General features: G+C 39.7%; 38 protein-coding genes (2 of these 38 cut by a window edge). 11 read left to right on the top strand and 27 right to left on the bottom strand.

Translation table 11 applies throughout. The features are described from left to right. The 10 genes from AB1Z56_RS22570 to AB1Z56_RS22525 form a co-directional block, all read right to left on the bottom strand. Positions 1 to 1,145, bottom strand: the 5' portion of a protein-coding gene (locus tag AB1Z56_RS22570) for a RagB/SusD family nutrient uptake outer membrane protein (RefSeq protein WP_309359791.1). Its footprint begins 403 nt before the window's first position; 1,145 of the gene's 1,548 nt are visible here — the first part of the coding sequence; its start codon is at positions 1,143 to 1,145; the stop codon falls past the left edge of the window. A gap of 11 nt (positions 1,146 to 1,156) precedes the next feature. After that, positions 1,157 to 4,312, bottom strand: coding sequence for a SusC/RagA family TonB-linked outer membrane protein (locus AB1Z56_RS22565; protein WP_426790252.1), 3,156 nt, complete (start codon positions 4,310 to 4,312; stop codon positions 1,157 to 1,159). 11 nt (positions 4,313 to 4,323) lie between these two features. Further along, positions 4,324 to 5,436: a DUF5007 domain-containing protein gene (locus AB1Z56_RS22560; protein ID WP_309359787.1), complete on the bottom strand. Its 1,113-nt coding sequence runs from the start codon at positions 5,434 to 5,436 to the stop codon at positions 4,324 to 4,326. A gap of 22 nt (positions 5,437 to 5,458) precedes the next feature. Further along, positions 5,459 to 6,562, bottom strand: a complete 1,104-nt coding sequence (locus AB1Z56_RS22555) for a fasciclin domain-containing protein (RefSeq protein WP_309359785.1) — start codon at positions 6,560 to 6,562, stop codon at positions 5,459 to 5,461. Positions 6,563 to 6,573: 11 nt separating this feature from the next. Next, positions 6,574 to 8,088, bottom strand: a complete 1,515-nt coding sequence (locus AB1Z56_RS22550) for a RagB/SusD family nutrient uptake outer membrane protein (protein ID WP_309359783.1) — start codon at positions 8,086 to 8,088, stop codon at positions 6,574 to 6,576. 11 nt (positions 8,089 to 8,099) lie between these two features. Next, positions 8,100 to 11,039, bottom strand: a complete 2,940-nt coding sequence (locus AB1Z56_RS22545; RefSeq protein ID WP_426790251.1) for a SusC/RagA family TonB-linked outer membrane protein — start codon at positions 11,037 to 11,039, stop codon at positions 8,100 to 8,102. A gap of 688 nt (positions 11,040 to 11,727) precedes the next feature. Beyond that, positions 11,728 to 14,022, bottom strand: a complete 2,295-nt coding sequence (locus AB1Z56_RS22540; protein WP_426790250.1) for a GH92 family glycosyl hydrolase — start codon at positions 14,020 to 14,022, stop codon at positions 11,728 to 11,730. A 10-nt stretch (positions 14,023 to 14,032) separates the two neighbouring features. Continuing rightward, positions 14,033 to 14,755 (bottom strand): basic secretory protein-like protein, encoded by a 723-nt coding sequence (locus AB1Z56_RS22535; protein ID WP_426790249.1) that lies wholly within the window; start codon positions 14,753 to 14,755, stop codon positions 14,033 to 14,035. A 10-nt stretch (positions 14,756 to 14,765) separates the two neighbouring features. After that, positions 14,766 to 17,114, bottom strand: a complete 2,349-nt coding sequence (locus AB1Z56_RS22530) for a GH92 family glycosyl hydrolase (protein ID WP_426790248.1) — start codon at positions 17,112 to 17,114, stop codon at positions 14,766 to 14,768. Between the two features lie 145 nt (positions 17,115 to 17,259). After that, positions 17,260 to 18,246: a LacI family DNA-binding transcriptional regulator gene (locus tag AB1Z56_RS22525; protein WP_309359771.1), complete on the bottom strand. Its 987-nt coding sequence runs from the start codon at positions 18,244 to 18,246 to the stop codon at positions 17,260 to 17,262. Between the two features lie 402 nt (positions 18,247 to 18,648). Here AB1Z56_RS22525 and AB1Z56_RS22520 point away from each other — a divergent pair, with 402 nt between their 5' ends. Further along, the gene (locus tag AB1Z56_RS22520) at positions 18,649 to 20,082 is read left to right on the top strand and encodes an arylsulfatase (protein ID WP_426790247.1); all 1,434 of its coding nucleotides are present in this window, start codon (positions 18,649 to 18,651) and stop codon (positions 20,080 to 20,082) included. 156 nt (positions 20,083 to 20,238) lie between these two features. Here AB1Z56_RS22520 and AB1Z56_RS22515 read toward each other — a convergent pair whose 3' ends face one another. The 4 genes from AB1Z56_RS22515 to AB1Z56_RS22500 form a co-directional block, all read right to left on the bottom strand. Then, entirely contained in the window at positions 20,239 to 20,460 is a 222-nt protein-coding gene (locus AB1Z56_RS22515) for a hypothetical protein (protein ID WP_426790246.1), read from the bottom strand. 20 nt (positions 20,461 to 20,480) lie between these two features. Further along, entirely contained in the window at positions 20,481 to 20,906 is a 426-nt protein-coding gene (locus AB1Z56_RS22510; protein ID WP_426790245.1) for a hypothetical protein, read from the bottom strand. Positions 20,907 to 20,973: 67 nt separating this feature from the next. Beyond that, a complete protein-coding gene (locus AB1Z56_RS22505; RefSeq protein WP_309359763.1) occupies positions 20,974 to 21,648 on the bottom strand; it encodes a M60 family peptidase N-terminal accessory domain-containing protein in 675 nt (224 codons plus the stop codon). Between the two features lie 250 nt (positions 21,649 to 21,898). Then, positions 21,899 to 22,312, bottom strand: coding sequence for a cysteine peptidase family C39 domain-containing protein (locus tag AB1Z56_RS22500; protein WP_309359761.1), 414 nt, complete (start codon positions 22,310 to 22,312; stop codon positions 21,899 to 21,901). A 459-nt stretch (positions 22,313 to 22,771) separates the two neighbouring features. On the opposite strand from AB1Z56_RS22500, the gene AB1Z56_RS22495 reads away from it, so the two are divergent. Then, on the top strand, positions 22,772 to 23,689 hold the full coding sequence (locus AB1Z56_RS22495; protein ID WP_426790244.1) for a LacI family DNA-binding transcriptional regulator: 918 nt from the start codon (positions 22,772 to 22,774) through the stop codon (positions 23,687 to 23,689). 214 nt (positions 23,690 to 23,903) lie between these two features. Here AB1Z56_RS22495 and AB1Z56_RS22490 read toward each other — a convergent pair whose 3' ends face one another. The 13 genes from AB1Z56_RS22490 to AB1Z56_RS22430 form a co-directional block, all read right to left on the bottom strand. After that, the gene (locus tag AB1Z56_RS22490; protein ID WP_408733536.1) at positions 23,904 to 24,077 is read right to left on the bottom strand and encodes a PLDc N-terminal domain-containing protein; all 174 of its coding nucleotides are present in this window, start codon (positions 24,075 to 24,077) and stop codon (positions 23,904 to 23,906) included. 273 nt (positions 24,078 to 24,350) lie between these two features. Then, the gene (locus tag AB1Z56_RS22485; RefSeq protein ID WP_426790243.1) at positions 24,351 to 26,303 is read right to left on the bottom strand and encodes a hypothetical protein; all 1,953 of its coding nucleotides are present in this window, start codon (positions 26,301 to 26,303) and stop codon (positions 24,351 to 24,353) included. A gap of 16 nt (positions 26,304 to 26,319) precedes the next feature. Beyond that, a complete protein-coding gene (locus AB1Z56_RS22480; protein WP_309359755.1) occupies positions 26,320 to 28,062 on the bottom strand; it encodes a LamG-like jellyroll fold domain-containing protein in 1,743 nt (580 codons plus the stop codon). 15 nt (positions 28,063 to 28,077) lie between these two features. Beyond that, positions 28,078 to 30,078 carry a M60 family metallopeptidase gene (locus AB1Z56_RS22475; protein WP_426790242.1) on the bottom strand — a complete coding sequence of 667 codons (2,001 nt, stop codon included), beginning with the start codon at positions 30,076 to 30,078 and terminating at the stop codon, positions 28,078 to 28,080. 12 nt (positions 30,079 to 30,090) lie between these two features. Further along, entirely contained in the window at positions 30,091 to 31,863 is a 1,773-nt protein-coding gene (locus AB1Z56_RS22470; RefSeq protein WP_426790241.1) for a LamG-like jellyroll fold domain-containing protein, read from the bottom strand. Positions 31,864 to 31,890: 27 nt separating this feature from the next. Continuing rightward, the gene (locus tag AB1Z56_RS22465) at positions 31,891 to 33,492 is read right to left on the bottom strand and encodes a DUF5008 domain-containing protein (RefSeq protein WP_313266294.1); all 1,602 of its coding nucleotides are present in this window, start codon (positions 33,490 to 33,492) and stop codon (positions 31,891 to 31,893) included. Between the two features lie 11 nt (positions 33,493 to 33,503). After that, positions 33,504 to 34,244: a fasciclin domain-containing protein gene (locus AB1Z56_RS22460; RefSeq protein WP_313266295.1), complete on the bottom strand. Its 741-nt coding sequence runs from the start codon at positions 34,242 to 34,244 to the stop codon at positions 33,504 to 33,506. A gap of 16 nt (positions 34,245 to 34,260) precedes the next feature. Beyond that, positions 34,261 to 35,853, bottom strand: coding sequence for a RagB/SusD family nutrient uptake outer membrane protein (locus AB1Z56_RS22455; RefSeq protein WP_313266296.1), 1,593 nt, complete (start codon positions 35,851 to 35,853; stop codon positions 34,261 to 34,263). 12 nt (positions 35,854 to 35,865) lie between these two features. Then, positions 35,866 to 39,033 (bottom strand): SusC/RagA family TonB-linked outer membrane protein, encoded by a 3,168-nt coding sequence (locus tag AB1Z56_RS22450; RefSeq protein WP_426790240.1) that lies wholly within the window; start codon positions 39,031 to 39,033, stop codon positions 35,866 to 35,868. A gap of 14 nt (positions 39,034 to 39,047) precedes the next feature. After that, positions 39,048 to 40,031, bottom strand: a complete 984-nt coding sequence (locus tag AB1Z56_RS22445) for a DUF5007 domain-containing protein (RefSeq protein ID WP_313266298.1) — start codon at positions 40,029 to 40,031, stop codon at positions 39,048 to 39,050. Positions 40,032 to 40,033: 2 nt separating this feature from the next. Then, positions 40,034 to 40,702 carry a fasciclin domain-containing protein gene (locus tag AB1Z56_RS22440; RefSeq protein ID WP_309359739.1) on the bottom strand — a complete coding sequence of 223 codons (669 nt, stop codon included), beginning with the start codon at positions 40,700 to 40,702 and terminating at the stop codon, positions 40,034 to 40,036. A gap of 1 nt (position 40,703) precedes the next feature. Further along, entirely contained in the window at positions 40,704 to 42,254 is a 1,551-nt protein-coding gene (locus tag AB1Z56_RS22435) for a RagB/SusD family nutrient uptake outer membrane protein (protein WP_309359737.1), read from the bottom strand. Between the two features lie 9 nt (positions 42,255 to 42,263). Beyond that, positions 42,264 to 45,227, bottom strand: a complete 2,964-nt coding sequence (locus tag AB1Z56_RS22430) for a SusC/RagA family TonB-linked outer membrane protein (protein ID WP_426790239.1) — start codon at positions 45,225 to 45,227, stop codon at positions 42,264 to 42,266. A 651-nt stretch (positions 45,228 to 45,878) separates the two neighbouring features. Between AB1Z56_RS22430 and AB1Z56_RS22425 the strand changes: the two genes are divergently transcribed. The 9 genes from AB1Z56_RS22425 to AB1Z56_RS22385 all read left to right on the top strand — a co-directional run. Beyond that, positions 45,879 to 46,454 (top strand): RNA polymerase sigma factor, encoded by a 576-nt coding sequence (locus AB1Z56_RS22425; protein ID WP_426790238.1) that lies wholly within the window; start codon positions 45,879 to 45,881, stop codon positions 46,452 to 46,454. Between the two features lie 143 nt (positions 46,455 to 46,597). Then, positions 46,598 to 47,734, top strand: coding sequence for a FecR family protein (locus tag AB1Z56_RS22420; protein WP_426790237.1), 1,137 nt, complete (start codon positions 46,598 to 46,600; stop codon positions 47,732 to 47,734). Positions 47,735 to 48,036: 302 nt separating this feature from the next. After that, entirely contained in the window at positions 48,037 to 51,480 is a 3,444-nt protein-coding gene (locus AB1Z56_RS22415) for a SusC/RagA family TonB-linked outer membrane protein (RefSeq protein ID WP_313266302.1), read from the top strand. Between the two features lie 74 nt (positions 51,481 to 51,554). Further along, positions 51,555 to 53,474 (top strand): RagB/SusD family nutrient uptake outer membrane protein, encoded by a 1,920-nt coding sequence (locus AB1Z56_RS22410; protein WP_309359726.1) that lies wholly within the window; start codon positions 51,555 to 51,557, stop codon positions 53,472 to 53,474. Positions 53,475 to 53,494: 20 nt separating this feature from the next. Further along, entirely contained in the window at positions 53,495 to 54,787 is a 1,293-nt protein-coding gene (locus AB1Z56_RS22405) for a DUF5000 domain-containing lipoprotein (protein WP_313266303.1), read from the top strand. Between the two features lie 47 nt (positions 54,788 to 54,834). After that, entirely contained in the window at positions 54,835 to 55,515 is a 681-nt protein-coding gene (locus tag AB1Z56_RS22400; RefSeq protein WP_309359722.1) for a DUF4998 domain-containing protein, read from the top strand. 117 nt (positions 55,516 to 55,632) lie between these two features. Continuing rightward, positions 55,633 to 56,190 carry an RNA polymerase sigma factor gene (locus AB1Z56_RS22395; protein WP_309359720.1) on the top strand — a complete coding sequence of 186 codons (558 nt, stop codon included), beginning with the start codon at positions 55,633 to 55,635 and terminating at the stop codon, positions 56,188 to 56,190. Positions 56,191 to 56,400: 210 nt separating this feature from the next. Beyond that, a complete protein-coding gene (locus AB1Z56_RS22390; protein WP_426790236.1) occupies positions 56,401 to 57,522 on the top strand; it encodes a FecR family protein in 1,122 nt (373 codons plus the stop codon). A 34-nt stretch (positions 57,523 to 57,556) separates the two neighbouring features. Then, positions 57,557 to 57,671 carry the 5' portion of a SusC/RagA family TonB-linked outer membrane protein gene (locus AB1Z56_RS22385; RefSeq protein WP_426790235.1) on the top strand. It continues 3,344 nt past the right edge of the window, so the window shows 115 of its 3,459 coding nt (coding positions 1–115); its start codon is at positions 57,557 to 57,559; its stop codon lies beyond the right edge, outside the window.

Raw genomic sequence — 57,671 nt, 5'->3', positions numbered from 1 at the left:
CCGGACGCAAATACATTTGCTGCAAATTTTTTCAGTACAAATTGTCCATTATCAGCGTACATATCCTCATACCAAAGGTCTTTCCGCTTGTCCGCCGAACCATTTACTGGATAAATACGGGACATAAAAATGGATGAGTAATAGGCAATGCTATTTTGTTGATTGTACCGGGGAAACTTATAAGGCCATCGAAGAAAATGATCCCACAAAGGTGCATAGGCATTATTTTGATCTCCATAGTTGATGGTACGGTAAAATTCGAAAAGTGATTCTTCGGTACGTCCCTTGGAGACTTTAGCCCATTCCTCTGCCGTTAATTTGTACAGATGATGCACGCCGCTTGCACGCAGCTCCTTACCTAAGCTCGCAACACTTTCATAATACTTCGCTGAGTTGCCTGAATCAAAATTGGCATTCCACATTTTCATATGCATCAGCAAAGCAATTATACTCCCCCGACTGGCTCGGGCGCCCCGTTGAGATGCGTCACCAAAAGTCCAAGGCATAATATCCTTGACCGATTCCAAATCGGCAATACACTTGATGATAACAGACACCATATCTTCGCGGGGAAGTTGCTTTGCAAAATAAGCTTCTGTATAATACACAACATCACCATAAAGTCGGACCATCCAAAAATAGCTCAAGCAACGCATAAAAGTAGCTTCGGCCTTATAGCGATCCTTGTCTGCAGCAGATAGCCCTGGAATTCCTTCTTCCAGTTTGGCGATTAAAATATTACAGCTTTGAATGACCTTATAATAGGTGTCCCAAATAGAAACCTTATACATGGCATAGCCACTCGAACGCCCACCACCTAATGTATTCAGATAGACAGCATTCATATTGTTTGTCCCTAGGTCCCGAAGAATCATACGGTCGGTGCCCGATGTTGGCGAGGGAAAGATTTCTCCAGACCGCGCTTCTCCGATCGCACCTATTACCCAAGATTCATTCAATTTTTCAAAAAACTGGTTATAAATACGTGCTATATTGGCTTCTACATCCTCTTTAGATTGGTAGAAATTGTTTCCAGTAAGCCGATCAATTGGCTCTACAGTCAAAAACTTTTTGCAGCCTACCAAAAGCATTGCGCATATACCTAACACAAATACTATTCTTCCAAAATTTCGTTTAATTTTCATACGATCGCCTATTAGAAATCAACATTAACACCTATATTGTACTGCCGAGGTACAGGATACCCATTGGAAACATCCCGTCCCATACTACTCACATTTTCAGGATTTGGCCCGCTGTACTTTGAAAATGTTGCAATATTTTCAGCGGATACAAATACTCTGAGACGCTCTAAACCATATCGCGCCAAGGCACCCTTTGTAAACATATAGGACAAGCTGACACTGTTAATTTTAAAATACGATCCATCCTCTGCCCATAAATCTTGATCCATGCGAAATGGATTGATACTCGCGTATCTTCGATAATCATAGGCATACGGATACTGCGCAATATCTCCGGGCTGCTGCCACATATCGATATCGTTCAGCGGAACAACAACTTTGTTGCCATAGGGATCGCTCATTAGCTGTAGTCGCTTGGCCAAACCATTATTTAATATGGTACGTTTTGCTGTATATGAAGCCCATAGATTAAGACCAAATGTGCCCAATGTTTCATGCTTATAATTGAAATTCAATTGCAGACCACCTGTAATTAAAGGCTGCGAATTTCCTGTACGTGCATAGTCGTTTTCATCTAAAATATAGTTTCCATCCAAATCCGCGAAGATAGGATCTCCGGCCTGAAACTCTGTACCATTTGCCATTCGATAACGTCGACCCGTCACCGGATCTACCGGAACATCAGCATCTGTACTATAAACACCACGATTCAATAACATGTAATTAGACATAGAAGAGGTTCCCACTCTGAAAACAACATGTTGTTTATATTCATCATTATTCTCCCAACGTACAAATTGTCCCCCATAATGCTCCGGAAGTTTGAGCAGTACATCGCGATTATAGGCACCATTTGCACCAATCGACATTGTAAAACGCCCCTCCGTCCATGGTCTAAATAAAACAGCAAGTTCATGTCCATAATTCGCTATTGCAGCCGAATTACTATTGACTTTATCAAAGCCGAGCGAGGTTGACAATTTTTCCTCGAACAGCAAATTATCGACCTTTTTGTAATAGGTATCATAATTTAGTTCAAAGCGATTTTGAAAAAAAGCGAGATCCAAACCCACATTAAATTGACTTGTTGTTGTTGGCTTTAGATCGGGATTGGGAATTTGGTCATAGTTGATCCCTATACCAATCTTGTCGTTATACCCACCTGTGATATCATATTTTCCATAAACACGCTCTAACGTACTGTTAGGCATTACATTTACACCCCAACTTGAGCGAATAGACAGCAAATTGATCCACTCAACATCCTTTAAAAACTCCTCATGATAAGCATTCCACCGCAAACCCACGGCGGGATTTTTGGTATATAGGTTCCCAAAACCATTCTGGGACGATCCGTCCATGCGATACGACAGGTCAATCACATATTTCTTCATATAATCATAGGTTCCAGCAACAGCAAACGACACGCCTCTTTCTTTTCCAAAACCTCGACTCAACAAGCCCCCGCCTTTGGAGAAATATCCATCAAAACCAAGAGGGCCTTCAAATTGATCATTTGGCGTACGGGCTTGTAATGCCGCATTCGCTTGCTTTTCTAACGTACGGACTTCGTTAAATAGATTAAAAAATACCGTATGCTTTTCATTAAATGTATGACTATAGTTGATCGAATTTCGATTATACAAGGAGTTATACCGTCCGTAATAGGCATACACTTGAGCAAATTGTCCATTTGCTGCGGCTGGCGTAAACGTACTCTCGTTATCTGACGTTGACTCATAACTTATAGTCGTTGTTGCCCGCAAGCCAGGAATAAACTCATAAGATGCCTCTATGAAAGGTTTAATCGACTTTGACGAATTATCATTTTTTGTCTTTAAGGCGGAGTTATAGCCCGAAGATGCGAGATAAAAGGATGGCCCCGGTAACAAAGTAGAATATTCGCCATTTTTTGCCACACCAGATTGTAATATCCCAAGACCATTTCCCTTACTCTTCGAACCTAGTGATGCATTCAATTGAGCGATAAACTTAAATTTTTCAGTAGGGTAGTACTCAAACCGCATATTGGCCATGTAACGATCAAAACCTGTATTTTTGATAATTCCGTTTTCGTTATAATAATTTAAATTCGCTTTATAATTCAACTTCTGATTCCCACCATCAATCGCCACATTATGCGTCTGATTGTAAGTTGTTGTATAAAAAAGATCCTGCCAATTGGTTGAGTTATTATAATACGGATTTAGACTATCTGACAACATGGGCGTCTGTGAAATTCGATCGAGATCAAACTGAGATAATGCATTACTATAAATCTGTAACAATTTGAGCCGCCGTTCGAGATTTCCGCCAAGTGTTGCACGCAATTTGGGCGGTGTTTTCATGAAAAAATTGCCCGTATATCGGACGCGTGGCACTTCCGAATTCCCCCTTTTCGTATTAATAATAATCACCCCATAAGCCGCCAATGAACCGTACAAAGAAGTCGCCTGAGCATCTTTGAGAACCTCAATACTCTCAATATCTTCGGGGGGGATCAAAGATAATGGGCTAATACCTGGCCCCTGTTGGCTTAGACCGAGTTCATTTGCCCGATCGGCATCCATCGGAACGCCATCGATCACATATAAAGGTGATGTTGGCGTTAAAAAAGATTGATCACCGCTACCTGAAACACTAAGTGTCGAAAGTCCTCTGATCTGTGTTGACCCTCTGAATCCCGGAGCCCCCGTGTTGTTTTGGATATTTAAACCGGCAACTTTTCCTTGCAATAAGTTCTCCACATTAGCGGCAGGAATGTCTTGCAAATCCTTACCGCTGATCTTTGTAGAAGCCCCTGTCGTCGTTTCTCTTGGCCGATTAACATAGCCCCGTACAACGACTTCATCCATCTGGTTCTCCAATTCCTTCATACGAATATCGACATTACGGTCTGCACGCGCAGTAATTGTCACTCCGTCATAACCAATCAGTCTAAAAGTAACCGAAGTCCCCGTTGTAGTTGTCACACTAAAGATCCCTGATGAGTTTGTAGCTGTCACCTCCTTTCCGGATTTCCCGTAACGCACGGTAACACCGGCCAATGGCCGCCCCTTATTATCTGTTACTTTTCCCGACATAATGATAGCTTGTGCAAAAGCACCAACAGACAGCAGCATGCAGAGTACCAGAATACAACTATGATATACTATTTTTATTTGCATAATGTTCGCTATTATTCGTTCTCAAATCGTGGGTTCTCTCTTTGAAAATGGAAAACAATTTCCCAATCGCCCTTGGTGAAAATCCTAAAGTTCAAGCCAAAAGACGCTGTGATTAAACCGCCACCAAATCCTTTCCTGGAATAGGAAAAATCTAACTTTGCGCTGTTTCCATTCGTATACTTAGTTGGATAGCTCGTCAGTGGAATGGGATAAGCGACATCATACTGTACATAATCGGCGGTCTTTTTCATATTAAAACCATGAACGAGTTCATTCCACTTTGTTTCATTAAAATTTTCTGGGTTAATGGTCTTCCCATCCTTATCCAAGAAAACGAAACGTAGATTATTTCCATTCCCACCGGTAAAACGACGGATATATACAACCAGGTCTTTAAAATCATCATTTGTCCGTAATGGGAGATTAGAAGACTCACCATTGACATTGGCTATATAGGATGGCCAGATATAGCTTTTCTTATTCGGGTTTTTAGGGTCCTTCGGATCGGGCGCAATTTCACCATCATAAGGATTTCTGTCGGAATAGGGTTCATAATCCTGTACCCGCCATGGCAGTATCATAAAGTCCTTTACGATCGTACTTCCCCCGGAATTGGATATTTTAAGATCAAAATAACGTATATTTTGAACGAGATCAACACTATCCTTTGAACGCGGTTCTATCAATTCATTGGTAGAGGAGTTCCACAAAATAAAGGTGCCTGTTGAGTCAACCTCAAAAAGAGGACGATCCACTATCTTTCTCTTCGCTTCTATTTCTTCTAGGTTTTTCTCCGTGCCATCATAACGGGATATCCACTCATAGACTGGTTTTACCTGGAAAAGATCCGTATAAGGCCTCCCATCACCATAGCGGGGATTTACAATTTCAAAATGTAGCGGAGTTGTTGAATGATCTGTATTGACCGTCCCCATACGACTCGTTCGTCCCAAGACGGGGTAAAAAGATTTACCATCATAGGTCAAGTTGACACTCAAAAAGTCCTTTTCATCCGGCAGATTATAGATTTTCTTACATCCATTTAAACCCATACATAACAGAGCCAACAAACCAAGACGGTATGTCCCGCTATATATTGTTCTATAACTTCTAGAAATTTTCATATCCATAGATTCTTAAATAGGTTTATTGATTGCGGTTCATTGTCCAATCCGCCAACTGGAAATCGTTACCATTATACATACGCACAATATTCAAACGATAACCTTTGTAAGCTTTGGTGTTCGCAAAAAAGAATACACGCAACTGAAATCGTTCATCAAACTCTTCGCCTTGCTTAGAATCCAATAGAATCCAGTCCCCTTCCTCATTCAAGCCCTGCAAGGTCCAATCTGTCGGATCCCTATCCTGGAGATCATTCGCGGATCTAAGTGTATAACTATTGGCTACTACAGCATTAGGAAATTGCCATTCGAGGTAAAAACGACCCGGACTCGATAGAAAAAATTTGGTTTCAGGATTACCATCAAAGACATATTTAGCCGCTTCAACAGCATCGGGACCTCCAGAAGCCTCTTTTGACGTAAACCACTCCCCACCGATTGTCTTGAACAGATTTTCAGGTGGTGGGATATAAATAATCTGACTGACAAATTTGTTAAAACCAAACACATGATCTGGGTTTAATACATGAACAATAGCATTATCTGTCTGAATATTTAATGAGCTTGTCTCGGTCGTCACCCAATTACGATTGAAGACAGACCGCCTTGTATCGGACAAATCAACAATTGTAGGTCCTCCATTCAGGAAGCCCGATGAGGCCTGTTTGTTCAATCCAATGTGCATTGGGTAGCCATAACGAATACCCAATACATCTTTCCCATCCTGACTGGCAAGGGAATCACTTGCAACTCTTCCTTGAATAATATATTGGCACAACAGTGAATCCAATATTTCATATTTAACTGAATTCAGATACTGTGCAGGCTTATCCGAAACAGCTAATGTATTATTGAGATTTTGGATAGCTAATTGAAAATTGGAATTGGTCAGTGCAAAAAGTGTCACTGTACTATCTTCCAATTTCTTTTGCAAGCCAATTCGATCAATGACTTTAACTAGAGAGTCATATACACCGGGTTTACTTTTTAGATAGCTATACAGATTTCCTTTATAGATCGGTTCCTGAGATATGGGCGAATAATAGCCTTTATCCTTCGCACAAGCATACAGCAGGACTGTGATTGAGAGTACGTATACACCACGTATAAATAGATTATTTCTCATAATTAACTTCTTTACTTCCAATAAGCATTTTGTTCGATCAACTTATTCTGAGCGAGAATTTCTCGGGATATTGGCCAATAGATCCCATCATTAGCTATCAATTGTGCCAATTGGGGATTGTCATGTTTTATCTTTTCTCGGCGAATCATATCATACCAGCGATGCCCTTCGCCCATTAACTCTCTTTTTCGTTCCAAAAAAATAGCGTCCACCAAATCCCCATTAGCCGTTTCACTATAGACTTTCAGGCCTCGCCTTTCCCTAATTTCATTTAACAGTTCAATAGCAGTAGATTTTTCACCCAATACCGCTAAAGATTCTGCCCTTAATAGTGCGATGTCTTCTAGGCGTGTCAAAACGGTGGCACTGGTAAAAATTCGAAACGTGGGATCAGAAGAACCACCCATAATACACTTGATTTTGCTAAAAATTGGGTATTTCCCATTGAAATTCCGGAAATACACTTCTGTGGTTGGGGCTCCAAGTGTATCAATGCTAAACCGTTGGTCCTTCTTCTCGTTGAATGTTTTTAAAATCGTTTCTTTCGGCATATATATGTCGGGAACCGACTTATTGACAACAGGCGACGCTAGACTAAGCTCTTCAATATGACCTGTAAACGATGCCTCCACATGTGCCCATATGTACGGAAATGAAAACATTTGCTCTGATCTCTTCTCGAAAAAGAAACCATTACCATCCGTTAAAAAGGATGAGGATAAGTAATAAGATCCGCTCTTATTATAATTATCCATAACAAATTGCGAATAGGAAGCCGCATCAGCGTAATTGCCCTGCCAAGCCGCCAAATGTACGAGTATGGCATACGCAGAAAGTTTTCTGACCAAAGCTCCATTCCATCGTGAAGATGCCTCATTATAATAATTACCAATCTGTTGTTCGTCGCCTGTACTATAGGAATAGGGTAACAATTGGGCAGCATCATACATTTCTTTTTCGATCCATGCATAAAGCTTGAGCCTATCTTCTTTAGGCTTATTCTCAAAACTTCCATCATGAGAGTTTAGTATCAGGGGGACATCTCCCCAGATACGCACCATATTGAAATAAGCGTAAGCCCGTAGAAATCTTGCCTGTGCTACATCCACCACCAAATTATTCTCGGTGTAGCGCATGTCCTTTTCCCGCACCTCCGGTGCGCGCTCCATAAAAATATTGGCCGCATTAACTACGGCAAACCACCGTCTCCAATTCGATAGTGCATTCAACGATTCATAATTCGCTTTGAGGTCGTTCTTAATAATTGCTTTTAAATCCTGTCGATTAGGACTCTCAAAATCCCCCGATCGAACTTCTCCATACAGCCAATAAGCATTATTGTCGTCCAAAGCCGCTTTGGTTAAACCATAAATTCCCATCAAACCTGCACGCGTATCCTCCAAAGCATTCCACATATTCTCTTCCTTGACCGTGCGAGAAGAGTCTATATCCAGCATTTTCTTGCAGCCCCCTAGAGGCAATAAGAAAAGTAACAAAACACTAAATATATGATGATATCTTTTCATTTCTTTTGCGTTTAAAAGTCAACTTTTATTCCTAGCGTATAAATTCGCGGTATCCTTATTTTTGACCCAATATCATAGCCCGTGTAGTCCACAATTTCAGGATCCACACCACTGTAAGACGTTAGCGTTGCAATGTTATTCGCAGACACATAAGCATAAGCATTTTTAATGGCCTGAGTTCGACCTGCTAAAAGAGAAGTCAAGTTATAACCCAACGTAATTGCCCTTATTTTAACAAATGAAGCATTCTCTAAGAAAAGATCTTGATCGGCCTGATAAGCGATAACCGTACTCCAAGGATTATACAATGGATATTTACTATAATCACCCCTTTTTTCCCAATACGTAATCTCTTTGATAGCATCCAGGTTTTTCGTCCCTTCATTATTGATAAAATCAAAACGATTAGCCATTTCTTGATTGATAAGCTTTCGGCCGACATTATAGTACATATTAATCCCCAGATCCCATTTCCCAAAAACAAAATTGTTATACCAATTACCAAATACAGCAGGCAAACGGTGACCTTGCAAAGTCCGATCGTCATCATCGATCGTATTGTCGCCATTTTGATCCTTCCAGATCGGATCACCTGCGCGTAGTTGAATCGCATTGTAGGTCATCCCTTGTGGAACTTCAGCATCAGTTTTATAGATTCCTTCATTGGAGAGTAGCCAGTATTGATCCAGTGATTTACCTACCTCTAAAAGATGATTACCTATCACGAGCCGATCTAATCCATTAGGCAAAGCCTTCAATTTATTTTGATTATGCGAAATATTGAGCGCACTAGACCATTTAAACCTCTCGGATTGAACAGGATCAAGTCCAATAGTTAGTTCTGCTCCAACATTCTGCACATTCATTCCTGCCGCATAGCTTGATTTATAACCATATTCGCTATAGGAAGGAATATTAATCAGCTGGTTCTTTGTTTGCTTTACATAGACATCAAAGGAAACATGGAAGTTTTTCTTTTGAATCGCATAGTCCAAGCCCAGATTACCTTGGTCAGTATACGCCCAAGGGATATTGTATCCAACCCAGCCCGACTCATAAGGTCTTACCAATCCCGCGATGGCATTGTATCCAGCTATAAGCTGATTACCGGTAAATCCCATTTGCGCAACATAATTAGGTCCTTGAGCAAAGTCGTCAAAAACATTGCTTAGCCCAATACGCCCCGCACTTAGACGAGCAGTCAGCTCTTTCAAGTTCGTGTTTGTATTGAAATAGCTGTTTTTAATATTCCAATTTATCGACAACGAAGGCGTAAAAATCCATCGCGCGTCAGGTTGTGCATTGGAAGAGCCGTCAGTGCGCAATACCAAAGAGGTTTCGACCTTATTATCATAATTATAGGTCGCTTTTCCATAAAATGAAACTAAGTTGTGTCGAATACGATCTAAATATTTAAATATAAGCGCCTTGGGGTATGCAGTAGCCTCCAAATAGTTTGATTTTGTATCATCATCTTCCAGGAGATTCACCTTAATAAAATCATTTACTCCTTTGTAAGCGTAAGCATAATTATAGCGATAGGTGTCCCATTGTAAACTATTACCGACCAATAGATTTAATTTGCTCTTATCATTGATATTCCAGTCATAAAAAGCTTTATTGTCAAATACAGCCCGCTGATTATAGCCATAGTAGTTTGAAGCAAAATTATTGGACTCCATCAGCTTGCTATGATAGAATTGATCCCGATAACCCTCATTATAATCAACCATTCCTGTAGAGAGAAAATGGAAATTGCCAAAGTCCAACTGTAGCTTACCATAGCCCTGCACAACATTTGTCTTGTTATTATCAAAGCCTTTTTTATAATAACTCAGGTACTCATTGTAGACATCTTTATTTGGTGACAGGGGGGCCGAGAGATCTGGAAAATAAGCAAGCTGGGCAAATCGATCGCGAAGATTTAGATTTCGATTACGATCAATTCTAGTGACATTCGCTTGCATAGAAAAGGTCAACCAAGTTAACGGTCGCATATTCAACCCAAACAGCGCATAATATTTATTCAGTTTCACCTGATCCGCTATACCTTTATCTTGGGTCGATCCTGCTGCAAATTGAAAATTTGCACGAGGCCCACCTCCGGAAAGATTGGCATTCAGATTGTAAACTAAACCATTATTGTAATAAGAGTCTGTCCAATCAGATTTCCCAAAATAATTCATATTAAGCGAGTCGCTTAAATACACAGGGTATGAATCTCCGTCATCATATTTGCCATTGGAGGTATACAGATCATAAAACTGCTTTCTAAATTTATTTTCGTACTCACCATTAATTGTTGTGACATGTGGACGCTCAGCTAAGCCGGTATACATATTGACCGCTATTCGATTGCTTTTATCTGCTTTGTATTCTTTCGTTCGAACAACGATAGCTCCATTTGCGGCATTAGGACCGTACATGGCCACTGCCGCAACATCTTTTAATACTTCAATGGACTTTACCATATCAATATTGATATTCGCCAATAAGTTAGTGGCCGGACCTATTCGTTCCAGATTGTAGGTCTGAACGGCATAAGCAAACGGATGCTCCCCAACCAAAGGAATACCATCTAAGACAACCAACGGCTGATTTTGGAACACATCAATATCAGAAAGCAATGGTCTGGAAATCCCTCGAAAATACATAGGTTGTTTGGTTCCCGGCTCTCCCGAGGGCTCAGTTACATAAAGCCCTGTATTGTTCCCTTTCAGGTACTGTGCCAAGGAAGAATAAGGTAATAGGGATTGTTTATTGATTTCAACGGGATTTACCTGGCTAGTTTTAATCTGAAATATAGAATCTAATTTCGCAGTCCCAATCTGAAGCTTAAGACTATCGGAAGGTGACAACACCTTGTCTTGGCCAAAAGCAAAAGAATAACAAGCACAGGAGCACCCTAACAGAACAAGCCTATCCAAATACCTTTTTTTAATCATGTACATATGGATGATATATAATTAGGTTATTTTTACTTTTCTACTATAACTGGTTAAAATCACCAAAAAAATAGGTGAAAATTTATTGATTTTTCGAGATAGGAAAATTGGTCAATTCCCATCCAAAATTGATATTATGCAGTATCAAACAGGACTAACATCATAATCTAAGATTTTAAGTTTAAAAAATAAAAACGTTTTAGCACAACAAAACATAATGAAATGTCAAAACGGATTGGTTTGCTTAATTGGTCAGCACTTATCTCACTTGGTTATAATGAAGATATATAGAAAAACGAGAAAAAAAAATTTTCAGAAGTATTTTTTTAATTTGCTAAACTGGTTTAGTTTACAACATTAAGCAGTTTATAGCTAAAAAAGTGGGTTAATTCATGTAAAAATTATGATTTTGCTAAAATAATGCCGTCAATTAATTTTTTTTCAGATTGTAACATCATTACTAATAAGACAACTAATGCAAAATAACAACCTGCATATTAAACAATTGAAAGACAGACAACGCTCCACATCTATTTATGCCAAATGGGAATAAGACCTCCATGACTTCGCAAACATCAACAGAAATGAAAGCGAACTGAAGGTTCTTTCTAGTCAATAACATCAGACACTTTCAGAAAAAGAAAAATGCCCCCTCATAAATGAGGGGGCATTTTATAGCCATATAATTGACTGATTATTTATTCGGTTTACTGCTCATCTCAAAAACAAGTTCTCCTCCGTTTAAAATGCTATTATAGGACAACAGCAAGTTATCCAGTTTCCGTCCATTCAAAGAAACAGATTTAACGTAGACGTTCTTTTCAGACTGATTCCGCGCGACGATGGAAAGACTCCTTCCGTTTTCAAGATTTACTTTTGCAGATTTTATCAATGGACTACCGATCCAATAGGTATCTTCTCCTGGTGCCACTGGATAAAAACCTAGTGCCGTAAATAGATACCAGGCAGACATCTGTCCACAGTCGTCATTTCCGCCTAATCCTGCGTGACCATTATGGTACTGATTACGTATAATTTGTCTAACACGCGCCTGGGCTTTCCATGGACTCTTAGTGATATTGTACAAATAGGCCACATGGTGCGAAGGTTCATTACCATGCACATAATTGCCGATAATGCCATCTCGTGTGATGTCTTCCGTATGCTCAAAATATTTATCAGGCAATTCCATGGTAAAAAGCGAATCCAAATAAGATTCTAAACGTTTTTTCCCTCCCATTAAAGCCATCATTTCAGTCGGTTGGTGGGGAACGTAAAGGCTATAATTCCATGAATTTCCCTCAATAAATCCTTGGCCATGTGTATCTAGGACATCAAATTTTTCTTTAAACTTTCCTGCTGAATTTTTGGGACGCATAAAACCTATAGAAGGGTCATATAGTGATTTCCAGCTTTCAGCTCGTTTAGAAAATGTATTGTACACATCGTCTTTTCCCAATTTTTTTGCTAGTTGCGCGATACACCAATCGTCATAAGCATACTCCAATGTATTAGAAACAGACGTGCCCGACACATCATCAGGAACATAGCCCTTATCAATATAAGCGCCTATCCCCTCATATTGACGTGTATTTGCGGTTTGTACGCAAGCCGCCAATGCGGCCTCAGGATCACCTTTGTAAACACCTTTAAGAATGGCATCGACTATAACTGATACCGAATGATAGCCGCTCATACACCAGTTGTCATTCGCATAATGCGACCAAATCGGCAACATCTTCAATACAGTCTGATCGTAGTGGGCCATCATGGAGGCGACAATATCTGCATTGCGAGAAGGATTTATGAGATTCAGCAAAGGATGAAACGCCCTAAATGTATCCCATAGCGAAAATGAGGTATAATTCGTAAAACCATCCGCACGGTGCACCTCCTGATCAAGTCCTTTATACTCACCATTGGTATCCATATAGACCGTCGGCATTAGACTTGCGTGGTACATCGCTGTATAGAAATTGACAAGATCTTCCTTGTTCAGCATCTCCACCTCTATTTTATGCAACTCTTTTTCCCAGGCTTGCTGCCCTCTCTTAACGTATCCATCGAAGTCCCAATCTGATGCCTCAGCATCCATATTAGCCAGTGCATTCTTCATGCTGACCGGACTTAACGCAACTTTTAAAAGTATCGCTTCCTGCGATCTGGTATCAAAATCTAAATGTAACTTGATATTGTGAGCTGCTAGATCTGGGAAATTGTTTTGCTGATCAAACTTACGCCAGAAACCATTATAAACAGATTTTCCATCCTCGTATTTGGCACCATAATTCTTGAAAGGTTTCGATGTTTTAATTGCAAAATATACCGTTCGGGTCCTTGACCAGCCGTTTGTTTGGCGATATCCAACCAAAGTTGAATCGTTCAATACTTTAACAACAGTCCAAACATTTTTTCCTTCATAATTATAGATTCCAGCGGTTAAATCAACAATCAGATGCGAAGCATCAGACTCCTTGAACGTATAACGGTGTATACCCACACGTGCCGTCGTCGTTAGCTCAGCTTTAATCTGATGTTTGTCCAACAGAACACTATAATAATTAGCTTCAGCACGTTCATTCGCGTGGCTATAGGGAGACCGGTAGCCATCTTGTGGACGATCTGCTGTTCCTGGGTTTAATTGCACTTTGCCCTGGGTCGGCATAATCTGTATGTCACCGAGATCGGAATGACCTGTACCGCTGAAATGGGTGTGACTAAAGCCGACAATCGTAGGATCATCGTACTGGTAGCCTGCACAATATTTGTACACATCTCCATTATAGCGTCCATTTACCGCATACGCTAAGGTATCCGTATCCGGACTTAATTGTACAGCGCCAAAGGGAACAGTCGCCCCAGGATAGGTATGCCCCATACGAGCAGTGCCGATAAGAGGTTTAACATACTGGACTAATTTAGCCTCTTGTGCCTTTGATACAAATGGGACACTGATCAATCCCAGAAAGACCAAACTTTTTATATTCATCGCTCAGGAATTATATTTTAGGATTTTTACTGTAATCCGCCCATAGCTCATCGATAGTCTTCCCCGTCTGTGCTTTCCAAAAAGCATCATTGTAGCTTTTATTGCGCATAGCAGCATCCAATTTCTTAACAAAATCCTTTTTTATATGGGTATTGATCCAATAAAGGAATCTGGCGGTAACACGATAAGAATCCGTATATTTTTGCTTGTCACTGTATTCAGGCAATTTCCAATTAGCCCCAGCATTATCAATACCATCATCAAATCGAACAAAATCTGCTATCCCTTCCGTAATCCACCAAGGCCCAGCTCCATCAGGGTATGCTTGTACAATGTGCATTACTTCGTGGGTAACAACATCAATATCTCCCGGATTTTTAGCAAACCAGGCAGGACTATAACGTACGATTCCGCCTGCTGTAGCCGCCACCCCCTTGTAATCTGGATCAATGACGAAAGAAACTTTTTTTATTGTCTTCTTGTTATATTTTTTCGCCAATTTTGGATAGTTGGTGAAATAAGCCGCGATCAGTCTATCTTTTAATGGAGAACTAAAATCTTTGTCTTTGTTGATCCAGATCAAGGTATAACCACCTTTGCTTATGCTATCCACGTCTACCGCAACCTGACGGTCGTTTTCGGTATGTTTCCAATTGTCTTGTGCGAAAAGTGAACATGAAGAAGCCAATCCAACTATGGTAAGAGCTATTTTTAAGTTTTTAAGGTTTATCATAGCACAAGGATTATTTCTTTTTGTTCGATTTCAACTTGATATTGGGCTTCAAATCTGTTGTCATTGAATAAGGTGCGTCACTTTTAGAGCCTCCTCTAGTATAGTTAGGTTTTGCGGCCATATCAAAATTGAGCGTTCCTCCTTCATGCAATGCTTTATGGCTTAGCCAGTTTTTACCGTAAGTTGCACCATTCCATTGCAATGCATTCACATAGATATTATCAACAGAATTCTTAGCGGCATCGATCGTCAATGTTTTCCCATTTTCGAAAGTCAACGTTGCTTTTTTAAATAATGGCGCTCCCAGAACATATTCATCCGTTGCTGGACATACCGGATAGAAACCTAGGGCAGAAAACACATACCATGCGGACGTTTGTCCGTTATCTTCATCACCACAGTAACCATCTGCTGTCGGCTTATACATTCTGTCCATTACCTGACGGACCCAATATTGTGTTTTCCAAGGCTGACCAGCATAGTTGTAAAGATAAGGCATATGTTGAATTGGCTGATTACCATGTGCATACTGGCCCATATTAGCAACCTGCATTTCACGTATTTCATGGATAATACCGCCGTAATAGCTATCGTCAAAATCCGGAGACTGAACAAATACCGAATCTAACATGCTTACAAATGTCTTTTCTCCACCCATCAAATCGATCAAACCCTGAACGTCGTGAAATACGCTCCAGGAATAATGCCAGCTATTGCCTTCAGTGAAAGCATCACCCCATTTCAATGGATTAAAAGGAGTCTGGAATTTTCCATCTTTATTCTTTCCACGCATAAGATTGGTCGAAGGATCAAATAAATTTCTATAGTTCTGAGCACGTTTTGCATACAGATCAATTTCAGCTTTGGGACGGTTCAACGCTTTTGCTAATTGGTAGATCGTAAAATCGTCATATGCATACTCCAATGTACGGGCTGCATTTTCATTGATTTTAACGTCATAGGGCACATAGCCTAAGCTGTTGTAATATTCAACCCCCTTTCTTCCAACAGCACTCATCGGTCCTTCATTGTTGGCACCATGTTGTAGAGCCTCGTATAACTTATTGATATCATAACCACGCAATCCCTTCATATAGGCATCCGAAACTACCGATGCGGAGTTATTGCCCACCATAATATCCGCATATCCAGGACTGCTCCATTCAGGTAAAAATCCACCTTCTAGATATGCGTTAAGAAGACCTTCCTGCATTTCTTTGTTAATAGATGGATACATAAAATTCAAGAATGGATATAATGCTCTAAAAGTATCCCAAAAACCCGTTCCGCCGAATAAATAACCTGGAAGTGTTTTTCCATTATATGGACTATAATGTACAGCCTTTCCTTGCGCATCAATTTCATATAACTTGTTCGGAAAAAATAAGGTTCGATACATGGTCGAATAAAATGTACGCAACTGATCGATGTCATCACCCTCTACTTTAATTTTCCCTAAGGTAGAATTCCAGATCTGACGTCCGTCTTCTTTTACTTGATCGAAAGATTTGTTACCTAACTCATTTAAATTTATTAAGGCTTGCTCAGCACTGATAAAGGAAGACGCTACTTTCACCTGCACTGGTTTAGTTTTGTCTTTTACCTTAAATCCTACGATTGCACCAGTGTGATCGCCCTTAATCTGCAGCTGTCCATCCTTCTTCTCTTTCCCCTCCCAAGTTGCAACACTTGAAAAAGGCTGATCAAAAACCAATACAAAATAATTCTTGAAATTAGCAGGCAGTGGACCGCGCGCATATTTTGAAGAATAGCCAATTATCATATTTTTTTCTGGAATAATCTGAACCTCAGACCCTTTCTCATAAGCATCCAAAACGATATAAGCATCGTCTGTTTTATTGAACGAGATTCTAAACATTGCAGCCCGCTCGGTTGGTGTCATCTCAGCAGTCACATCGTGATCCGCTAGATAAACCGAATAATAATACGGTTTTACAACCTCCGCTTTATGCGAAAACCAGCTCGCACGCTCATCTTGATCAAATACAGGCTTTCCTGTCACGGGCATGATAGAAAAAACACCATAATCATTCATCCAAGGTGATGGCTGGTGAGTCTGCTTTAAACCACGAATCTTATCAGCGGTATATTGATACTGCCATCCGTCGCCATTTTTTCCTGTTTGAGGTGTCCACATATTCATACCCCAAGGTCTCGCTATCGAGGGATAGGTGTTCCCATTGGACAACTCAAATTTGGATTCGGTACCCATTAATGGATTAACAAGATCGACAGCTTCTAGCTGCTGCCCTCTAAATTTCTGAGCCAAAACCGGTTTTGCGCAAAACAAACCAAAAGACAATAACGAACCCAGAAAAACACTTAAAGATTTCTTCATTATTTAGGATATATAAAAATATTTCTACTAAAACGTATTAGTAAAGATATAAAAAAGAATAATAAATCAAAATAGCCCCCGAAAATTGGACGGATACGTCTTATGATTTTTACAATTCAATTTTTATACTATCCCACTAACAATCTTATCGCGCTATTAATTTGGTCGAAATGATGTGTTCTTTTGGCTGCGATATCCCCTGATCAATTTCTTTTAACAGAACCTTGACACATGTTTTTGCGAGGGATTCCAATGGCTGTTGAATACAGGATATTTTTGGATTTAAAATATCAAACAATTCATGATCATCAAAAGAAAACATCGGAAAATCAAAGGTATGTTCTCCTTCCGAACGGAGCGCCTTTAGACCAAGGATACAGAGGTAATTTGTTGTAAAAAATAATCCATCCAATGCAGGGTTTTCAGCGGCCCATTTTCTTAGCAACTGCGTCCCTTTTTGCTTTAACTGTTGATACGGTAAGTGCAGTAGGCGTGGTTCCATATCGTTTTCTTCACAGAAACCTAAATAGGCATTCTTCCGCGCCAACATCTGCGGCTGGTCCGAGTCAATGGTAACTAACCCAAAGTTCCGACAGCCAATGGACTTCAAATGTTCACATGCTTTTCTACTGCTATCCCCATTATCAATATGAACATAATGTGTCTCTACCGCTGGAGAATTCCTGTCAAAAACAACCAGTGGTACGCCATATTCCAAAATCTTTCGTTGATACTCCTCCAAATCTACAGTGGGAGCCAAAAGAATACCTTCCACTTTCTTTTCCAACATAGAATCAATGATATCACGCGCATTTTGTGAGTCTCCAAGTGTGCTACTATAGAGCACATGATAATTTTTTTTCCGAAACAATTCCTCAACATACAATGCAAATGGACCAAAGAAAGAATCCCCTATATTCTCTACAATAAGACCGATGGTATTTGACCGCCCTGTTGCTAAACTCTTTGCCAAAGCATTGGGCTTATAACCAACTTTTTCAACGTATGCCAGTACGCGATTTTCCAATTCTTTGCTGATGCGTGCTTGCTCGGCCTTGTGATTGATGACTAATGAAACAGTTGATTTAGACACATTGAGTTCCTGTGCTATTTCTTTAATTGATTTGGCCATAAGAGCATTTTCATAAAATTAGAGTGAAATTAGAAAATAAATATGAACATAGCGGAGATTACAATTGACAATATGAAATAAATTATTACACAATCGTATGCGTAGAAACGAAAAAAGGAATAAACAGTCAATTAAGACTATTTTTTTCACGCTTGTTACCCGTTATGAATGATCGCCATTACCGCCAAAAAGATATTTTTGATTAAATTTAACGCTTATTCTTCATTTTTTGAAAAAATAGACTGCCTGTAAAATAGAAGAATTAAAAAAGCATACAAACCATTATCAATAAAACCAAATAGGGTCGTCGGAATGTCTTAAAGATTAAATTAGACTGCCATATAAGCACGTGAAAAATCTTGGTCAACAAAGAACTTGATTTGAAAAATTAACAAAATGCAAATGAAAACACCTTTTATATTATCTTTTCTTTTAACACTAACCTCTCTTTCTATTGCTCAAAAGAAAGATCAGAGACCCAATATTGTACTTATTATGGCAGATGATCTTGGCTATGGAGATCTAGGTGTATATGGCCAGCAAAAAATTGAGACAAAGCATATCGATGCACTTGCTGCCAAAGGAATGAAATTTGACAACTTCTATGCAGGTACATCTGTATGCGCTCCATCTCGCTCATCCTTAATGACTGGACAGCACACTGGACATACCTACGTGCGTGGCAACAAAGAAATTGAGCCCGAAGGACAACAGCCGCTAGCAGACTCCGTACAGACTTTCGCAATGCTCCTCCAACAAGCAGGATATACAACTGGTGCATTTGGAAAATGGGGACTCGGAATGGTCAATACAACAGGCTCTCCTGACCAAAAAGGTTTCGATGAGTTTTACGGCTATAACTGTCAACGTCAATCCCACCGTTACTACCCAACTCACCTCTGGCATAATAAGGAAAGGATAGAACTCCATGGCAATGGTTTAATGGCACAAGGGCAGTATGCACCAGAATTAATCCAAGAAAAGACCTTGGAATTTATTGATGAAAATAAAGAAAAACCTTTTTTCCTTTATGTCCCTACCGTTCTTCCTCACGCCGAATTATCAGGTCCGGATGACAAATATTACCAATTATATGCAGACAGGTTTGATGAAAAACCGCATAAAGGAAATGACTATGGACCACAAGCGACTGTTCCCGGTTACGCTTCGGTAGAAAAACCGCATGCCATGTATGCAAGTATGGTAAGCCGTATGGATGCGTATGTCGGTCAAATTGTTGATCGATTACGCGAAAACAAGCTGTTGGATAATACAATAATCATTTTTACGAGCGACAACGGATCGCACAAGGAAGGCGGAGCTGACCCCAATTTCTTCAATAGTTCTGGTGGGTTACGCGGCAACAAACGCGACCTCTATGAAGGTGGTATCAAGACCCCTTTCATTGTTTATTGGCATGGTAAAGTTGCCGAAGGGAAAACTTCAAGTTACTTAGGAGCTTTTTGGGATATTATGCCGACGATGGTCGAGCTTGCCCAGGCGAACAAACCTCATTATACGGATGGCATCTCATTTATGCCAACGCTGATGGGTAAAAATAAACAACAAAAACAGCATCAATACCTATACTGGGAATTTCATGAAGACGGGGGACGTCAAGCCTTGCGTCGAGGAGACTGGAAACTTATCTTACAAAAGGTTACAAGTAGCCAGCCTTCAGCCGAACTATATAACCTCAAAAAAGATCCAAAGGAACAAAACAATATTGCTCAGAAAAACCCAAATAAAGTGAAAGAATTACGTCAATTGATTGAAAAAGCACATGTCGAAAGTAATATTTTTCCATTGACAAGTGTAACCACACATAAAAAATAGAATGATTATCCAGGGAGTCGCAGGCGCTCAATTGCGTACTCCCTTGTTGGTGGTTGAAAGTTAACCAATGCGCGCAATAATTTTATCCTCATCGCTTACTTGCCAATTAGGCACTTGCTTTTTTTGCTTGTTATAGAACTTAAATCTTTGCGTCCATTAATTTGTTTTCAGTTTTTTTGATTTATCTAAATCAATTTTGATTACAAATGCTTTTTTATTTTTCAAACCCGCTGGTACAGCTATATCAAAATACAAATTCTTATCTCTATCAAACCCGATATTCGCTTTTTTCAAAAGCAAATCACGCTTACCAGAACGGATCCCAGGTACCATCAAACCAAAACCTTTGATTTGTGGGTAATCTGCCTGCAATTCCAATAACTGGTTCCTTGTATATTTCAAAAATCGGTCAAATCTAGCTTTCTCAAGTGTTTTTCCATTTGTTTGAAATCATACTCAAACAAATAGCTTTCATTTAAGATATCTATCAGCTTATTTCTAACAAATACATGCAATAAGCCCATTTTAATAAAATAGGCTGTATTCATATTACAATCAGACGTATAGCCCAATAGTTTTATCGTTGGAAATCGTTCCGCCACATCTTTTATCGACTCAACCTCATCCAATCCAATATTATCAAGGTCAATAAGACATATTTCTGGCAAAATGAGATTGTTTGTTAAATTATTCAGAAGTTCAGCTCCGCTCCTACTTATAAAAAGTAGCTCAAACAAACCCAGTTTATGGTGCAGGATTGTTATCATTATTTCTTGGAATATACTTCCATTGACAAAAGATATCTTTTTTTTATAATGCATCATTTAAAAAAAAGAGCACATATAATATATGTGCTCAGTCACACTAAACTAAACCAAATAATACTTATCTCTATAGCCCTACACTTTGTGGAGAATAACCTAACTTATCAATAATATCTCTTGTCTTATCCTGCTTATATAGTAACAGTTCATCCATACGAGCGACAAGGTTCGTCTCACCCGAATGCAGTATAACATAGGGTACAGTTTTTTTCAATACGTCTAATGTAAATACCCATTGCGAACGACAGGTAATCCCTTCTTGATAATAAGGAACAGGAATAAATCCCTTGCCAAACTTAACCCTCACGTTTTCTATTGAGTTATCGTTACTTTCTTTAAGACCGAAATAGACCAATCCTCCATTTGGCCCAACAGATACGGATTGCTTGCCTCTTTTGAGATCAATGTATTGTTTAACTGGTCCGATAGTATTGCCCAAGGCTGTAGCAATTGCTAGCTGTACTATTGCCTTACTTTTATTTACGTCAATATGTAGTGTGCTGCCCGCTGCAACATAGAACCCCGTCATCTGCAAATCTTGTTGCTGACTTGCAAGCTGCACAGCCCCTATTTTGGCAGCCTTGGTGGGGTATGTACTAAAAATTTGTAATGAATCCACTATCGCTAACGGCTCCGCTCCTGAGTCTTCCAATAATATATAAGCCCACTCACTGTTCTTACCGCAGGAAATGAATGATGTCACAAAAAGAAACGTAAAGAGAAATAAAACTAACCTTCTCATAATTTGTCGAATTGGTTTATCAATTATATTCTTTATTTGTACTCGGTTGCCACTGACGTGATATCACTTCCCTTGATATACAGATATTCTGTTGATAAAATTGGTCAGATTTATAATTTAAATCAATATAGTGCTAAATTGAAAAGTAAAAAAACAATTGTTCAGCTCAATCGATTGCACAATCAACGAAAAGCATTTCGTTTCTAAGCCAAGGGACAATACGGAAGTAAATAACAATTGTAATTCAAAATCAACTCCCAGTATGCACGCTGCGATTCAATAATAAAAGTTCACCGATGTCTAACGAAATAAAGTCATTGAAAGTGATAATCTGCAGTTTTTCAACGAGCGGATCGAACAATGTTATATTAGCGCGATCAATTGCAATTACAACGGTAAAACCCATGAAAGATAAATTTCTTCTTCGAAATATCGCAATAAACGGAACATCCACTTTGGCAAATTTATCGGAACCTGACAATCGTATACTATCAATCCCATATCCAAACAGGATATCCCTGATCGTTTGGATAGATTGCCGATCTTGATATGTCGCTATCAACGTTGACAAATCAATCTTACGATATGCTATATCATAAAAACCTAAAATAAACTTACATGATCCCTCTAAGGCACGACCATCGACTCCTCTTATCTTTTTCAAGAATTTCACTTTTAAAGCACAATTTTGTTGGAAGTACGTTCGCAGAGATCTGAGAAAATCAATTACCATCGCGCCAGAAAACGCACTACTGTCAAATATAAGGAGTAATAGTACTAAGCCAAATAGCCGATAAATAATCAAACGTTTGCTTGTTTAACGAATACGTTTTCAAAGAATTATATTTTTTAAAGTCAAAAACAATGTCCCTTATTTAAATTCAATAATCCTTAGGTCTTAATCGTTTTCGTTCTTTACACAATCGATTGCATATTAAATCGATGATATATTTTCACTGATCCTTGCATAGATTTAGTAGAAGAAGAACATATGGGTTCATATTTAATCTGTGATGCCAAAAGCATCTTCATAAAGTTTTAATAACCAGTTTTCACACTATTGTACGCCCAAAAGGCCATCACTGAATAAATAGGACAAAATAACTAATATAAACAACCGATTATGAAAAGGATTACTATAAAGGATATCGCAAAAACGTTGGGATATTCGATTGGCACTGTTTCAAAAGCACTGGCAGATAGCCATGAGATCAGCGAAGTTACTAAAGTTGAAATACAAAAATTTGCCGATGAAAATGGCTACCAATACAATCAATATGCTAAATTACTCCGCACTGGAAAAACAAATATCATAGGCATGATTGTGCCCAAAATTGGTAATTCATTTTTTTCCCAGATTTTGGAAGGAATAGAAGAAAAAATGTCAAAAACGGTCTATAACTTAATCATTATGCAAAGCTATGATGACCCAGTCCGTGAATTAAACCTATTAGAAACGCTATTTAAAAAAGGTGCCGACGCAATTATAATTGCCCCAACAGGTAATTGCATTTCACTTGATTATCTTAGAAAATTAAAAAAAGATGGTATTCCAGTTGTTTTAATAGACAGAATAAATTATGCCATCAGTACCCATAAAATTGGCATCGATAACTTTAGAGCTGTCTATCAAGGCATATCCCATTTGATCAGTATGGGATGCATGGATATTCTTTTTATTTCAAGTATGGCCAAAGGAGTTGTTGAAGAGCGACGACGTGGTTATCTACAGTGTTTAAACGATTCTGGTATCCAAATAAACTATGAAAACCTCCTGTCAATTGATGTGGAGAAAAATGGTGAAAATAGTCGTGAAGAACTAATAAAATATTTTGCACAAAGGATACAGGAAAACATACTTCCGGATGCTATATTTACAGCTTCTGATCAATTAACCTATCAGGTTTTAGAGGTATTGCATGCACTGAATATTGAGGTGCCGAAAATCATAGCACTCTTAGGCTTTGCTAACTTCACATTCTCCAATCTCTTTAGCCCCCCCTTATCCTGTATCGTCCAGCCATCAAAAGAAATGGGATGAAAAGCATTTGCCCTAATTGAAGAAATTTTAGATAAACCTGACAGGCAAGAAAGCTCATCATTTGAAGACATTAAATTGCCTGTAAAAATGGAAATACGCCAATCAACCAACTAACTCATATTAAAAAAGTTAACAAGAAACCAAATGAAATAGATCTCATTTGGCAAAAATCCCCGAAACATATCACTCTCGGGGATTTATCTAGAATTTTCTTTTACCTATCTGCCTTTTTATTTCCAACAGCAAAATACAATAAACAACCTATAAAATTAAAGAGCAGAACCAGTACAATCCAAATACCTTTATTCTGTGGTAATATATTCGTATTTTTTATGATATGATAAATAGTATAAAAAACAAGCAATATAGGAATTGCTAAGAAATACATTTCATTCATTCCCAAGTTTAAAAATAAGATATCCATAATTATAATAAATTAAATTAATAATGGCTCCCCAAACCATTTTTCGAACTGAGGAACCGATACAAGCGAAACTTAAAAAACTCGCTTCAACCACTAAACTATCCCCCCTTTTCATACGTGGTACTCATGAATAGCAATCAACTCTATTCTACCTTCACCTCTAATATTTAAGTATAGAATGCCTATATGAACATTATCACACATTACTTATAGAAGATGAATAATAATGCATAATATCTAAATATCATCTGAACGAATGATTCGTACGGAGCCCACAGTTTTTTCAGCATTTTTATTTGTATTGTTGGCCACATACCAGTTTCCTGTCCATACATCATAATAAATACCAAATGGTTGAAAGAACCTTGCGGCCTCATCCTTAATTGGAACATTATCAATAACTTGACCTGTTTCATCACCCGAGGAAACTCTGGTAGACAACTCAGTCATCACATTCGTCTTCAAATCATAGTAGAAAATCAGATTATGATTACCAGCTGTAGCTAAAAGCACATCTCCTGCCGTAGCAAACAATCCTCTGTTATTGACGTTTGAATTTTGATACGGTGCGATCGAATTTGATGTAAAATTGTATTTGAAGATATTATTATTATTGTTGCTTGATACATACATATCCTTGCCATCTGGAGTTAAAGTCATCGTAAATAGATTACCCGCCCCACTTGGTATCGCCAATGTAGATACCGTATTTGCTGTCGTTGAAAGATCGATCTTTCTTAGGCGAGCGCCCCCCCATTCTGAAACATATAGAGATGTTCTTGCCTTGTCAAAAATAATACCTGATGGTCTATTAAATGTTGCAGCAGAACCTACACCATCAGCTGTACCCGCAGTTCCAGTACCAGCGATTGTAGAGACCGTATAATCCCCGTTCGCATTTTTTACGATCTTACGAATTCGATGCGCTCCAGCAACACTAGCGGCATCTGTCGTATAAATAGTACCCGAAGAATCGACAGCTACTCCCCACATACCGTTAAAGGTTGCCGCTGTACCAGCTCCATCGACGGATCCTGCCGTACCACTGCCGGCAATAACACTAGCACTCCCTGAAGCATCAATCATAAACAATTGATTCTTATAACCATCGGCAATATATAAGTTATGGCTATTATCCATCGTTATAGCAAAAGGACCTTTAACACTAAGTCCATTATTCAAAACCAAGGTTGAAACTTTTAAATTTGTCAAAATAGGCTTCGTGTACCGGGGGTCCAGATCTTTAATCATCACCTGAAAAGGTGTAACCGTATTAGATTCCGCTAGCGTCATTGTGCTATTTTGCACTTCAAATCTCACCTTGGAATTATTGTTGTATTTGATCTCTACATCCCCTGGGTATACTTTGTTAACGAGCGTAAATTGACCAACGTTATCAAATTCACCTTCCTCCCAAGTGGAAAATTCCTTATCTACAACCGATTTATAACGATACTGGAATTTTTCATTTTTTATAACTTGATTACTGAAAACCTGCTTGCTCACCAATTTCAGATTACCTTTGCCGAATAAGGATTTAGTAGTCAAAGTAAGCTCAATTGGGGTCCTCGTCAACAAAGCTCCCTCTAGTGAATCTGGCATGTATGCCACATTCGGTTCCGCAACCTTCACCTTATAGCGTACAGGGAATGCTCTACCGGTAAAAGATACCCTGCCCTGTTCATCAGACAACAATGTATCTACAACAGAATAAGATTCTGTATTACTTTCACGTTCATAAAGCCCTACTTTTATGCCCATATATGGCTGCTTGAGGTCACTGAGTACCTGAACATTAATTTGGGAAATGCCAAATCGTGGATAGCTATTCAATAGGATTGGATAATCTTTGTTTTCAGTAACGTCTACAAAATTCTCTTCCAAGTGATAGCGCCCTGTATCCCGTATAGATACTTTTACTAAATTAGGAAATGGAACATCGTACCTAAATTGTCCTTTTACATCCGTAGACACAGTATCTATAAAAGTCTGATCTCCATTGGCTTTCGTCTGCCGTTGAAATAATATTTTTACGCCTTTTAACACCGTATTATCATCAGTATTAGTCAAAGTCCCCGAGATACTTCCTCGCTGGACAACAGTAGTCTGATTCCAATAATCATCCCTTTTACATGCTGCAAATGCTATAAGGGCAACGCATGTTGCATAAAATAGTTTTCTTTTCATCATGGTCTAATTGATTCGGTTATTTTCCAACAAATTCAGTTTCATAGGCATTCAAAAACACCTTTCCTTCTAGTCCCCAAGATTCAGCCGGTTTGATATTTAACCAATAAAAAATTTGAGATGTGATGTCATATTGATAAAGAATTTTCTTTTTTTCCTCAGCTTTGAGTTCCTCATCAGTGAGACAATTCCATTTTGGCAGTATATTCCAATTTAAGATAGCATCTGCTAAAAAGCTTGTATTAGTAGCTGTCGTAATAGTATTTTTCAATTCTCTCCCCGCACCTTCATCCATTTTCCAAAACCCCTTCAGACTGCCATAAGTCGATTCTGTAGGAAGAATATCATCTTTACATTTAAATGCTTTGATCTCGCTTTCAGCAAGGGCACTATTATAAAACGCAAGGTTGCTGATTACGGCTGTTGCTATGCCGTAAGATTTACCTGCAGGTCCAGCACCGATAAAAAAGGGATTTGCACTACCAGCGGTAAGATCTTTACCAGTAATATCTACGGCATCCCCAGCTGCACCGTCCATATAGCAAACTGCCATCCGCTTTCCATTTTCATTATAAATCTTAAGCGCAACATTATGCCATTGATCGATTACCAATTGCCCCGGAGGGTACACATAAATCAGGGTACCATTCCCCATAATATAACGGAATCGTCTTCCTCCCCCTTCAACCATCAAATGCCAGCCTTTTGTACCACTATATGCATGAGACGTTTTACCATAAAGTACCGAATTTGTTGTTGGAAATGCCGAAACCTTTACTTTTGAAATAATAGTAAACTCGCCGTCTTTACCAATTTCATAAGCATTAGGGTCTTCTTTCATGATCGGAATATCGTTACCAGCCTTACTCATGGTCAATGTATTTACAATCTGCGGAAGATCCAATTCAAATTTTATAAAATTCTTATTGTATAGGATCAAAGGAACCATGCGTTCTGCGAAAGTGGCACCGCCGTAAGTTTGATCAATTCCACCATGATTAGCCGTAATAATAATCAGCCAATCTTCACCTGCGTAACTTTTACGCTGCTCAACAGCGGTTACGATCTCTCCAACATATCCATCAATTCGGTCCAATGTCGATTTGTAATTGGGGTTATCCATTGAAAAACCTCCTGTTACACCCGCAGTATTCAGATCACGAAAATCGACTACAGCCAGACCTAAATCCTTTTCTCCATTTTTGATGCGATCTACAGCCTTTACTTTAGCGGCTTCATCTGAAGCGACTACTCCATTCTCATCCGACAAGTTAAATAAATTATGATCTAATGGCTCCCAAGCAGTAATCGATAGCGTTTTAAGTATCCGACCTGATTCCAATAGGCGCTGGTATAAACTGATATAACCTGTTGACACGCCAGTGCCATCGTGGTCATGAATATCATCATCTTCACCTTCCTCTACGTCAAAATTATTGGTGACGACACCATGTTTAGCGCTGTTTTTTCCGCTAAGTATCGTTGTCCAAGTTGACGCATCTTTCGTATTGGCATCCGCAATACTTTTAAAGGTATATTTTGAATGCTCCAATAGTTTGCCGATATTAGTAGGAACGTAATTATTTAGTTCTGTCCCCACCAATCCATCGATTGAAATTAACAATACCTTTCTCTCCTTAGTAATAGATTGCGGCTCCTCTTTTTCGAAAACCAGAGGAGGATCAAAATATTTCTTGCATGACATAAGGCAACAAACCGTAAAAACTAGCATGCTCCCCAATATATATTTATAGTTCTTCATCTCGATTATATATTTTTATTTATCAAATGTCCAAGCGCCCAATTCCGCCATAGCAACATCTGCATGGATTGCAGCTCTTATATTCAAACGAAACTCCTTAAATTTCCTTCGAACACCGTCCGAGAATTTTAGGTATACTTTTTCTGGATCATTATTCATAATGGCCAAAGTATTTCCACCTTCCATTGGCACGACCTCCCAAGCAGCCGATGCATTGGCCCGAACCTCCATCGTATAATCAGTAAGATAACGTGTCAAGTACCCTGAACGTCCTTGAAAATAGAATCCGTCAGCGTTAATATCATTTGGACTTACCACAGCGATGCTGTATGGGAAAGTCTTCACGTTACCAACGTGCCAAAAGGTAGCAGGCTTCCCGTCAAACAGATTGCTTAATGGATAATCGTTACGGAGATGATCTGCTGGAGAAATCGTCGCCGCCCAATTTGTGGTGCTAACATCCGTTCTATAGATTGGAATAGGCCCATCACCTCCTGTTTTGGTGACTGGATTAAATAGCCAAACTGCTTTATCCAATAATGGCAATTCCTTTTCTTGAGACACGTAGCGTTTAGACACTGCACTGACCTTGAGCCCCCATTGATTCAAATAAGGTTCCATATCTATTTTGGTATATTCCGATAACGCTTCGTAAAAGAAATCTATTTTCGACTGATCATTAGCTGAAGTAAAGCGCGCTTCACGCCCTCGCACATAGATATAAGTCATAAATTCATAGCCATACTTCTCAAAGATCTGTGCATACATCATCAAACGGATATCATGTGCTTTACTTTTATAAGCATTACCTTCAACATCCATACTCGCCCAGTTTATGTCATCTTTAGTTATCCCACCAGTTTTCTTTGCCGCGATATAAGGAACAGCACTATTCCATACTTCGGCAATCTTATAACTCTGATGTCCAAAAACCTTCGATACCCTAAAATGGAACAAGTTATTGGTAACCTCGCCATTTCCAGCAAAATTCCAAGTCGATCCCATTTGCATATTATGGCCTAGTTCGTGAAAAGTACCCCAATTGGCATTTTTCACACCATCTATACCAACTGCTTGCTTGAAGTAGTTCTCAGTAGCACCAGCACGAACCGGATAACCCGAAACCTGAGCTACCCCTGGCTTAAAGAGAACGTCATGGACAATCCGCCACTTGTTGAAAGGAGCACGATGTCGAATATCAGGATTACCTTCGGTCATCCCGGTCCAATCCCAGTAGCCCTCACGAATAGCTTTATCCCAAGTTTTCATTAATTCGGTAGGGTCTTCAATAGGATATTTTTTTAGCCGCTCAGTCTGCATCGTAAAAACGATGCGGTCCCCTTCCAGATCAAACCAAGGTACTGTCGATTTTGCCACTAGCGCTTTCCATTCTTCATTCGTCGTAGCTCCGGGACCACTCAATTTAAAGCTTGGCGCTTTGGCGACGCCCGAAAAATGAAGATCTACCACCCGTCCGATCGGACGGGAAGGTATAATATAAATTAATCCACCGTAAAGATTACGCATATAATTTTTCCCTGGGAAAAGTGTAGCTTGACTAAATATGACAGCATCACGAGCAGGAAAATCAATACCATCCAAACTGGTTGAGACATGCGGACTAATCTGCGCCGTCAAGCCATATACACCTTCTGGGACATCGATCACGATCAGCTCACCAGCCGGGGCATACACCCCAGTCCCTTGCCACGCCCCGGGTGCAACAGAGATTCGTAAGTCTGACGCTCTGATCTCTTCATAATTGAGATCGATCCGCACTAAATAATTCTCCAAACGAGGCTCTTCCGCAGTCATCAGTCCAGGGAATAAACGTGCTTGCGTGTATTTTGAGTAATCGATCTTAAAGCGATTTGTATCAATATTAACTGTTACAGTATCCTGATAATCAACATCGGAATACCCGTTATCTGCCGGGCTAAGGCGATCCTTTCGACAAGAGTAGGCTAAGGAAAGGAAGCCTGCCGCCAACAGTAAAAAACTAAAATTTCTTTTCATGTGCATTATCGGTTAATTATTGGAAAATGCTGGAGACCAGCTTTGGGCATCCAAATCAAATTGTCCTACCTCAAGGATATTCATCCAGTTGTAAATCATCAATGGGGCATCAACTGTCCGAACAACAAAACGATCCAATCGGTCTGGCAAAGTTGGACACAATGAGGCTCCACGTTCTGAAAAACTGTTCCAAACATAACTTCCTGTCAACTCAAAATTTCGTTTATTCTTACTTTTGTCTTTCAGGATTGCCCCACCGTCATCACCAGGCCAATAGCCAATCAAATCATTGTAAAAGGGGCTTGTAGAGATTACCATCGTTGAACAGGATATTGCTTTAATCACATCATCCGGAATCGCTGCCTTATAGATTCTAACATCAGCAATAGTATGAGCAAAACCACCATTATTTCCATAAGACCCCTCATTATAGCCCAATTTTAGTGGACTATCAGAGCTTAAATTTCGACCAGAAAATGTCGTATTTGTACTTTTTAGATCACCATCTCTATACATCTTCACAACACGGTTAGCTCCATCTTTGTAAATTTTCACCGTCAATGTATACCAAGTATCGAGATCGAAAGCTGTTCCATCTACAGCATAATTTGCTCCAGTTGAACTATTCCCAATAAACCTCCAACCTGCCCCCCCATTATACGTAATAGACCAACCAGCTGGAAAATTTTGTGAACCGTTTTGCTTTCCAAAAATTACGCCATTTTGGGCCGTACCAGCCTTACCATTTCGACCATTCATTTCATTAACTTTCAGCTTCAATTGTATGGTATAGTCCCCGGCATCTACGCCCGTACCCAAGTTATATAATGCCGCTTGAGCTGCAGGTAAATTTGCAGATCCATTCGCTTCAGAATATCTCACTGCCGAACCTGTCCAAGCCGGATCTACCGTTTCCATGCGTTCTACCAACTTGTAGCTAAACTCCGGGTTATTCATCAGGACAAAATTATTGCGCTCCGGAATCGCAAATACACTACCGTCTTGCAATGCTGGATTAAGGGTATATTTCCCCCCATTAGTCGAGGCTACAACAATCAGCCAACGTTCGTTTTTATAATTTTTACGATTGGTGATCGTTTTTCTTATCTCGCCAAGTTGGTTATCAAACGTGGCCAAAGCCTGAATATATTTATCATTGTCAGGCCCATATCCTGTCTGTTCTCCCACTTTTCTAACGTTGGAAAACGTTGCCATGACAAAAGTAGCCTCATCCTTACTCAATTCCTCCTTTGCAGCACTTAACACCTCTGCATCTGTTGACAGGACTTTACTATTGTCCACGCTATTCGCTTCGATCAATGTTGGCACGAGTGAATTGGAGGTTAATAGTGCCGTCCGGCTCCCTTTATATTGTTTAACCCGTTTGAAGAGCGTCGGGTAAGCCGCTAGATTATTTCCATTCAATTGATCATCACTGACCTTATGTTTTTCAATTTCAGTGCCTGTCAACAAGTCGGCATAGTCCGTCGCCAATGTTCCATGTTCACTACTGACCGAGTTCCAGCTAAAAACGCCGTTCATACTGAGCGCAGCCATATTGGACATATGCCCATAATCTGTCGCTTCACTACCGACAACTGTACCAACGGCACCTTCAACGACAACATACATTATCTTGTATTGATTGGCACTTAAGCCGAGGTCCTTAGGTTCTGAGCCAAACTCAAGTTTATTCTCTATGTTTTTGTTGCAGGAAAACGCAACTACCAATAGCAGAAAACTCCAAGCAGCAACCCCATATTCTTTCCATGTATTTCTTTTCATCTTTTAGATTTTATAGATAAATAAAAGCTAATCCAATAAAGTTAATCGAACGATATTGCCTAAATTATTTTTCCCATTAAAGGATTGGATCTGACCGACCAGGGTGATTGTTTTTTGTCCCAGGCTATTGGTTCCTTCTAAGGAGTCATGTATCGCACCGACTAGTCTACCTGTGTTATTATAATCTTCGACTAGATTTCCTTTCGAATCGATCATCATCAAACCTTCGCGGATAATATTATTATATTTGCCAAAGGATCCCGTGACCAGAATGAGACCATTAGACAATTGTACCGCGTAACCCGGAAATCCAGATGCAAAACCTAGGCTTTGGAAATTCGTGTCACTGCTCCCGTCTTCATTGAGCAGCACCATCCCATTGGCAGCTTTTCCATTAAACATGGTAAAACTACCTGTCACTAGGTATTTTTTTGTCAGCTTGGAATAACTTATCTTAGATACAAAACCATTAGCTCCGCTACCAACCTGAAAATCCGCATCAAAATTCCCATCGCTTTTTAATCGTACAATGTTATTGGCATTTTGTGTATTGTTAAAGCGTGTAAATGCTCCTACTAAGATCAATTTGCCATCGTCTTGCAAAACTGCGTCGGCAATTATACCGTTAACCCCCTCAAAACCTTTATTAGGAAGTGTAGCTTTATTAACAAAATAGCTATCATCCAATGCACCATCAGCTTGCATACGGGCCACACCTCCCATTGGAAAAATATCCATCAAGATATTGTCGTAAGTAGATCGAGTGTAATAATTGTTGACATACTGGCCAAACTGGCCAACCACAGTTACCTTATTATTCTGGTAAAAAGTCTTTACGATTGGCGAAAACGTACCTCCATTAAAAACCGGTACGATCAGGTTACTTTTGGCCGGATCAGAAGTGAGGTTAAGGATCGGTGTAGATTTCACTTGTAGTGCTCCTGTACTACTAATCGTAGTCATATTACGCACCAGCTTTATGGTATCGTACTGAGTGATATTACCTGAAATTAAAATATCCTTATTGGTCATTTCAACCATCGATGTGATTGCACCTGTCACACCTTGACCAAATTGCATACCACGCACAAACTCACCACTATTGCTAATCCGTGCAATACCTGCAATTTTGGTCGATGCCGCACTACCATTATAGTCCGTGAAATTTCCACCGATAAATATCTGATTGGCGGAGGTCTTTAAAATCGAATAGATAGGACTGTTGGCTCCTATACCAGATTGGAAAGTCGGGTCAACAGAAAGCTTACCAACAATGGGCAACATCGGGCCAGCAAATATCTGTCCATCAACGACAATTTTGACCCCCCCGGTACTACAGTCTTCAGGGACAATACTTGTCAGAGTCGAATCACTTATATTGGTGACTTGCGCCGGCATATTATTGATATAGAATTTCAGTTGATCTTTGTATTTCAATAAACCTCGTATACTGAATACCACTTCTGCTCCGGGTTTTGCTTGAGACGGAGATGGCGCTACCTCTCCAAAAACCACATCCACCGGTTCCTTACCCCCTGCGTATGGATCTGGTCCGTATTCTAGCTTATTACTGCACGAATACAGACTAAGCATAAAAGTTCCTGCAAGGATATATTTCGTTATGTTCATTATTTCAACCATTATTTCGTATTATAATCTATTCCGAGCTCCATAGCTAAATCCGTGAATCGAGTCCCCATAAACCCAAAGGTGTGGTTTCTATAATTCAGGACATGCACCCGACCATTAGTTGGCTGAATATTGGAAGACGCCACAAAAGTACTGACCCAACCTTGGGTAGGATTTGTAAAGTCCGGGATATAAGAAACCATCAATTGTCTCGGTCCGCCGTACTTGATCGTAGCGTCTCCATTTTTCAGGTCATGAAAGACAACACCGACATTGATTGCTGCATCTTCATTATAGGTCTGATAAATCTGACCACCAAACGCGTACTTGGCCGTTGTATCCACCTGTCTGAAATCTGTCAAACCATAGTCTCCTTTAATAATATATTGACTCAACAAACGACGATAAACCTCAGGTTTCACATCCTTAAACGATTTAATTGTATCCCTGCCCAATATATATAGATTAAAATTCAGATTGGATAGCGCATTTTCAAACGCCGGATCCGGTGGAGCGAAAAAAGTAACCTTTTCATTTTTCAGGACATCTTCCATGCCCGCGTAACGAATAATCTGGACCAATGTATCAAACGGATCCTCGGGGCGCTGGGCCTTGGACTCCAAATACTCCATCATATTACCTTTAAAATGAGGATCATGGACGCCACTATCTTCAAAATAATCTTTGTTGCTACAAGATGCTAAAACGGTAAGTAATAAGATTACCGCAGCTAGGATATTATTTAATTTCATTTGCACGTTCTCCTTTCTATTTCCAGTAGTTATTTAATGTCATGTAGGGGTTGTTGTTCATCGCTTTAGGATTAATCGGCCAAGTCCAGGCTTCCTGCAGATAGTCGCTATAAGTAACCGGATTAAAACAATACTTAGCATCGTATAGCTTCCCGGTTCGAACTAGGTCATAATAATAATGTCCTTCCCCCATAAGCTCTTTGCACCGCTCCCAGTAAATCGCATCTTTCAGGTTATTATCGTAATTATTGCTAGCGGGATACAACCCCGCCTCAGCACGTGTCCGAATCATATTAAGTAACGTAGTAGCCTTAGTTTCGTCTCCCAAATTAGCGTTGGCCTCTGCCTGCAATAGAATCGCGTCAGCTAAACGAAGCATAATCTGGTAATTACCCAATGACTGCGCGGTATTACCTTCGCCTAATGCGAGATTAAAGAATTTGAAAAAAGTAAAAGCGCCTGTCCCCGCAAACATGAAATTGTCACCCTTAGGGTCGGTAAACCAATATTTGATCCGTCCATCTTGTTCACCGTCGGGATACAGGGTGTGCATATATTCTGGCCGATACGTTAACTCACTTAAATTAGTCGTTGTCTGATTCAAAATAAAATAAGGCGCATGCAATACATGGGCGAAATAAGTCTTCCGTGTATTTGAATAAGACTCGCCATAATTCACATTATTCGGGATTTCGAATAATCCCTCCTTTGAGCGTCCATTAAATACCTCAGCGACCCTATTGATCGGTAATAACTCATAGGCCTTATTTGCTAACACACCATCATTGTAAAGCTCATCACCGAAACGGTCAACAGCCTGATAATAGGTGTTCTCGTTTGCCTTATCAAAACCCGCAAGCCACATATTCAGATGCATCATCAAGGCTAGAGCAGAACCTCTCATGGCCCGGACCCCACGGTTAGCAGGATCCGCATAAGTCCAAGGCAGGTCATCTTTTACTTTCTCCAAATCTTCCAAACAGGCTTTGGCAACTTGAATATGCTTTGTCCGCGGAAGAGGATCCTGGTTGTAAGCATCGGTATAGTAAGGTACATCCCCAAATAGACGCAACATTACGAAATAGGACATACTCCGCATAAATACAGCTTCAGCTTGATAAGCCTTCACCTCCGCTTGTGAAAATGAAGGATCATTTTCCGCGACTTTTGGCACTAGGGAATATAAAATATTAGCAGACTGAATCACTTTATAAATAGGTGTCCAATCACTGATTTTATCCCATTCGACATTGTATGTCCAGAAACGATCGGCATCTGTTCCAGGTTCCGGACGAACCGTATTCACCAAGGTTCGAATATCACCACGCGATATATAAGTTATATCAAGTCGATTGGGATAGGTTGCCGTACGCAAAACAGGTGCATTACGGAAATCACCCACCAATAGAATAGGACGGTCGATACCTACCCCCACACGAAAGAGACGATATATTTCCCGTGTAAATGTTTCCGCATCGTTTTTATCACGCCAGAAATTATTGCCCGAAAGACTATCAGTCGGTTCCACATTTAAAAATTTCTTACATGAAGATATTCCTATGATCAATGCAACTGCACAAATCAGTTGTAAGAGGTTATTCTTTTTCATTTTCATCTTCGATTAGAATTGAACATTTAGACCAACGGTGTATGTTTTTGGTGTCGGATAGCCATCTGATCGGTCGTATCCCATCGCCGTTACACCCTCTGGGTTGGGGCCCGTGTATTCAGAAAAGGTGTACACATTATTGGCGGTACCATAAACACGCAAGGAAGTAATCTTATATTTCGACGTCCATTGGCGAGGAAAATTATAAGCTACCGTAATGCTATTGATTTTCCAATAAGATCCATCTTCCAAAAATAAGGTCTGATTTGGGCGGAAAGGTTTTACACCACCATTTCGTGAATAATCAAATGGATTGGGTAAAAATGTGTTATCGCCGTAATATGTCCAAAAATCATAACCATCCATCGGTAAGAGTGCCGAATTTTTCTGCCCACGTGTATCTCCAAATAAAGGGTTACCATAAGAATTCATCTGACCAGCCATAGCCGCATTGATCACATCACGTTTTAAGGTATAGGATGTATTGACGTTTAAGCTCATGTTCTTGTATTGGATAAAAGTCGACAAACCACCAGTTACCTTTGGCTGCGCATTTCCAACGATTACCCGATCGCGATCATCAAGTATATAATCACCATTTAAATCTGTCCAGTACGGATCACCTGCCTGAAAATAATAGGTTTTCCCATCCCGGATCGTTTTGTAGGTTTCACCGGTTTCAGGATTCATTGGCACGGACTCATTGGTTGGGAATACCCCACGATAATCGTACAATAAATAAGACATACTATTGCGGCCAAGGCGATAATAGGTATCGAAGCCATTGCCACTATTATCTCGGACAATATATTGTCTTGCATTATCTGGAAGGCGTGTTAGAATATCATTATTAATAGCGCCATTCAACGAAATATTCCAATTGACCGGGCTATTTTGTGGAAGCGGCCTAAACATGAACGTAAATTCATAACCATAGTTCACCATACTCACATCATTCCCTTTCAGCATACTATAACCATTGTGATCCGCTAGATTGCGTTCCCATAGCATGTTATCCACTTGTTTGTAATAAAACTCTTGAATTGTGGTAATCCTATTGTTTAAAATACCCGCCTCCACGGCCAAACTGGTTGATGTGGTTGTTGAAGGAATCAACTTACTATTCGGCATTTGTCCCCAATCAAATCCAATGGTTGGGTTATTATTAAATTCTCCTGTAAAAATATATTTACCATTGGCGTCAAATACAGTTCCGGTAGGTACAATATTTTTACCCCAACCGGCACGGAGGGACAGGTAATCCAACCAATTTTCTGCAGCATCTTTCAAGAAGCTTTCCTTCTGCATATTCCATCTTGCAGAAATAGATGGATTTTTTTGCCATGGAACATCTGGGCCAACACTTGAGGATTTATCAAAACGATAGGTAAAATCCACAATATACTTAGACATATAATTATAGCTTAATGCTCCGGCAAATCCCGCAGAACGCACATCCGACGCATTATTTAAAACGCCACCTTTTGATGAACCATAGCCTAAGGGGCCTTCCAGCTGATCATTACCAAAACCTGTTTTTTCCTGCGCTTTCGCTTTCAAATTCATGAGGTTTAACTCATTAAACACATAAGTAGTCAGAATATGCTTATCCTCAGGACCCCAAGATTTAATATAGGTCAGCTGCGCCATATTATAGATAGTATTCCGCTGCGAGTCGTAATTATATAGTTTGGAAATATTATTGTTCGAGATACCTGGTGAAAAATTATCCGTACGATCACTAATGTAATTGTAACTAAAGTTATTTTTTGCGCGCAATCCGGGGATAAGTTCATATTCCAATTCGACATTGGATTTGATATCTGTCATTCGGTTATCGTTGCGTCCCAAGATGCTCGCGGCCACCGTTGGATCAACAAAAGGTGAATTTGGGGCCGGAAGTAAGGACGAAGCAGATGCCGAATTAGCTACCCCTCCCTGACTAACGGCAGTTCCTGTACCCGTCTGCTGACGACCAATATTTCCGGCCATATTCACAAACATGCGAAAACGATCAGTTGGTCGGTACTCCGAGTTCATCGTCAAGGTATAACGATCGAAACCAGTATTTTGCACAATACCTTTTTGTGTAAAGTACTGACCATTAATCTTATAATTGAATGTCGCATCACCGCCAGAAGCATTTACGTTGTGCGACTGACTATACGTCGGTCGGTAAAATACATCTTGCCAATTCGTCGAATTATTGAAATATGGGTTGAGACTATCCGAAAGTATTTGATTGTCAAAAATCAGATCCCGACCGTGATAATAACCGCCCGAATACCCCAATATTTGATTGATCCGCGAGAGACGTTCGTTTTTTCCGCCCAAAACATTCCGTAATCGAGGTGGCATATTAAAAAATTGATTGGTCGAATACTGGATAATTGGAACCTTGGAAAGCCCTCTTTTTGTAGTAATCCGGATGACCCCATATGCCCCCCTAGAACCGTATAGTGCTGTAGCTGCAGCATCTTTCAAGACGTCAACAGACTGTATATCCTCTGGGGGAATTAGTGAAATCGGGCTAATACCCGCACCTGCACTGTTAAATCCATATTGAAAGTCTGTATTGTCATCAACAGGCACACCATCCACAATATATAATGGCGAGGTTGGTGTCAAAAAAGCGTCTTGCCCTGATCCGCTAACTGAAATATTGGATAAACCACGTACTAAGACCGATGCTCTCACTCCAGGTTGACCGCTATTGACCTGAACATTCATCCCCGCCACTTTTCCTTGCAACAATTCAGTCACATTGGAAACAGGATTGTCCTGTAGCTGTTTACCGTCGATGGTCATCGATGAACCTGTCAAGGTCTCGCGTCTACGCGTCATAAATCCCTGAACAACGACTTCCTTCAACATGTTTTCATCCCTAGTCATGTAAATAGTAAAGATGAATGCTTTTCGATCTACCAATGATTGTGTTGTAGTCTTATAGCCTGTACTTGTAAAAATTAGAATATCATCTTTCGGAGCAGTCACTTTAAAAGATCCTCTTTTGTCTGACGACCCCAGTGCTTTATTCAATTTGGTGGACCTAATAGTTACATCAGAAACACCACTTCGTGTGGTCTGATCTTGCACGAAACCTGCTACATTCACCGTTTCTTGCGCCGTGACAAGCCTAACGATCAATAGTAAACAAGTAATTAGTATATATCTTCTCATTTGGTTTTTCATGGTTAATCGTTGTCAAATAAAGGAGCCTCATCAGGGAAGAAAAATATAATCTCCCAATCTCCCTTTTCATAAATATTGAAATCGAATCGTACTCCTGAAAATTCTCGAATTCCGCCGAATGCAATCCTTGTAAAAGTAAAGGAAGTCGAAGCCCGCCCACCTGAAGTCCATTCTGTGGCTAATGTGGGAACCAATGGAATAGGATAGGCTACATCATAACGTACCGAGGTAGAATCTTTATCAAACGTTTTATTGAAACCATGCACCAACCGGTCCCAATCGGTATTATTGAACCTTGACAATTTTATCGGTTGCAGGTCCGGTCCAAGGAATTTAAAACTTAGCGAACTTCCTTCGCCTTTTTTATAGAACCATATTTGGGGTTGCACTGGGGTTCGGGTGGAATCTCCCAACAAATTCATTGTTATTGTCGGACGTAAAATCCCACTCTCAACAAAAGGAGCGTAAGGTTGTTCTTTCAATGGCGTCAACAACATATTCTTAAAGAATCTACTCCCGCCATTACTACTTACTTCTACATCAAAATAATAACCGGAATCTGGATACGATTTCAACACAGTAGAATTACTTGTACCATGCATCGTTAAATTGCCCGAATGCTGTGCGATCTCCCAAAGGGGCCGCATTACTGTATCCCTTTTTGCCTGTATTTCTGCTAAAGATTTTTCAGTCCCCGTATAAGGTTGCTTCCAGATGGATACCGGAAACAATTTTAGCAGCTCCGGCGCTTCCTTGCCTTCAAAGGTGCGGACGGCAGAAATTCGGAAACTCAAGGGTAAGGTAGATTCACCGGCATTAAAAATATCCTGAAATTGCGTTGTTTGCCCTAAAATTGGTTTAAATTCCGTCTGTGTAAAGTTCATATCCAAACTAAACGCATCTAAATCGGATGGAAAGTTTTTCTTACAGCCAGATAAGAGCAATACAACTGCAAGGAACATTAATTGAATATATTTTCGATTCATAATTACAGGTTAAAGCGGTTTAAGAATTCACCGAATCCGAACTCATGACCATTGGCCAAGATATGAACGACACCATTTTGCGTCTTAATATTAACAGCTTGTGTCGCGGAACGCGTCCAATATTGGGTAAAATTGGATCCCTTTGTATCACTATAGAACACGGTGACCAATCCACCATCCACCAATCCAGATGCTTCTTGTTTCACGCGTTGTGCGTGCATAGGTTGTTCATGTTTCAAAGTATGCACAAAAAGACCGTCAACATAAAGCATGGAATCTGTTGTTACGAGTCCCTTCACGATATACTTGCTCAATAGAGTATCCAGCTGATCCTTATCTAGATCTCTGATATACAAGGGCGATTTCTTCTGATTCTTTCTGATCAAATTGAAATTGTTGATTGCAGACTGAAATGACGCATTAGTCGGTGCAAAGACAGTTAAGCTATCTGTAGCCAGCTGATTTTTGAGTTCGGGAAAAAAGGCCAATACATGCATCAAGGAATCATAGACCTCAGGTTTGGATTCGAAATATGCTATGGTATTTCCGGAGAATAGATTTTCTTGATTTTGAAAATCATAATAACCTTCAGTTTTATTGCAACTTGTCAGCATAAAACCAAACAGTAAACCGAATATTCCGACACCAAAATATTTTCTTATAGTTTTCATATTATTTCCAAAATGAATTTTGATTTAATTGGCTATTATTATTCAGTACCTCTTGTGCAATGGGCCAGAATATGCCCTTTCCATCAATAAGTTTATTAAATTCGGGATCATTCCGCTTTAATTTCTTGTAACGGACTAAATCATACCAACGCCAGCCTTCTCCCAAAAGTTCTCTTCTGCGCTCGGCGAATATTTCATCCAACAGATCGGCATCACTTGGCGAATCATTTAGTCCCCTGCTTTTACGTACTTGGTCCAACAACCCTTTGGCCAAATCCTGCTGTCCCAATACAACGAGTGCCTCTGCACGGAGTAACGCGATTTCTTCCAAACGTGAAAAGACTATAGCTGAGCTAAATAATGGCAAAGAACCATCTGCACCCGAAACGCCTTCCCGGATAACTTTAATTTTGCTGAAGATGGGGTATTGACCGCCGATATTAGAAAAATAAGTCGATGCAATCGTCCCATCCTTGGCGATATTATATCGGACATCGTTGTCTTCTGTAAAAACCTGGATAATATGATCATTTGGAATATAGATATCTGGGGTCGCTTTCGACACCAATGGGCTTGCTAATGTTAATTGCTCCAAATGTCCTTCATACGACGCTTCTCCCGCAGCCCATTTAAATGGAAATGCAACCAACTGCGAATTGGATGAATTATAGAAAAAACCATTTGCAGCGGTAATATTGCTGGACAAGTTGAATGTCGCCCCAGATTTACTTGCATTAGTAAGGACATAATCCGCATAAACTGATGCTTCCAAATAATTACCTGACCAAGCGGCAATATGTGCCAAAATTGTATTTGCCGACAAACGATTAAAAAGTACACCATTCCATTGATCACGATTGGAACCATGGTAATTTAATGTCGGGTATATAGGATCTGTCTCACTACCATAAATAAAAGGCAACTCATCTTTGATTGATTTGATCTGATTTTCGGCATAAGCCAGAACCTCCTTTTCTGGGGAAGCTTTAATATTGGGAAAATTGCCTTCATAAGACTTATCCCAGATAGGCACATCGCCCCAGGTACGTGCCAAAAGATAATAGCAAAACCCCTTGATAACCCGCATTTGAGCTATATCGATCTTATTGTTCAGCGCAGTATATTGTGCATCTAGGGGAACAATCCTGCTGGAATTTTCGATAAATAGATTGGCCGCATTGATCACCGCATAGAATTTACGCCAGTTGCTCAATTTTTGTATTAAGGGATAAGATGAATTTAGCTCGCCAGCTATAATAACATCCAAGTCTCTTTTATTAACCGCCGAAAAATCCCCGGATCTTAGCTCGCCGTACATCCAATAGCCATTATCTTGTGCCAAAGCAGTACGCAATAAACCATAAACTCCCATAAGTGAGCTTCGTGCATCGTTAATATCTTTCCACTTGTTCTCTTCGTTGACAATATGCCTGGAGTCAACGTCCAGCATGCTGCTGCAACCAGATAACAATGGGCTCGCCGCAGCAAAAGCAATCAGTAGCATACTCAATTTGCTACATTTCCGCACGTTTTGTTGTATTGTTTTCATCATTAACTCTCCTTAAAAATCTAGCTTAATACCTAATACAATCGTTTTGGGTAATCTCAGTCCTTCGCCTGCGTCATACCCAAAGAAGTTTATCAACTCTGGGTCACGTCCCGAATATTTCGTGAGTGTAAGCAAATTGCTTCCACTGAGATAGAGGTAAAATTTAGAAAAGCGCGTATTCGACTTTTTGACCATCGACGTAAAATCATAACCGAATGTCAGATTACGCAATTTCACAAAAGATGCATCTTCCAAAAACATATCCTGCTCCGCTTGATAGGGTGATACTGGAGACCATGGGTTATATAAAGGATAGGCCTTTTCATCAAAGTTCTTTTCCCAATAGGTAATGTCCCGCACTGAGCTAAGCGAATGACCCTCATCTTGGTTCGCGAAATCAAAATACCGCGCTGCCTGTGCATTTAACGCATCTTTTTTCAGGTTAAAGTACAATAAGAAACTTAGGTCAAAGTTGTTCCATCCGAATCTATTATAGAATCCACCCGTAAACTTAGGAATGTAATTACCCATTAAAACACGATCCTTATCATTGATATCAAAATCGCCATTTGTATCTTCCCAGCGTGGATCACCGCCTTTCATGGCTGTACCGTTATAGGTCAAAATTTTATGATCTGTATTTACAGGAACATCCAGATCGTTTTCATAGATCCCCTGATTTTTCAACACCCAAAATTGATCGATGCGATTACCCACAGCAAGCTTTCTATTACCAATTTCTATCTCCTGCAAACCACGAGGTAGGGCTTTTAGCTGATTGGTATTGTAAGCGATATTAAAGGAACTATTCCAGGATAAACGATCAGTAGCAGCAGGAAAATTGAAATTCAACGTAAAATCCACCCCTTTGTTGTTGATGGCCATGCCGCTCAACCGTTCATACTGATAACCAGATTCAGCGACAGTAGGCACTGTAAACACAACATCTTTGTTATCTTTATTGTAAAACTCTACACGGGAAGTGATTTTGTCACCTTTCAAAGCGAAATCAATGCCGGCATTAAACATATCCGTATAGGCCCAAGGCAGGTCGTAACCTACCCAACCAGACTGATAAGGTCTGCTAATTGTACCTATTCCATTGTAGGAAATGACGTTTTTATTGGAACTCCAGCCCAGTTCTGTACCATATTGCGGCCCCGCCGCTTCAATATCAGTGGATGGAAGGTTACCCAAACGTCCCCAAGACGCCAATATCTTAAGACCACCAATGTTATCGCTTTTAATAACTGAATTAAAGTCATATTCACCATTGAACGCGAAAGAGGTGAACCACCTATGGTCTTTTTGTACTGCTGAAGATCCATCTCGCCGAACGAGAGCTCCGATTTTTAAAACTCGATCAATGGCATAAGTTCCTCGGAAATAAGCTGACGCCAATCTAAAATCCATCCGATCCTGATAGTAATAAGGTATAAATCCTACGGACTTTAGATAATTGGATTTTTGGCTATCGCCTTCAACGACATTTACCTTGATAAAATCATTCGGTCCTTTATAGCCTTGAATAAAATTATACTTCTGCTTATCTGATTGGTAGCTAAATCCGGCCTCCACTAACAAATTGCTTTTATCATTGAGGGTATAACGATAGTTCAATGTATTGTCAAAAGCCATTCGTTCATTATAGCCATAGTAATTCGAAACGTAATTGTTTCCTGACATCAAGGTTGATGGCCAAAACACGTTACGAACATTCTCGTTATAATCCAGGTATAATTTAGGCGCGAAATTTAAGTTTTTAAGGATAGCAAAATTTAAAGCAAAGGACCCCAGCAAACTGGTGATATTATTTTCATCCAAGGATTTTTTATACTCATCCACGTACAGTCCATACAAATCTTTATTGGGAGACAAAGGAGTAGATAAATCCGGGATATAAGCTGTCTCCCCCAAACGCTCAGTGATCGAACGGTTTCTATCTCTGTTCAGTCGTGTTCCTTGAATCATACTCGATATCGTCAACCATCTTATGGGCAACATATTCAGGTAAAATGCCGCTTGGTAGCGATTTAGACTTGTTTCGTCCGCAGCACCGGCATCACCGGCATAATTACCAAAAAAACGAAAGTTAGCACGCTCGGAACCACCCTCCAAACTACCATTGATATCGTAAATGGGCTTCGCTTTATAATAAAGATCGGTCCAGTTGGAAGGGCCATAAAAGTTAACGTTTGAAGAATCGCTCAGGTAAGCGGGATAAGCTGCCAATTGGCTCTCATTTGCATATTTAGCATAGAATGGAGTCCTAAATTTCTTCTCAAACTCAGCATTTATGGTGGTTACACTTGATGGTGTAGCATAGCCATAATGGCTGTTGAAACTTATTTTCCGCTGACCAGCTTTTGCATTCTTTGTGGTAATATAGATCACACCATTCGCAGCTCTCGGCCCAAATATAGCAGCAGTACTATAATCTTTCAGCACATTAATAGATTCAATATTATCTAGACTAAAAATACTGTTGATATTCGTGGCGGCACCAATCGGTTGGAGACTATAATTCTGAATAGCATAGCTCAATGTCTGATCGTCAATTAAGGGAATCCCGTTCATAACGATCAGAGGCTTGCTTTTATTGACATCTGCAATATCAACAATTGGGCGGGCTAAGCCACGCACCAATACATTTTGTTTGATTGTTCCCGGTTCCCCCGAAAGTTCCTGAATATACACTCCTGCTGTGTTCCCTTTCAACATCTGTTGCATCGTGAGATAGGGTCGCTTCTTCGCAGCAGCAATATTCACTGTATCTACCCCTAGGTAAGGTTTGGTAGGATCCGAAGAGTAATAGATAATCGAATCTTTGGATACAGTATCTGCTCGCAATCCGAGCTGTAGCCCGAAGGAGCCTGTACCACGATTAGATATCGAAGGGGTAGCGGCTTCCAACTCAGGTAAACAACCTAAACTCAGCAGAAAAAATAACGTACAATAGCTTACATTTCTTTTCATAAACAGTACTCAAAAGGTTAAATGCCAGTATAATCCAGCATATCTTGGTTTTTAATCAATTAGACAGGTTTTTTATTGGTCCCGTATTCATTATGGGTGTAATATTACAGCTTTGAATCCGTTCCGACTTAACAGCTTCTTAACGCAATCGATTGCCCAAATGTCGAAAACGTTATAGTGTAAATGCGACACTGTTGCCCCAAAAAACACGTTTTATGCTTAGAGAGTACTTCTTATTTCACTGTCTTTTAGGCTTGTTTATCTTGGTCATTTGAATTCATTTGTGCCACCGCTACCAGGTAAGAACTAGCCACAAATAACATCAATACCTATACTGGGAATTTCATGAAGGCGGGGGACGTCAAGCCTTGCGTCGAGGAGACTGGAAAGGAAAACCCGAAGAAAGAGAAGAGCTGCGTCAGCTGATTGAAAAAGCCTACATCGAAAGCAATCTTTTTCCATTGACAAATGTAATCACACATAAAAAATAAAACAGAAGTTTTGGCGATTAACACATTAACAGTTAATCCCCGAAACTATGAAGACTCCCGAACATATATAAATGTAGTAAAGACACTAAATATATACAGATTATCTGCCTGTAATAAGAAATTATATTTTTTTTACTAAGTTTACTCCCCGAGTACTCTTATGAAAAATCAAAAATCATATCAATATCATGAACTTCTCCCGCTTATAAGTCTGGGGGATCAACGAGCGTTTGTTATATTATATGATCTCTTTACACCTGATTTAATAGCTTTTATAGCAAAAAAGGTTGCAAGCAGCGAAGTAGCTGAAGATATATTGCACGACCTTTTTATATCAGTATGGAAAAATCGGGAAATGATTGAACAAATAGAATCTCTTCCGGCCTATCTATTTAGCTCCTGTAGATACCTCATTCTTGCTCATTATCGCAAGAATTTAAAATTAAAGGTATCATCGTTCGATTTTGACGAGCTCGAACTGGAAGATGAAACCGTTTCAATAGAAGATAAACTCTATTACCGTTATATCATCGATATTGTTGCCAAAGAAGTCGAGAACCTTCCCGAAAAGTGCCGAGAAGTATTTAAATTGAGCCGTGACTTCTACATGAGCAACAAAGCTATTGCCCAGCAGCTAAATATCAGCGAATCTACCGTCGAAAAACACATTAATAAAGCAATCAAACATCTTCGAGCAGCAACAAGCCATCTATTTCATTTTACACTTTTTTTCTAGTCAACACTCATACCTTTTTAACAGGTATTTTCATAGATATTTTGTCCATTTTTAAAAAAAACACTTTTTTTTCACTTTTGACTAGAGGTTTCTCCTTGTTTCACACACTTGTATAATAACTGACCATTCCAATGGAACCTGTTATGAATCAAATGAACGAAATATACAAGCTGATTTCCATCTTCTTGAACAGGAAAGATACTGTTGAAGAGAAAAAAAGAATACTTGACTGGTTTGAAAAACAGTCCGAAAATGGCATTTCGGAGACCGAATTTGCGAATATTCAAAATAGGACCAAGAAAAGCCTTTTAAGAGAAATACAGCATTCTGAACAAAAAGTTACACCACTCCGTACTGTTAAATATATAGCGATTGCCGCCAGCATCTTGCTCATTGGTTTTTCGATCTTAAAATTCTGGCCAAAGCCCGAGATCTTAGCGACTACCGAACAATTGGCGTCAATCCCTCCCGGTAAAGAAAAGGCGATCATTGTATTGGGAAATGGTAAACACATAGACCTCGAGCACCTTCCGCTCAACCAAAGTATACAAACTGACAATGTCATCATAAAAAAGGATGGCAACGGGCAAATTAGCTATCACGATGTAAAAACCGGACAAGTAGATATACAAAAAAATAGCATGTATACACCAAAAGGGGCTACATATGACCTGACATTATCAGACGGCACATTGGTAACATTAAATGCAGATTCTAAGATTTCCTATCCAGCTTCTTTTAACAATGAAGAAAGAGAAGTGGAACTCCAAGGGGAAGCCTATTTTCATGTTCAGAAAACAAGCAATAAAAGCAAGTTTATTGTGAAGACTCGTGGTCAAAAAATTGAGGTTCTCGGAACCCGCTTCAATGTCAACGCCTACCCTGAAACAGATAAAATACAGACAACCCTAGAAGAAGGATCTGTTTTAGTCTCAGCACGAGATGTTCCACAGGGCAATATTTATCTTAAACCAAGTGAACAGGCCACACTGCAACATGGCGTATTGAACTCCCAGCGTGTGGATATCGAAGAAGTATTAAGCTGGAAAAAGGGTCAGTTTTATTTTAATGGCAATAACACTGAAGAAGTGATGCAACAAATTGCCCGTTGGTATAATATTGACATTACTTACCATCGAAGTAAAGACAAAGAACAATATACAGGCACAATTCCCCGTAATCTCAGCTTAAATAAATTGATTGAGCTCCTCAATTATGCTGATCTCAATACAAAAGCTTTGGTAGGCGAAAATAGCCGCATTAAATTAATCATTACATAACCAATTACTAAAATTATGACCAATAAAAAACTACCTCCGTAAATCCCTAATATAATACCAATAAAAAACGGACTCTGTTGGCGCAGAATCCGCAATTGTAATTGGTATTAAAGCATCGAATAACGTCTCAATTATTAACACATTAAAACCAAACGAATTTAATGAAATTTTCAACAACTCCGTTCATGAAGAAGGGGGAGGATTTTCATGAAGACCTGTTAGGCAAGAATATCTCGTCAAATAAAGGTCTTAAAAATGAAAAACAACCACCTTTTTTTGCACGACCTTTATCTAGATCTCTTATGAGGATCAACCTAATAACTTTATTGGTCGGCCTAGGCCTGTCGCAAGTAAATGCTCATACCTATGCTCAGCAGATCACACTCAAAAAGAGAAAGGCCAGTCTCTCCTCTATTTTGAAAGATCTCGAAAAACAAAGCGGTTATACCTTTTTCTATAGGAAAAATGAAATAGCCTCTAACGACGATATTTCGATTGACATAAAAAATGTCCCATTTGTACAAGTTCTAAAAACCATATTAGGTGATGCCAATTTTACCTATGATTTTTTCGATAAGACCATTGTATTGAAGAAAAACTACGAGTCAAACAGAGCCACCTCCAAACTGGATAATAAAATAAGATTGAACTTCCAGCAAGAAGTTCAAATTACGGGATCAGTTAGGGATACAAGTGGTACTTCTCTCACAGGGGTTAGTATCGCCGTCAAAGAAAAATCTGGAATAGGAACTGCTACCGATGTTAATGGAAATTTCATCCTCAAAGTTCCAGCAAACAGTACATTGGTATTTACAATGGTTGGATATGAGTCTCAGGAAGTATCCGTCAATAAAAACACCAAATATAATATCATTTTAAAGGAAGCCTCTTCAAGTGCTATTGATGAGGTTGTCGTAACAGCTTTTGGACAACGACAACGTAAACAAGATATTATAGGTTCTGTTACCTCCATTACACCCAAAGAACTACGTCAACCTGTCAGTAACTTAACAACGGCTTTACAAGGTAAGGTTGCCGGCATCGTTTCTTTTCAACGAAGCGGAGAACCAGGTGCAGATAATGCAGACTTTTTTATTCGCGGAGTCGGTACTTTTGGAACCAACAACAAGCCTTTGATACTCGTTGACAATATGGAGGTCAGCACAGACGATCTAGCACGCATTCCTGTCGATGATATCGAAAGTTTTTCAGTTCTAAAGGACGCAACAGCATCTGCCGTATATGGTTCACGCGGAGCAAATGGTGTTATTTTGGTAACTACAAAAACAGGAAAAGAAGGGCCTGCAAAAATCAATTTCAGAGCCGAACAGCGTGTATCCACACCTACGGAAAAACTGAAATTCGCAGATCCTGTGACCTGGATGAAAATGTATAATGAGGCTGTGACGACTCGTGATCCTCTGGGAGTAGAACCTTATAGTCAGGAAAAAATCGATAAAACTGCCGATGGAAGCAATCCTATGCTGTATCCTGCTGTCGATTGGTTAAATACACTAACCAAAACAACGACAACAACCCAAAATTACAACCTAGGCATATCTGGTGGTGGACAAATTGCCAACTACAATGTCAGCGCAAACTTTACCAATGACAACGGCTTGTTGAAAATGGACAAACTGAACAATTTCAATAATAATGTCAATTTTAAAGTAATGAATTTGCGAAGTAATATTGGCATCAATATTACCAAATCGACAACAGCTATGGTACGTACCGTAGCTAACCTTCAAAACTATCAAGGGCCACCGACAAGCGGATCTGAAGCTTATAACCTGGCTCTTCGCGCCAATCCTGTTTTGTTTCTGCCCGTATATGAGGCTGGTCCAGAATTATCTTATGTCAAACACCCATTGTTTGGCAATTCAGGCGACGGTCAATACGCCAACCCCTATGCACAGATTATGCGTGGTTATTCAGAAAGGAGAAGGAGCAATATCCAGATTCAGCTCGAGCTAAACCAAGATCTTTCATCTATTATTACAGAAGGATTGAAATACCGTGCTTTGGGGAATATAACGCGTAATTCTTATTTTTCCCAATCTCGCCAATATTCTCCTTTTTATTATGAACCGCAGTCCTATAATGCGGAATCAAATACCATGAGCTTGCGACCGATCAATCCCGAGTCTGGAACAGAATATCTAAATTTCGTACCAGGTGACCGGACACAATCCTCTATATTTTATATGGAGAACCAGCTATCCTACAGCCGCACCTTTAATGATAAACATAATATATTCGGAACGGTGATCAATACTATTCGGGATAATGTCAGTACCCCAGTGGATAATAACATTTCACTCATTAACTCATTGCCGAATCGCAACGTCTCCCTATCGGGGAGCTTCACTTATGGCTATGACAATAGATATCATGTGCAATTTGCTTTTGGCTACAATGGATCCGAGAAATTCTCCAAAGCATATCGTTGGGGATTTTTCCCCTCTTTCGGAGCAGCTTGGTCTGTTTCGAATGAAAAATTCTTCGAACCCCTCAAAGAAGTGGTCAGCAATTTGAAATTTAGATTTACGCATGGTATACTCGGCAACGACCAGATATTGGACACCAGATTCTTTTACCTGTCTGACGTTGACCTAAACAACTCTTCTTATAATTATACCTTTGGCTTACCAGCAGAACAAGGAAGAACAACGATATCGGGAGTTAACGTAAATCGTTATGCCAATCCAAATATTAGCTGGGAAACCTCCAGACAGACAAATTATGGAATCGACCTTAGCCTATTCAACGGAAGCTTTACTTTTACCGGAGACTATTATAATCAACTTCGATATAACATCGTACAGCAGCGCAGTCTGACTAGTATTAATGGATTGACAGCCGGTGTTTATGCAAATCTAGGTAGATATAAAAGCCGTGGATTCGATTCCGAAATGTCCTATTCAAAATCTGTCAACTCCAATCTCTGGTTCCAAGGCCGGGGTACATTTACCTATGCAACAGGAGAATATGATTTTTATGAAGAACCGGGCTATGCAAATAGTTATCGTCAACGTAAGGGAACTTCTGTCGGACATCAATTTGGCTACATTGCAGAACGCCTATTTATAGATGATAATGAAGTGTACAATGCCCCGCAGCAATCAACCGGATCAAGCGTCCGCGGAGGTGACATCAAATATCTAGATGTCAATAGGGACGGCATTGTCAATGATGACGACCGTATGGCAATCGGTCATCCAACAACCCCTGAGATCAACTATGGCTTTGGATTGAGTACCGGCTACAAAGGGCTCGACTTCTCCTTCTTCTTCTCTGGAGTAGGCCGAACATCGCTGTTTATCAACTCGACAGCTGACAATGTGAGCTCGCCGCTAAGTCGAGGCATCGCACCTTTTGGATCAAGTACCGCTCCAAATGCAGTATTTCAGGAATGGGCCGACAGTCACTGGTCCGAAGATAATAAGGACATTTATGCCGCTTGGCCTAGACTAAGCGTCACTCCTTTGGCCAACAATACGGTCACGAGTACATTTTGGATGAGAAATGCATCGTTACTCCGTCTAAAACAAGTCGAATTAGGCTATTCCCTGAATGAAAAATTTGTAAAAAAATTCAAATTTAAATCATTTCGGATATATGCAAGTGCCACTAATCTACTACGTTTCAGCTCTTTCAAATTGTGGGACCCTGAAATGGGCGGAAATGGTCTGAACTATCCATTGCAGAAAACCTACAACATTGGTGTGGCTGCAAACCTTTAAAGATTTAAGAGAAAATTTCATAAGCGAAGGGGTAGGAAAACAAGCCTATTCGCCGATGAAAAAACTGTATTTCAATGAAAAATATCAAAATTAAAATATTCAGCACCGCTCTGATACTGAGTTTATCAACGAGTTGTAATAAATTTTTGGACATTGTTCCGGATAATGCTCCCGTATTAGATCAAGCTTTCGCCATGCGGTCTATGGCCCAACGCTACTTAGCAACCTGTTATTCATCCATTCCCTCGGGCTTTTCTGTAACAGGAAATCCCGCCCTCTTTTCTGGGGATGAATTTTGGTTGAGTTCGCAATCGACCTACTCCACCTATTACAATTGGCGCGTCGCTTTAGGCTTTCAGAACTCAGATTCGCCACTGCTGAATGCCTGGGATGGTAACAACGGATCCGCAAGTTTATGGATAGGAATCACCAACTGCAATACGTTCTTGGCTAATATCATGAATGTACCCGATATGGATGAAGCCGAAAAAACGATGTGGGCTTCAGAAGTCAAATTTCTGAAAGCATACTATCATTTTCAATTATTACGAAAATACGGCCCCGTCCCCATCAAAGACGTTAATATTGAGGTAGAAGAAGAGTCTGGTGCAACTAATCTCCCAAGAAACAGTACCGAAGAATGTTTTGATTACATTATCAAACTGATTGATGAAAGTATGCCTGCTCTCCAAGACGACATTACCGCAGCAGCCTCCGAAACCGGCCGAATAACCAAGATCATCGCTAAAGCCGAAAAAGCGGAAATTATGATGTACCGGGCCAGTCCGCTTTTCAATGGAAACGTTGACCCTGAATCAAATCTAAAAAATTTCGATGGTAAGGATCTCTTTAATCATACCTATTCCGCTACAAAATGGCAGGATGCAGTGGCAGCCTGTAAAGAGGCTATAGAGTTTGCTGAATCTTTTGGTAAAAAGCTACACACTTACACCACGCCAGCAGGGATTACCGCTAGTAACTCCACCCAAATTCAGATGAGCATCCGCGAAGCTTTTAATGAGAGTTCCAATAATCCCGAAATATTATGGCTAGACACCAAAAACTTAGCTTCCTCAACCTTTCAAGGATATTTTGGATTGCCACGCTATGTAACCGAGGCCACTAGCTCAACGATACGCGGCGACTTTTCTGTTACAATGAATACAGCCGAAAAGTTCTATTCAAAAAATGGTGTTCCTATTGAAGAGGATATTACCTTTCCATATAACAACCGTTATGATCTTATTTCAGTCCCAAGCACCGATACTTACAAATATGATTTGGTGGGAGGACAACAAACCGCAAGACTAAATCTGGATCGCGAAAATAGATTTTATGCTTCGTTAATGTTTGATGCAGGCCGTCTTTTTATGTACCAGATCAAAACAGATGCCAGTGCATACAATATCAATCTAAAATATTCTGGATCATCTGGTAAAGCAAACCCAACATATTTTAACACAACTGGCTATGCGTCAAAAAAGCACTTTAATTACCAGAATACGGTGGCCTCAGGCAATAGTTTTACAACCCGGGCATATGGTAATCCCATTATTCGTTTAGCAAGTTTATACCTCTACTATGCAGAGGCTTTGAATGAACTAAATGGTCCTACGGCAGAAGCGTTGACTTATATCGATAAAGTACGGGCACGCAGTGGGCTTAAAGGCGTTGTAGAATCCTGGACAAACTTTTCCTCAAACCCCAACAAGCCTAATACTAAAGAAGGTCTTCGAGAAATTATCAAACGCGAACGGACTTGTGAATTTGCATTAGAAGGAATTCGTTATTATGACATCTTAAGATGGAAAGATGCCGTGAAAGAGTTTAATACCCCCATCATGGCATGGGACATTAATCAGTATACGGCTAATTCATATTACAGGACAACCATATTATATGTGCGATCATTTATGGATAGAGACTATTTCACCCCGATCAGTCTGAATGAACGGAGAAGAAACACTAATCTGGTACAAGCAGCGGGATGGTAAAAAATTAAATGAATTTAAACATGAAAAATATGATACAATTTATTATGCGAGCAATCATGAAAGGATGCATTCTCTCGTTGTTGCTGCTCAGCGCATGTAAAGAAGATTCCGGAATTTCAGCGGAACGCGTTGGTGAAAAACCCGGTGTTTTAACCAATGTTAACTATTCTGAATTACCAGGTGGAGCAATTATCAGTTACGATTTACCAAAAGTAGCCGATCTGCGCTATGTAAAAGCAACTTATACACTCGAAAACGGCAAAGTGCTCGTTAGTAAATCCAGTCTATATGACAATCAGATCCGTATAGAAGGTTTTGCCAAAATTGGAGAATATGATGTAAAATTGGTAGCTGTAAGTGTCGGTGAAATAGAATCCGATCCAATTACACTGAAAATCAAAACAGGTAAACCACTCTATCAATCCTTAGCAGAATCTTTCAGTTCAGACAAAAATCTCTTTAGTGCATTCGGAGGGATCAATGTAATTTATGAAAATAAAAATGCCTCAAATATTATCATTCGTGTATTTAAACACACCAACACCGGTTGGGTCAATGTTAATGAAACCTATACAAAAGCCGTTGAAGGAACAATACGTGTACGTGGCCAGGAAGCCGTCGAAACCAATTTCGGAGTGGTCGTAAGAGATCAATGGGGAAACGAATCGGATACAATAAAACGCAATATAATTCCCTTAGAGGAATATGAATTGAAGAATGCTTCGGCTTATAAAAATATTGCGGCCGTGTCTGCCTCAAATCCCAATGGAGATTATACCATCAACAATAACAATGGTCTTGGCCCCAATAGCGCAGATATCAGTATCAGCTTGTTTGACGGCACCGAAGCAACTCCATACAATACCGCCAAGCAATTTTGGGCCCGAAGTGCCCCCATTCCGTTTACATTTACCATCGATTTGGGACAGCAGGCTCAGATCAGCCGTTTGAAAATGTGGGCAAGAAATGATAATACAGCACAACTCTTCCAAGCTACACATATCAAGGAGTTTGAACTATATGGCAGCAACGCTCCAATAGCTGATGGATCTTGGGACGCTTGGACATTAGTCGGAACTTACGAAGGAATAAGGCCCTCAGGCCTCGCTTTTGGCGTATCCCCCACTTCAGAGGATATTTCCTATGCGCAAGCTGGAGAAGATTATGAGGTGAATTGGGAGTTGCAGGGAGGTTTCCGTTACTATCGAATTAAAGTAAACTCGACATGGAACGGCGTTCGTGAACAGCCACTAGGCAATGCTTTAACGGTGGCAATCGCCGAATTGAAATTTTTTGGAACCTATTTAAAATAGAAAATATGAAGTGTATTTTTAAATGTACTCTTTACGTACTGTTTATAATGATATTTACTTATAGCTGCAAACCTGCAGACTATTGGTATGGAGAATATGCGGCAAATGGAGAAATCTATTACCCAGGACGAATAGATTCGCTTTCGATCTTACCCGGTAACAAAAGGGGAATGCTACGGCTTAGGGTATCAACTGATCCGCAGACCTCCTCATTGAAAGTTTATTTGCGGAACAGTCTTTCTTCTGCTTACACTGTCGCTTCTTATCCAATAGAATCAGGTGAACACGGGATGATTAAGCAAATTCCCATTGACAATTTAGTCGAGTCAACCTACACGGCCAATGTATATTCCTTTACAGATAAAGGTGATAGTTCACGTGCAGTAACGGCCAGTCAGTTTATTTATGGTACAAGTTATAACAATACACTGATCAATAGAACAGCATCAAGTATAGACAAAACAAAGCCCACTCAAATTATTATTATTTTTGACAAAGAAAGTAATTTACCAAGAGAAGGCACTTTCTATCCTATGCAATATACCGAAGTACGGTATCTCACCAACACGGGAGATTCTACGACAGTGAAATTAACGCCTTGGGAGTTTTCGGTGCCAGTACCTGACATTAAAAATCCAAGTGACATCAGTTATCGCACCGCTTATAAACCGGTTATCTCTTCGTTGGATTATTTTTATACTGGCTACAAAACCATCCAGTTAAAATAGCTTTTCCAACCTATAGCAAAAATCTTAAATAGCGAGAGTGTTCAATCGGACATTCTCGCTTACTTTTACCCTATCTTTTTTTTAAATACATTTGTACCATAATTGGGGAACTAAAAAATGGATAGTACTATTGCATTTTGGCTAAAACAAATCGCAGAAGGTGACCGAATTGCATTCGATGCACTATATAATCATTTTTGGAAACAGATCTATCAATACGTTTACCCCAAAACTAAAAGTACCGAAGCAACTGAAGATATCTTACATGACTTATTCTTGAGTATCTGGAAAAATCGAAGTAGATTGCAAGAAATCAATAATATTGAATCCTACCTCAAAACTGGTGCACGTTACCTCACCTTCTCCTACTTCAATAAACAGAGCGAACAGCATATGGTGGATATAGATAAAGTAGATATTATCCTCGATGACGCTCCAATCGAAGACCGCTTGCATTACCGCTATTTACTCGATCTTATTCAAGACGAAATACAGAATCTTCCTGAACGTTGCAGAATTATTTTCAATGAAAGCCGTATCAACCACAAATCCATCAACCAGATAGCCCTAGAATATGGCCTATCCAAAAGTACCGTCGAAAATCAAATAAACAAAGCTCTCAAACGTTTACGATTGGTTACCAAAGACTTCCATATATTTCTCTCATTTTTTTAATTTTTTTTCATTTCCGCGTAGGTGCAGTTGATACTTTCGATGACTATATCTATACAAGGCTAACCAAACGACCCGTGAAGTCATCGTGATGTATTCAAGTCATATCGGACAATGAATATCACAGATAACTCCATCATAGCTGAAACAGTCGAAGGCAGTATAAATCTCTTAAAAGAGACTGCTTACTAATGAATAAACAGATTTAAATAGATGAAAGTACCTCATACGCTACAAAAACTAATCAAAAACTATCTATTGGGCTTTGAAAATAAAGCCGAATACGAGACCTTGAAAAAATGGTTTGAAGAAGCCGAGGCAAACAACAGGCCTTCTGAAAGCGATATGAGAGCAGGTCAACTTCGTGTCTTTCAGCGTTTAAACAGTAATCAGCTATTTAATGAATCTCCTACATTTAGTCAAAAGTTTCGTTATAGCATTCGTATAGCGGCATCCATCACCATTGCACTTGGTTTTGCCATGGGCTATTACTATTACCAATATGCTATTTTCGACAAAATAAGCCCTAAACAATTAGCGACGATCCGTCCAGCACAGGAAAATGTACAACTTACTTTCGAAGATGGAGAAGTCGTCATACTCAATAAACAAGGCCAAACTACTCGGGCTATTGAAGGAGTACAGGAAGTCAAAAACGGAGAACTTGTCTATAATGACAATGCAGATCATATCGTCCAAAATATACTTTCAACACCTCGTGGACAAATATTCAAGATTGTACTGCCCGACGGAACCAAAGTATGGGTGAATGCAAATAGCTCCTTAAGCTACCCTTCGAAATTCATAGGCCCAGAGCGCTTAGTTGAATTACATGGTGAAGCCTATTTTGAAGTTAGCAAAAATCCGGACCAACCGTTCATTGTAAAAACAACCGATCAACAAGTCAGAGTTTTGGGTACACATTTCAATATCAATGCCTACGATAATGCTCTTACGACGCAAACAACACTTATTGAAGGCAAAGTTGAAGTACAACATCAGCAGCAGAAAATACTCTTGACGCCCAACCAGCAAGCGAATTATAAAGGTACTGCTCTCAGTAAGAAAAATGTGGATGCCGCCGAGTATATAACCTGGCGGGATGGATATTTCACCTTCCATAATGCCACAGCAAATGAAATCATGCAACAGTTGGCCAGATGGTACGATCTCAATGTACGCCTAGACGACTCCGAAATACACGAACGATTCAGTGGAAAAATCAATAAACAGATGAATTTACAGGAAATCCTAACCGTTCTGCAGTCAGCTGGATTGAATTTCGACATCGTGCAGAATAAAAATCAACAAAAAACAATCCTACTGAAAAACTAAATTATTAATACTAAACTCATTAAACATTAACCTAATGCAAAACAATAGGAAGGCCAAACCTTCGGTCCCATGGGATAACCATGTCCAAATTTTAGCAAACTCAGCCGCCATCACCTGGCCTCAGGCTTTTGTGGAGAGATGCAATGACA

Source organism: Sphingobacterium sp. WOUb80, from assembly GCF_050058145.1.
GTDB lineage: Bacteria > Bacteroidota > Bacteroidia > Sphingobacteriales > Sphingobacteriaceae > Sphingobacterium.
This window is presented reverse-complemented; position numbering and strand designations above follow the sequence as displayed.

Excerpts from the sequence above, each read along its gene's own strand:
- AB1Z56_RS22405 (WP_313266303.1), top strand. The coding sequence starts at position 53,495 with ATGAAAAATATGATACAATTTATTATGCGAGCAATCATGAAAGGATGC.
- AB1Z56_RS22565 (WP_426790252.1), bottom strand. The coding sequence starts at position 4,312 with ATGCAAATAAAAATAGTATATCATAGTTGTATTCTGGTACTCTGCATG.
- AB1Z56_RS22480 (WP_309359755.1), bottom strand. The coding sequence starts at position 28,062 with ATGAAGAACTATAAATATATATTGGGGAGCATGCTAGTTTTTACGGTT.
- AB1Z56_RS22475 (WP_426790242.1), bottom strand. The coding sequence starts at position 30,078 with ATGAAAAGAAATTTTAGTTTTTTACTGTTGGCGGCAGGCTTCCTTTCC.
- AB1Z56_RS22560 (WP_309359787.1), bottom strand. The coding sequence starts at position 5,436 with ATGAAAATTTCTAGAAGTTATAGAACAATATATAGCGGGACATACCGT.
- AB1Z56_RS22465 (WP_313266294.1), bottom strand. The coding sequence starts at position 33,492 with ATGAACATAACGAAATATATCCTTGCAGGAACTTTTATGCTTAGTCTG.
- AB1Z56_RS22485 (WP_426790243.1), bottom strand. The coding sequence starts at position 26,303 with ATGATGAAAAGAAAACTATTTTATGCAACATGCGTTGCCCTTATAGCA.
- AB1Z56_RS22430 (WP_426790239.1), bottom strand. The coding sequence starts at position 45,227 with ATGAAAAGAAATGTAAGCTATTGTACGTTATTTTTTCTGCTGAGTTTA.
- AB1Z56_RS22410 (WP_309359726.1), top strand. The coding sequence starts at position 51,555 with ATGAAAAATATCAAAATTAAAATATTCAGCACCGCTCTGATACTGAGT.
- AB1Z56_RS22435 (WP_309359737.1), bottom strand. The coding sequence starts at position 42,254 with ATGATGAAAACAATACAACAAAACGTGCGGAAATGTAGCAAATTGAGT.
- AB1Z56_RS22495 (WP_426790244.1), top strand. The coding sequence starts at position 22,772 with ATGAAAAGGATTACTATAAAGGATATCGCAAAAACGTTGGGATATTCG.
- AB1Z56_RS22525 (WP_309359771.1), bottom strand. The coding sequence starts at position 18,246 with ATGGCCAAATCAATTAAAGAAATAGCACAGGAACTCAATGTGTCTAAA.
- AB1Z56_RS22545 (WP_426790251.1), bottom strand. The coding sequence starts at position 11,039 with ATGTACATGATTAAAAAAAGGTATTTGGATAGGCTTGTTCTGTTAGGG.
- AB1Z56_RS22550 (WP_309359783.1), bottom strand. The coding sequence starts at position 8,088 with ATGAAAAGATATCATCATATATTTAGTGTTTTGTTACTTTTCTTATTG.
- AB1Z56_RS22460 (WP_313266295.1), bottom strand. The coding sequence starts at position 34,244 with ATGAAATTAAATAATATCCTAGCTGCGGTAATCTTATTACTTACCGTT.
- AB1Z56_RS22450 (WP_426790240.1), bottom strand. The coding sequence starts at position 39,033 with ATGAGAAGATATATACTAATTACTTGTTTACTATTGATCGTTAGGCTT.
- AB1Z56_RS22455 (WP_313266296.1), bottom strand. The coding sequence starts at position 35,853 with ATGAAAAAGAATAACCTCTTACAACTGATTTGTGCAGTTGCATTGATC.
- AB1Z56_RS22440 (WP_309359739.1), bottom strand. The coding sequence starts at position 40,702 with ATGAAAACTATAAGAAAATATTTTGGTGTCGGAATATTCGGTTTACTG.
- AB1Z56_RS22425 (WP_426790238.1), top strand. The coding sequence starts at position 45,879 with ATGAAAAATCAAAAATCATATCAATATCATGAACTTCTCCCGCTTATA.
- AB1Z56_RS22470 (WP_426790241.1), bottom strand. The coding sequence starts at position 31,863 with ATGAAAAGAAATACATGGAAAGAATATGGGGTTGCTGCTTGGAGTTTT.
- AB1Z56_RS22540 (WP_426790250.1), bottom strand. The coding sequence starts at position 14,022 with ATGAATATAAAAAGTTTGGTCTTTCTGGGATTGATCAGTGTCCCATTT.
- AB1Z56_RS22520 (WP_426790247.1), top strand. The coding sequence starts at position 18,649 with ATGAAAACACCTTTTATATTATCTTTTCTTTTAACACTAACCTCTCTT.
- AB1Z56_RS22490 (WP_408733536.1), bottom strand. The coding sequence starts at position 24,077 with ATGTATTTCTTAGCAATTCCTATATTGCTTGTTTTTTATACTATTTAT.
- AB1Z56_RS22400 (WP_309359722.1), top strand. The coding sequence starts at position 54,835 with ATGATATTTACTTATAGCTGCAAACCTGCAGACTATTGGTATGGAGAA.
- AB1Z56_RS22445 (WP_313266298.1), bottom strand. The coding sequence starts at position 40,031 with ATGAATCGAAAATATATTCAATTAATGTTCCTTGCAGTTGTATTGCTC.
- AB1Z56_RS22415 (WP_313266302.1), top strand. The coding sequence starts at position 48,037 with ATGAGGATCAACCTAATAACTTTATTGGTCGGCCTAGGCCTGTCGCAA.
- AB1Z56_RS22530 (WP_426790248.1), bottom strand. The coding sequence starts at position 17,114 with ATGAAGAAATCTTTAAGTGTTTTTCTGGGTTCGTTATTGTCTTTTGGT.
- AB1Z56_RS22510 (WP_426790245.1), bottom strand. The coding sequence starts at position 20,906 with ATGATGCATTATAAAAAAAAGATATCTTTTGTCAATGGAAGTATATTC.
- AB1Z56_RS22535 (WP_426790249.1), bottom strand. The coding sequence starts at position 14,755 with ATGATAAACCTTAAAAACTTAAAAATAGCTCTTACCATAGTTGGATTG.
- AB1Z56_RS22555 (WP_309359785.1), bottom strand. The coding sequence starts at position 6,562 with ATGAGAAATAATCTATTTATACGTGGTGTATACGTACTCTCAATCACA.
- AB1Z56_RS22420 (WP_426790237.1), top strand. The coding sequence starts at position 46,598 with ATGAATCAAATGAACGAAATATACAAGCTGATTTCCATCTTCTTGAAC.
- AB1Z56_RS22390 (WP_426790236.1), top strand. The coding sequence starts at position 56,401 with ATGAAAGTACCTCATACGCTACAAAAACTAATCAAAAACTATCTATTG.
- AB1Z56_RS22395 (WP_309359720.1), top strand. The coding sequence starts at position 55,633 with ATGGATAGTACTATTGCATTTTGGCTAAAACAAATCGCAGAAGGTGAC.
- AB1Z56_RS22505 (WP_309359763.1), bottom strand. The coding sequence starts at position 21,648 with ATGAGAAGGTTAGTTTTATTTCTCTTTACGTTTCTTTTTGTGACATCA.